Genomic DNA, 55,095 nt, shown 5'->3' on the forward strand with positions numbered 1-55,095 from the left:
GCCCGCGGGGTCACCGTCCAACGGGTGCTGTCCGACAACGGGTCTGCCTACCGGTCCTTCGCCTGGCGCGACGCCTGCGCCGGCCTCGGGATCGTGCACAAGCGCACCCGCCCCTACCGGCCACAGACCAACGGCAAGATCGAACGGTTCCACCGCACCATGGCAGAGGGCTGGGCCTACGCCCGCTTCTACGACTCCGAACAACAACGCCGCGACGCCCTGCCAGGATGGCTGCACTTCTACAACCACCACCGGCCCCACAGCGCCACCGGAGCCCTACCGCCGATCACCCGGCTGGACAACCTGCCTGGACATCACAACTAGCGGGCCGACCGGCTGACCTCTGCCCAGCGGGCCAGGAGGGCCTGCGCCCGACCGTCGTCCACCGCCGCCGCGGCGCGCTCCAGGCCGGCCGCGAGCCGGTCGTGCAGCCGGCCCCCGTGCTCGTCGAACGCCACCAGCGCGGCCGCCGCGTTGAGCAGCACGGCGTCCCGCACGGGGCCGCGCTCGCCCGCCACCAGCCGCCGGACGACGTCGGCGTTGGCCGCGGCGTCCCCGCCGCGCAGCGCACCGGGCGCCGACACCGGCAGCCCCAGCGCCGTCGGGTCCACCCGGTCGGCGACGACCTCCCCGTCGCGCACCACCCACACCGCCGACGTCGTCGACGTCGTGAGCTCGTCCAGCCCGTCGTCCCCCCGGAACACCAGCGCCCGGGAGCCGCGCCCGGCGAGCACCTCGGCCAGCACCGGCGCCATCCGGGCGTCGGCGCAGCCGATGGCCGACGCAGCGGGCCGGGCCGGGTTGCTCAGCGGACCGAGGAAGTTGAAGACCGTGCCGATGCCCATCTCGCGGCGCGGAGCCGCCACGTGCCGCATGCCCGGGTGGAAGACCGGGGCGAAGAAGAACCCGATGCCGGCCTCGGCCACGCAGCGCGCCACCCCCGCGGCCGGCAGGTCGATGACCACGCCCAGCGCCTCGAGGACGTCGGCCGACCCGGAGGACGACGACGCCGCCCGGCTGCCGTGCTTGGCCACCGGCACACCGGCCGCGGCCGTCACCACGGCGGCCATCGTCGAGATGTTCACCGTGTCGGCACCGTCGCTCCCGGTGCCCACGATGTCGACGCACTCCATCGGCAGCGTCACCGGGGTCGCCTTCTCCACCATGGTGGCCGCCATGCCGGCCACCTCCGCCGGCGCCTCGCCCTTGGCCCGCAGGGCCACCGCGAAACCGGCCACCTGCGCCGGGGTCGCGGCACCGGCCATGATCTCGCGCATGGCCCACGCGGTCTCGGCGGCGGAGAGGTCCTGCCGGGCGATCAGCCGGCGGAGCAGACCGGGCCAGGTCGGGACGGCCTGCGTCATCGTGCGGTCACCCGTGCACGGCCGGCCGGCCGGCGTGGGTGCGCAGCAGGTCGGCGACGACCTCGGGAGCCACCAACGGGTCGACCGGGTGGGCCAGCGTGGCCTCGGCCATCGACCAGTGCGCCAACCACCGGTCGGCCTGCCGGGCGATGAGCACCAGCACGGGCGGGCAGTCCGTGATCTCGTGCTTGAGCTGGCGGCCGATGCCCATGCCTCCGGTCGGCTGCGCCTCGCCGTCGAGGATGCAGAGGTCGACCCCGCCTCCGTCGACGGCGGCCACGACCTCGGCGCCGGTGGCGCACTCCAGGTACCGGACCGGGCCGACGTCGGCCGCGGGGTGCGTGCCGACGGCGGTGCGGACGGCGTCCCGGACCTCGGCCCGGTGGCTGAAGACCACCACTGATCGGGGTCCTGTTCCGGCCGGTGCGGCAGCGCTGCTCACGGGGTCGACCCTAGTGCCCGCCACCCCCCGGTGGGCGCCCGCTCCGTCGGCCACCCAGATCACGGACAGGTCACGCCGGGCCCCGGACGCGACCCGCCGCGCCACCCCGGACCGGGCCCGGGCGGCCGCTGCCCAGGGTGATCGCCACGTCGCACGGGGCATCCGGCGCCACCGGACGCACAGCCGGCTCCCGGCTTCGCCACGCCGTTGCACCCGCACTCGTCGGTCGGCTGCGCCGATGCCATGATGGCGCTGTGACAACGGCCCCCGTGGCGAGCAGCACCTTCGACACTTCGCGGGTGCACTCCCTGACCCGACCGAACATGGTCAGCGTCGGCACGATCATCTGGCTCGCCAGCGAGCTGATGTTCTTCGCCGGTCTGTTCGCCATGTACTTCACCGCGCGCGCCCGCGCGGGCGACCCGTGGCCTCCGCCGCCCACCGAGCTCGACCTGCCCTACGCGGTCTTCTTCACCACCGTGCTGGTCGCCTCGTCCATCACCTGCCAGCTCGGCGTCTTCGCCGCCGAGCAGGGCAACGTGTACGGGCTGCGCCGCTGGTTCACGATCACGTTCGTGATGGGCCTGGTGTTCGTCCTGGGCCAGGCCAACGAGTACCGCGTGCTGGTCACCGAGCACGCGACCACGATCTCGTCGTCCACCTACGGGTCGGTCTTCTTCCTCACGACCGGGTTCCACGGCCTGCACGTCATCGGTGGCCTCATCGCCTTCGTGTTCGTGCTCATGCGGTCCACGATGGGCCGCTTCACGCCAGCGCAGGCGACCTCGGCGATCGTGGTCTCCTACTACTGGCACTTCGTCGACGTCGTGTGGATCGGGCTCTTCGCCACGATCTACCTGATCCGCTAGGGAACCGGTGTCCACCACGAACCCCACCTCCGACGCCCCGAACGCCGAGGGCCGCACCACCGGGCTCCGCGCGCGGTTCGGCCGCCGTGCGACCGGTGCGCCGGCCAGCGCCGCCCGGCTCCGTCGCCGCTCCAAGCAGCGCCGTCGCCTCGCCAACGTCGCCGGCCTCATGGCCGCCCTGGTGCTCACCGGTGTCGGCTACTCGGCCCTGGCGCCGGCCAACGCGGCCGACGACGCCGTCGCCGGCCAGTCCTCGGCCGAGGCCGCGGGCCAGGCGCTCTACGAGCGCAGCTGCATCAGCTGCCACGGGTCGAACCTGCAGGGCGTCTCCGACCGCGGCCCCTCGCTGATCGGCGTCGGCGAGGCCTCGGTCTACTTCCAGGTGCACACCGGCCGCATGCCGCTGGTCCGCCAGGAGGCCGACGCCGCCCGCAAGCCCCCGGTCTTCGACGACGCCCAGATCGAGCAGCTGATGGCCTACATCCAGGCCAACGGCGGTGGCCCGACCCTCCCCTCGGGCGACCTGCGCGACGGCGACCTGGCCGAGGGCGGTGAGCTGTTCCGGCTCAACTGCGCGAGCTGCCACAACTTCGTCGGCGAGGGCGGCGCGCTGTCCTCCGGCAAGGCCGCACCGAGCCTGGCCGACGCGAACGACCTCGAGATCTACGCCGCGATGCTCTCCGGCCCCGAGAACATGCCGGTCTTCGGGGACAACCAGCTCACCCCGGAGCAGAAGCGCTCGATCATCGACTACGTGCAGACCCTCAAGGAGCAGGCCGACCCCGGCGGCGCCGGCATCGGCCGCGCCGGCCCGGTCTCCGAGGGCCTGGTCATCTGGGTCGTCGGCATCGGCGCCCTGCTGTTCGGCATCTTCTGGATGGGGACGAAGGCGTGAGCACCCACGACCGGCCCGGGTCCGACCCGAGCGACGAGCCGGGCATGCAGTACGGCGGCCCGGACGACGACTTCTCGCCCGAGCGCCTGGCGGGCATGCAGCGCGAGGACCTCAACCGCCTCGGCGCCCGCTACGACGGCGTCGAGGTCCTGCACGTCGACCCGCCGCCGCCGCCGGGCTCCGGCCTGGAGAAGCAGGCCGAGCGCCAGGTGGCCATGGCCTTCGGGCTCGCCGGCCTGTTCGCCCTGGCCTTCGCGGTCGTCTACTTCGGCTCCAACTGGTTCCTGCCCGACTGGCAGTGGGCCTCCGAGGACAACGGCTGGAGCGCGCTCTACACCCCGCTCCTGGGTCTCACCATGGGCGGCGCGCTGATCTTCATCGGCGTCGGCCTGGTGCTGTTCGTCAAGAAGCTGCTGCCCCACGAGACCGCCGTGCAGGACAAGCACGACGGCTCCCAGTTCGACCGGGCCACCACCGCGGCCACCCTCATGGGCGGGCTGGACAAGACCGGCTTCCCGCGGCGCAAGATGATCGGCCGCAGCCTCGGCTTCGCCGGCGGCGCCCTGGGCCTGATGCTCATCGCCCCGCTGGGCGGTCTGATCAAGAACCCGAACAAGGGCAACCCGCTGGGCACCACCGAGTGGGCCGAAGGCGTTCGTCTCGTCCGCGACGACGGCACCCCGATCCGCCCCGGTGACCAGGAGCCGGGCTCGCTCGAGACGGTCTTCCCGGCCGTCGAGGGCGGCAACCGCGCCGCCGACGCCGCCACGATGCTGATCCGGCTCCGCCCCGAGCAGATGGCCGCGCTCGAGCCCCGCGAGGGCCAGGCCGACTTCGGCTACGGCGACTACGTCGCCTACTCCAAGATCTGCACGCACGCCGGGTGCCCGGTGTCGCTGTACGAGCAGGAGACCAGCCGCATCCTCTGCCCCTGCCACCAGTCGCAGTTCGACGTCATCCAGGGCGCCAAGCCCGTGTTCGGCCCGGCCACGCGCTCCCTGCCGGAACTGCCGATTACGCTGGATGACGAGGGGTACTTCGTCGCGCGCAGCGACTACATTGAGGCTGTTGGCCCCACCTACTGGAACCGAGAGCGGATCTGATGGCTACTGCGGTCGCGCCGGGACAGCCGGCTACGAAGATCGGCAAGGCAGCAACCGAGATCGACGAGCGTCTCATCGTCGCCGGTCCGCTCCGCCGCACGCTCAACAAGGTGTTCCCCGACCACTGGTCGTTCCTGCTCGGTGAGATCGCGCTCTACTCGTTCATCATCCTGCTGCTGTCGGGTACCTACCTGACCTTCTTCTTCGACGCGTCGATGGCCGAGGTGCCCTACCAGGGCTCCTACGCCCCGCTGCGCGGCGTCGAGATGTCGCAGGCCTACGAGTCCACGCTGTCGCTGAGCTTCGACGTCCGCGGTGGTCTGTTCATCCGGCAGATCCACCACTGGGCCGCCCTGCTGTTCGTCGCCTCGATCGTGGTGCACCTGCTGCGCATCTTCTTCACCGGCGCGTTCCGCAAGCCCCGCGAGACCAACTGGGGCATCGGCGTCGTGCTGCTGGTGCTGGCGCTGCTCATGGGCGTCACCGGCTACTCGATGCCCGACGACCTGCTCTCGGGCACCGGCCTGCGGATCATCTCGGCGATCCTGCTGTCGATCCCGGTGATCGGGACGTGGGCGCACTGGGCGGTCTTCGACGGCGACTACGTCGGCGACGCGATCATCGGGCGCTTCTACATCGTCCACGTGCTGATCCTGCCGGCGATCATCCTGGCGCTGATCGCGGTCCACCTGCTCCTGCTGATCAAGCAGAAGCACACCCAGTTCCCCGGGCCCGGCCGCACCGAGCACAACGTGGTCGGCAACCGGCTCTTCCCGGCCTTCGCCGGCAAGGCGACCGCGCTGTTCTTCATCGTCTTCGGCCTCTGCGCCGCCCTCGGTGGTCTGGTGCAGATCAACCCCATCTGGCTGTGGGGGCCCTACAACCCGGCCCAGGTGTCGGCGGGGTCCCAGCCCGACTGGTACATCGGCTTCCTGGACGGCTCCACGCGTCTGATGCCCGCCTGGGACATCAACCTGCCCGGTGACTACACGATCCCGGCGCTCTTCTGGCCGACGGTCGTGGTGGCCGGTGCGATGTTCACCGTGCTGGCGCTCTACCCCCAGCTCGAGCGCAAGCTCACCGGCGACACCGCGTCGCACCACCTGCTGCAGCGGCCGCGCGACGTCCCGGTGCGCACCTCGGTGGGCGCCATGGCCCTGGCGTTCTACTGCGTGCTGTGGATGTCGGGCGGCAACGACCTCATCGCCGACAAGTTCGACATCAGCCTCAACGCGATGACCTGGGTCGGCCGCATCGGCATGGTCATCATCCCGCCGATCGCCTACATGATCAGCTACCGCATCTGCCTGGGCCTGCAGAAGCACGACCGCGAGGTCCTGGAGCACGGCATCGAGACCGGCGTGATCCGTCGTCTGCCGAGCGGTGAGTTCATCGAGGTGCACCAGCCGCTGGGCCCGGTCGACGAGCACGGCCACGGTCAGCTGACCTACGCCGGCGCTCCGGTGCCGAAGAAGATGAACCAGGTCGGGGGCGCCCGCCGTGCGGTCAAGGGCTTCTTCAAGCCGATCGAGCAGCCCGCCCAGGTCGAGCTCGAGGCGCAGCAGGAGCGCCGCGGTCTGGCAGCCGCCGAGTCCGACGAGCACGTCACCTCGGGCCGGCCGTCCGAGGGTGGTCGTCCCTCCGAGGGCGGACGCCCGCAGGACCCGCGCGACTGATCCACCGCACCACCGCACAGCGGGCCCCCTCCCCCACCGGGAGGGGGCCCGCTGTCGTCCGGGGCCACGGCGTCCTCCTGAGGGCCTTGCCGTGCGGTCCGGATGACCGGGTCGTCCGGACCGAGGCCCACACCGCCGGGACGCACGGTGGCCGCGACGGGCGTACGGCCACCGCGCGCCCACGGCGGCGGACCCTGTGCTCGGTCCGGGTCGCCCTCCCCCGCGCGCCGGGTGTCCACCGGTCCGCGCGGGCATCGGCGACCGGCAGCGCGCGCCCTCAGCGGTTTCCCGGGTGCCCCCGGTGGCCGTGCACCGGGTACCGCACGTGGGTGCCGGTACCGGCGAGATCCCCAGGATGCGGGGCGCGACGGGGACGGCGACGTCCTCCTGCACGGGAGTCCGTCCCCCTCCACCAGATCTGACCCAGGGGGATGGAGTTCCGCGCACCCCCCTGATCCACGCTGCCCCCATGAGTGCTCATGGGAGTGCCCAGGACGACGGAGGGCCCCCCACGCGGTACGTGGGGGGCCCTCCGAGTCGTGCAGGTCAGCTGTGCGCGTTCTGCCCGGTGTAGTACTCGAACAGCAGGCCACCGATGGTGATCAGCAGCGCGGCGCCGGCCATGAGGATCAACCACACGTGGAAGAAGGCCAGCGCCAGACCCATCATCGCGGCCGACAGCGCCAGGCCGAAGGGCCAGTAGCTCCCCGGCGAGAAGAAGCCCAGCTCGCCCGCGCCGTCGGCGATCTCGGCGTCCTTGAGGTCCTCGGGGCGCGAGTCGATGCGCCGGGCCACGAACCAGAAGAAGCCACCGATCAGGCCCAGCAGCCCGGCCGAGAGCGCCAGCGCCGTGGTGCCGATCGGCTCGCGCGACCAGAAGCCGTAGACGACCGCCGCGACGACCGCGAACAGCGCGATCAGGTTGAAGATGAGCGCTTCGACCTTCACGGTCGGTCCTCCCGCTGCTGGATGGGGGTGGGGGTCACGTCAGTTCCCGGCGGCGTCGAGCCGCTGGGACTCGGTGAGCTGGTCGAAGGGCTGCGTGGTGGTCGCGGTGCCGTCCTGGCCGATGCTCTCGAGCGCGTCGTGCGTGGACTGGCCGGCCTCACGGGCGGCGAGGTACTCGTCGTACTGCTCGCCGGTGACCGCACGGACCTCGAAGTTCATGTTGGCGTGGTAGGTGCCGCACAGCTCGGCGCAGCGGCCCACGAAGGCGCCCTGCTCGCGGACGGTCACCTCGAAGACGTTGTCGCGGCCGTTCTCGTTGCCCGGGATGACGTCGAGCTTGAAGAGGAACTCGGGCACCCAGAACGAGTGGATGACGTCGGCCGAGGCGACCTCGAAGCGGATGGTCTGGTCGACCGGGACAACCAGGATCGGGATCTCGGTGCTGGACCCGGTCGTGCTCACCGGGGTACCGCCGTTGGACTCGGTGGTCTCCGGGTAGACGAACTGCCAGTTCCACTTGAAGGCGTTGACGGCGATGGTCACGTCGGGGTTGTCGCTGCGCTCCTGGACCTTGTTCTGCACGACGACCGTGTAGAAGAACAGGACGGCGATCATCACGAACGGGACGATCGTGTAGACGATCTCCAGCGGCAGGTTGTAGGCCGTCTGCTTGGGCAGCTCGTCGCCGCGCTTGCGGTGCCGCACCATCGACCAGAAGATCAGCGCCCACACCGCGATGCCGACGATCAGGGCGGCGATGACCGAACCGGTCCACAGGTGGCGCATCTGCTCGGCCTGGTCGGTGACGCCCTCGGGCCACCCGAACCGCCAGAACTCGTTGTTCAGATCGCACCCGCCGAGGGTGAGAACGGCCAGGACGCCGAGCGCGGCGACCCGCGCGAGCTTGCTCCGTCGAGCCACTGCCCGCTGCCTCCTTGTTCCTCCGCGCGGCGGGTGCTGCGCGGTACGGCTCCGTGTTGGTGGAGCGGTGGCCCTCTCGGTCTCCCGACAGGTCCTGCCCACCCCGACCACAGTCACGGCGAGCGTAGCCGACCGCACCCGGGCGGCGACCCCTGGCCGGGAGGCCCGCCGCCGGGGTGTCGTGGACCCCGGGCCGGCCCGTGCGACCGGGCTGTGACCTACCTCGTGGGCGCCGGGACCGGCAGGTGCGACGGCTACAGTCGAGGGCGTGCTCCCCCGGTTGTTGACCCCGCGCTGGGTGCTGCTGCACCTGCTGGTGGCCGCCCTGTTCGTGGCGACGTTCTTCCTGGGCTACTGGCAGCTGACCAAGGCCGAGAACGGCGGCGGCGCGGTCAACTGGAGCTATGCCCTGCAGTGGCCGCTCTACGGGTTCATGGGGCTCTTCTTCTACGCGAAGATGGTCAAGGTCGAGCTCAACCGCGACCCGGACGAGGACGAGCCCGGCCAGGACGTCGTCCTGTACCAGCGCCCCCGCATCGACACCACCGGCGACCCCGAGCTGGCCGCCTACAACCGCTACCTGGCCGAGCTCAACGAGAAGGCACTGCGAGGACGAGATGGCAGCTGAGCCCACCACCGCCCCCCGCCCGGGCGGGAAGACCTGGGAGCAGCGCAAGATCCCGGCCGCCCTGCTGCGCTACCGGGTCATGGCCTACGTCGTCGGCGTCCTGCTCGCCGTGCTGGTGCTCGTCGCGATGCCGCTGAAGTACTTCGGCGACCAGCCCCGGCCGGTCGAGATCATCGGCACGCTGCACGGCTTCCTCTACGCGATCTTCCTGCTCACCGCGTTCGACCTCGCGCTGCGCGCCCGGTGGACGGCCAAGGGCATCCTCGGCGTCCTGCTCGCCGGCACCATCCCGTTCCTGTCCTTCGTGGCCGAGCGGATCGTGACACGCAGGACCCGCGCCGGCGAACGCGTCTGATCCCGGGCCCCGCGCCCACCCCCGACCCCCGGAGACCTGACCCCGATGTGCGGCCTGCTCGCGTACCTGTCCACCGATGCCGAGCGGGTCGACGAGGCCCGCGTCGACGGCGTCCGGCACGCCCTGCACTGCCTGCACCACCGCGGGCCCGACGACACCGCCGTGTGGTCCGACGCGCACACGGTGCTCGGCTTCAACCGGCTGTCGATCATCGACGTCGACGGCAGCCCGCAGCCGCTGCCCTGGGCCGGCGGCCGCTACCGGATCCTGTTCAACGGCGAGATCTACAACTACCTGGAGCTGCGCGAGGAGCTGCGCGGGCTGGGCGCGGAGTTCGCCACCGAGGGCGACACCGAGGCCATCGTCGCCGGCTTCCACCACTGGGGTCCCGACGTCGTCCACCGGCTGCGCGGCATGTTCGCCTTCGTCATCTGGGACACCGAGACCGGGACGGCGTTCGGCGCCCGCGACGCGTTCGGCATCAAGCCGCTGTTCACCGCTCGGCTCTCCGACGGCGGACTGGTGCTCTCCAGCGAGAAGAAGGCGCTGCTGGAGCTGCTCGGCGGGTCGGCGGGCGCCGGCGGCGTCGACCCCACGGCGCTGCAGCAGTACCTCACCCTGCAGTACGTCCCCGAGCCGGCGACCCTGCACCGGGGCATCTCCAGGATCGAGAGCGGCACGCGGTTCACCGTCGTCGGCGGCGAGCTGTCCACCGAGCGCTGGTTCCACCCGGAGTTCCGGGCGACGCCGGTGGCGGCCGGTCGCGAGCAGGAGCTGTACGACCGGATCGCCGCGGCCCTGGACGAGTCGGTCGCCAAGCACATGCGGGCCGACGTCACCGTCGGGTCGTTCCTGTCCAGCGGCATCGACTCCACGGCCATCGCCGCCCTCGCCCACCGGTACAACCCCGACCTGATGACCTTCACGGTCGGCTTCGAGCGCGAGTCCACCTCCGAGGTCGACATCGCCGCCCGGTCCGCCGCCGAGCTGGGCGTCGCGCACGTGCCGGTGGTCATCACCGCCGAGCAGTTCGCCGCCGCCATCCCCGAGGTGGTCTGGTACCTGGACGACCCGGTCGCAGACCCCGCCCTCGTGCCGCTGTACTTCGTGGCCCGCGAGGCCCGCAAGCACGTGAAGGTCGTGCTGTCCGGCGAGGGCGCCGACGAGCTGTTCGGCGGCTACACGATCTACCGCGAACCGCTCAGCCTGGCGTGGGCGCAGCGGGTGCCGTCGGTGGGCAAGAAGGTGATGGCGGCCCTGTCGGGCCGGCTGCCCGACGGTCTGCGGGGCAAGGACCTCCTGCGCCGGGCCTCCATCCCGCTGGAGGAGCGGTACTACGGGAACGCCCGCAACTTCTCCGGCGCGGAGCTGGGCGCGCTGCTGCGCGGCCACGACGCCGACGTCTCCCACGTGCAGGTCACCGAGGACCTCTACCGGCAGACCCGCGCGGCCGGGTACGACGACGTCACCGCCATGCAGTACGTCGACCTGTTCACCTGGCTGCGCGGCGACATCCTGGTCAAGGCCGACAAGATGACCATGGCCAACTCCCTCGAGCTGCGCGTGCCCTTCCTCGACGCCGAGGTCTTCGACCTGGCCCGCACCATCCCGCTGGACCAGCGCGTCCCCCGTGGATCCGACGCGACGAAGTACGCCCTGCGCCGGGCCATGGAGCAGATCGTGCCGCCGGCGATCCTGCACCGCCGCAAGCTGGGCTTCCCGGTGCCCACCGCCGAGTTCCTCGCCGGTCCGCTGCACGAGTGGGCGCACCAGGTCATCGCCGGGAGCCAGACCGACGAGTGGCTGGACCGGGCGAAGGTCGCCCAGCTGCTCACGTCCCTGCGCTCCGCCGACGTGCCGAGCAAGCGGGTCGCCCGACAGCTGTGGGAGGTGCTGGTGTTCATGGTCTGGCACGGCATCTTCGTCGAGGAGCGCATCGTGGTCGACGTCCCCGAGACCGTCTACCCCGTCAAGCTGTAGGGACGACGAGAGCCCGGCACCCCGTGGGGGTGCCGGGCTCTCGTGGTGCGTCAGGTCAGGAGAACGAGTCCCCGCAGGCGCAGGAGCTGCCGGCGTTGGGGTTGTCGATCGTGAAGCCCTGCTTCTCGATGGTGTCCACGAAGTCGATCGTCGCGCCGCCGAGGTACGGCGAGCTCATGCGGTCGACGATGACCTCGACGCCGCCGAACTCGTGGGTCTGGTCGCCGTCGAGAAAGCGCTCGTCGAAGAAGAGCTGGTAGCGCAGACCGGAGCAACCACCGGGCTGCACGGCGATGCGCAGCCGCAGGTCGTCGCGGCCCTCCTGGTCCAGCAGAGCCTTGACCTTGGCCGCAGCCGGGTCGCTCAGGAGGACGCCGGTCGCGGCGTCGGGGGTGGTCGCAGTGTCCTGCACGGTCATGTTCTGTCCTCCCACATCGAGGGTCGGGGTGCATCGTCTCGCCGTCCCGACCAACACCGCCGTGGCGGGGCTGCTTCCCACTGTACGGCGCGAACCCGCGTGCCCGGGTGTTGCGCAGGTCTCGCCGGCCCCGGGAGCACCCCTGCGGGCCACGTAGACTCCTCGCCGTGAAGCTCCGCCTGCCCGGCCGCCGCCCTGCCGAGACCAAGCCGGACCCGGCTGCCGACCTCACGGCCCAGCTGACCGCGGCCGGCAAGGGGCGGCCGACGCCCAAGCGCAGCGAGGCGCAGGGCCGCCGCCCGGGCCCCCCGCCTCCCCCGCCCACCACGCGGAAGGAGGCCTACAAGCGCATGCGCGAGCAGCAGGCCGCCGGCCGCGGCAGCGCCCGCGAGGCCGCGGCCCGCGGTGACGACAGCGCGCTGCCCGCCCGCGACCGCGGTCCCGAGAAGCGGCTGGTCCGCGATGTCGTCGACGCCCGCCGCAACGCCGGAAGCCTCTTCCTCGTCGTCGCCGCCCTGGTGCTGGTCGGCTACTTCATCCCCAACACCGCGGTGCAGAGCTACACCGTGTTCCTGTGGTTCGCCTTCTTCCTGGTCATCATCGGCGACTCGATCGTGCTGGGGCGCAAGATCAAGAAGGTGGTGGCCGAGCGGTACCCGAACGCCCGCACGCGCGGTCTGGTCTGGTACGGCATCAGCCGGGCCACGATGATCCGCCGCTGGCGGTTCCCCAAGCCCCAGGTGGAGCTCGGCGCCACCGTCTAGCGTCGGTGCACGTGCAGACACGTCGACTGGGCCGTTCCGGCCTCAACATCACCGAGCTCGCCTACGGCAACTGGCTGACCCACGGCAGCCAGGTCGAGGAGGACGCCGCGCACGCCTGCGTGCACGCCGCCCTCGACGCCGGCATCACCACCTTCGACACCGCGGACGTGTACGCCGCCACCAAGGCCGAGTCCGTGCTCGGCCGTGCCCTGGCCGGGCAGCGGCGGGAGTCCCTGGAGATCGCCACCAAGGTCTACTGGCCGACCGGCCCCGGCGCCAACGACCGCGGCCTGGGCCGCAAGCACGTCGTCGAGAGCTGCCACGCCTCGTTGCAGCGGCTGCAGACCGACTACGTCGACCTCTACCAGGCGCACCGGTACGACCCGAGCGTGCCGCTCGAGGAGACCATGACGGCCTTCGCCGACCTGGTCCGGGCGGGCAAGGTGCTCTACGTCGGCGTCAGCGAGTGGCGGGCCGAGGAGATCGCCGCGGGTGCCGCGCTGGCCCGCGACCTGGGCATCCAGCTGATCAGCAACCAGCCCCAGTACTCGATGCTGTGGCGGGTCATCGAGGCCGAGGTCGTCCCGACCTCCGAGGCCGAGGGCGTCTCGCAGATCGTCTGGTCGCCGCTGGCCCAGGGCGTCCTCACCGGCAAGTACCTCCCCGGCCAGGCCCCGCCCGCCGACAGCCGCGGGGGTGACCCGCAGGCCGGGGGCTCGATGAAGGGCTACCTGACCGACGAGATCCTCACCCGCGTGCAGCAGCTGCGGCCGATCGCCGACGACCTGGGGCTGTCCATGGCCCAGCTCGCCCTCGCCTGGGTGCTGCAGAACGGCAACGTCGCGGCCGCGATCATCGGCGCGACCCGCCCCGAGCAGGTGCACGACAACGTGGCCGCGGCCGGCGTCGAGCTGTCGGCCGAGGTGCTGGCCCGCATCGACGAGGCACTCGGCGACGTCGTCGAGCGCGACCCCGGCAAGACCAGCCGGGGCTGACCCTCAGGACGCCGCGAGCCCCATCGGGCCGTACACCACGGTGTCCCCGCGCAGCAGGGTGGCACTGGCCACGCCGCGCTCGAGCAGGTCGCGCCAGTGCTCCCCCAACCACGACTCGGCCTCGGCCTGGGCGTCCTCGACCGGGACGGCCACGCCGAGGTCGGTGGGGGCCACCTCGGCCCCCGTCGGGTCGTGCAGCCGCCAGGTCCAGCCGTTCGCGGGCGTGGTCATGCCCTCACGGTAGTGCGCCACGCCGAGCGGGCCACGGCGGTTCGACGTGCCTGCGGACGGGCACAGGAGCAGGGATCCGCTCCCACCCCCGAACCGTCACGAGCACTGGAGGTCCGATGAGCCACCCCACCGGGTCCCGCCCCGATCCGTCCTCCGCCTCCACCGGCCAGCTCATCGGCGAGCTGCCCGAGCTGGTCACCCGCCTGGTCCGCGACGAGGTGCGCCTGGCCCAGGCCGAGGTCAAGGGCAAGGCCAAGAAGCTCGGCATCGGTGCCGGTCTGTTCGGCGGCGCCGGCCTCGTCGCGCTGCTCGGCCTCAACGCCCTCATCACCGCCGGCATCCTCGGGCTGGCCAACGTGCTGCCCGGGTACCTCGCGGGGATCGTCGTCGGCGTGGCCCTCTTCCTGGTGGCCGGCGTGCTCGCCCTGCTGGGCAAGAAGGACATCGCCGACGCCAAGCCGCCGCTGCCCACCGACACCCTCGAGAGCATCAAGGCCGACGTGGCGACCGTGAAGGAGAGTGCGGCGCGATGAGCGAGTCCACCACCCGCCCCGAGGGGGCGCACGGCCCGGGCGCCCCCGACGTGTCCGGCCCCACCGAGCCCGACGCGATCAGGGCCGACATCGAGGCCACCCGCGACCAGCTGGCCGCCACCGTCGACGAGCTCAGCCACCGCCTGGACGTCGGCTCCCGCGCCAAGGAGTCGGCCGCCCAGGCCAAGGACACCGCGGTCGAGACCTACCGCGAGAACCCGCCCGTGGTGATCGCCGCCGGTGTAGCCCTGGTCGCCGGCATCGTGGCCCTCGTCGTCTGGCGGACCCGCCGATGAGCGGAGGCGCCACGCTGGCCTACCGCCCGGTCGGGCTCGTCGCCGGGGTCGCGGCCGGCGCGATCTCCGGACGGCTGTTCACGGTCGTCTGGAAGCGGATCGCCGGCGAGGACGACGCCCCCGGTGCCCTGCAGAGCGAGTACAAGACCTCGCACGTGCTGCTGGCCGCAGCCATCCAGGGCGCGATCTTCGCCGTCGTGAAGGCCGGGGTCGACCGGTTCGGCGCCCAGGCCTTCACCAAGCTGACCGGTTCCTGGCCCGGCGACTGACGAAGGACCCCAACGCCCCCCACCACTCGCAAGCTCGCGGCGGGCCCCTGCGACGGGGCCGTTCCACACCCTCACCTAGGAGAGACCGATGGCCGAGATCAAGCGGCCTGACAGCGCCGTCGACCGGATCCGCGAGCGCGTGCAGGAGAAGGCGGCTCGACGGGCCGCGGCCCGGGAAGCGGCCGAGCGCGCGGAGGACGGCGGTCCACGCCGCAGCGCGACCTCTCCACCTCAGGTGAAGGGTGAGGGTGACCGGTTGCCGGGCGTGGACGCGGACAGCCCCACGGAGATCCCGGCCCGCGGGTGGGTGCAGATCCTCAAGCGCGCGTGGGCCGAGAACAAGGCCGACAACATGCCGATCATCGGCGGCGGTGTGGCCTTCTTCGGCTTCCTGGCGATCTTCCCCACGCTGATCGCGGCGATCTCCCTCTACGGGCTCGTGGCCTCCCCCGCCACGGTGCAGGACCAGGTGGACGGTCTGCGGGGGACGGTGCCCCGCGAGGTCCTCGACATCATCCAGACGCAGCTCACCTCGGTGGCCGGGGCCGGCACCGGGGCGCTGTCGGTGAGCCTGGTGATCTCGATCCTGGCCGCGCTGTTCTCGGCGTCGGGCGGGGTCAACAACCTGATCACCGCGGTCAACCTGGCCTACGACGAGGTCGAGACGCGCGGCGCGATCAAGCTGCGCCTCCTGGCCCTGGGGCTGACCTTCGGCGCCATCGTCTTCGTGCTGCTGACGCTGACCCTGGTCGCGGTCACCCCGGTCGTGCTCGACGCGCTGCCGCTGGGCATCGTCGGCACGATCTTGGCCCAGGTGGTTCGGTGGGTGCTGCTGCTCGGGCTGATGGCCGGCGCCCTGTCCGTCCTCTACCGCCTCGCCCCTGATCGCGACGCGCCCAAGTTCCGCTGGGTGTCCCTCGGTTCGGGGGTCGTCACCGTCGCGTGGGTCGTCGTGTCGGTCGCGTTCAGCTTCTACGTCAGCAACTTCGGTTCCTACGGGGCCACCTACGGAGCCATCGCCGGTGTGGTCGTGCTGATGCTGTGGCTGCAGCTGACCTGCTTCCTGGTGCTGCTCGGAGCCGAGATCAACGCCGAGGCCGAGCACCAGACCGCGCACGACACGACCGAGGGCGCCGCTGTGCCGATGGGCGACCGGCGGGCCACGGTGGCCGACGAGCTGCCCGACCCCGCCGTCCCCGGCAAGGCGGAGAAGACCAGCGCCTGATCAGCGCACATGGGAGGGCACGAAGGGGGGCTTGACCACCTCGACCGTCGAGGTCCGACCCCGGACGTCGACGGCCAGCTCCAGCCCCGGTGCGGGCCGGGCCGCGGTGTCCAGCAGCGCCAGGGCGATCCCGGCGCGCAGGGTCGGGGAGAACGTGCCGCTGGTGACCTCGCCGACCCGCTCGCCGGCGGCGTCCAGCACGGCCATCCCCGGCCGTGGGATGCCCCGGCCCGGTGCCCGCAGGCCCCACAGCTGCCGCACCGGGCCCGCGGCCCGCTCGGCCAGCAGGGCGTCCCGGCCCCAGAACTCGGGCTTGGACCAGCCGACCGCCCACCCGGCACGGGCCTGGACCGGGGTGATGTCCACGGACAGCTCGTGGCCGTGCAGCGGGTAGCCCATCTCGGTGCGCAGGGTGTCCCGGGCGCCCAGGCCGCACGGCCGGATCTGCTCGGTCTCCCCGGCCGCGAGGAGGGAGTCCCAGAGCTCGCCGGCCCGGTCGGCCGCGACGAGCAGCTCGTAGCCGTGCTCGCCGGTGTAGCCGGTGCGGCACACGGTGACGTCGCCGCCGCCCTGGGTGGCCGCGAACGCCATGTAGTCCAGCGCCCCGGGCAGGCCCACGGCAGCCAGCACCTCGGCGGCACGCGGCCCCTGCAGGGCGAGCACGGCGACCTCGGTGTGGCGGTCGGTCACCGTGACCCCTGCGGGTGCCGCCGCGGCCAGCCGGGCCAGCACCTCGGCGGCGTTCGCGGCGTTGGGCACCAGCAGGACGTCGTCCTCGGCGTGCAGGTAGACGATCAGGTCGTCGACCACACCGCCCGCGAACTCGTCGCCGTCGGGGCGGCAGCACAGGGTGTACTGCGCCTGACCCGGGCCGATCCGTCCCAGGTCGTTGGTGAGGCACCGGTCGACGAGGGCCGCGGCACCGGGGCCGCGGACGGTGCCGGTGCCCAGGTGCGAGACGTCGAACAGGCCGACCCCCTGGCGCACCGCCGTGTGCTCGGCGATGACCCCGCCACCGGCGTACTCGAGCGGCATCGACCACCCGCCGAAGTCGGCCATCTTGGCGCCGGCCGCGAGGTGGCGCTCGTGCAGGGGCGAGGTGAGGGCGGTCACCCGGCGACCGTAGCGGGCCCCTCGTAGGGTGGGTCGGTGCCGCCGACGATCTCCGCCACCGACCGCCCGCTCGAGAAGCTCACCGCCGACGCCGTCGTCGTGGGGGTGGGGAAGGGGCCCGACGGGCCGCTGACCACACCCGGGGCCGAAGCCGTGGACCGGCTGCTGGGCGGCCGCCTGATGGCGGCGCTGGCCGACCTCGGCGCCCGGGGCGGTGAGGACGAGGTGACCCGGTTGGCCACCTTCGGCCAGGGTCCGTTCCCGGTCGTGGCCGTCGCCGGCCTGGGTGCCCCGCGTCCCGACGGCAGCTACCCCGGCGAGGCGGTGCGCCGGGCCGCCGGCGCGGCCAGCCGCGCGCTGGTCGGCCGGGCCTCGGTCGTCTCACTGCTGGCCGCCGTGGGTGGCGCTCCCGACGACGACCGGCTGCACGCCGTCGGCGAGGGCGCGCTGCTGGGTGCCTACGAGTTCACCGCCTACAAGTCCGACCTCCCCGCCGCCCGGCCCGCGCCGCCGCGATCGGTCGAGCTCGTCGTGCCCGACGCCGGCGCCGCGAAGGCCGCCCTGGCCAGGGTGCGGGCGGTCGCCGACGCCGTCGCCCTCACCCGCGACCTGGTCAACACCCCGCCCAACGACCTGTACCCGGCCGAGCTGGCCGCCCGCGGCGCGGCCGCCGGCAAGAAGGCCGGGCTGTCGGTCGAGGTGCTCGACGAGGAGCAGCTGGCCGCCGGCGGGTACGGCGGCATCCTGGCCGTCGGTGGTGGCTCGACCCGCGGCCCCCGCCTGCTGCGGCTGACCTACCGCGGTCGCCGGGCCCGCCGCTCGGTGGCCCTGGTGGGCAAGGGCATCACCTTCGACAGCGGTGGCCTGTCCATCAAGCCCGCCCTGCACATGGAGGACATGAAGAGCGACATGGCCGGGGCCGCCGCCGTGATCGCGACCATCTGCCTCGTGGCCGACCTCGGTCTGGCCGTCGACGTCACCGCCACCGTCCCGATCGCCGAGAACCTGCCCTCGGGCAGCGCGTACCGGCCGGCCGACGTCGTCACCTTCCGCAACGGCAAGAAGGCGGAGATCACCAACACCGACGCCGAGGGCCGCATCGTGCTCGCCGACGCGATCGCCCGGGCGGCCGAGGACTCCCCCGACTACCTGCTCGAGACCTCGACCCTCACCGGCGCGCAGACCGTCGCCCTGGGCGGCCGCACCGCCGGCGTCATGGGCAGCGACGACCTCCGCGACGCCGTCGTCGCCGCCAGCACCCGGTCCGGCGAGCCGATGTGGGCCATGCCGCTGCCGTCCGAGCTGCGCCGCGGGCTGGAGTCGGCCACCGCCGACTTCGTCAACGCCAACCCCGACCGGCTGGGCGGCATGCTCGTCGCCGGGCACTTCCTCGCCGAGTTCGTGCCCGAGGGCCTGCCCTGGGCGCACATCGACGTCGCCGGCCCGGCCTACAACACCGGCGCGCCGTGGGGCTACACGACCAAGGGCGGCACCGGGGTCCCGGTCCGCACCCTGCTGGCCACCATCGAGGCGCTGGTCGAGAGCTGACCCGACCTCAGCCCAGCTTGTCCTTCTGCCGGGCGGACCACTCGCGCATGCGCTGCGGGTAGCCGGTGACCTGGGCGTCGTACACCGGGATGCCCAGGTCACGGGACAGCTTGCGGGCGACGTCGGGCCCGTCGATGCGCCGGCGGGTCCACTCGCCGTCGGCGGCCACCAGCAGGATCGTGGTCTCGGTGACGGCGGTGCGCGGTTCCACGTAGCCCTCCACGCCGCGACGGCTGGCGACGAACTGCTCGATGTGCCCCAGGTCGGCCTTGCCCGAGGCACGGTCCAGCGTGGCCCGCTGCCCCCCGCGGGCGCCCTGCCCGCTGCTCGGGCGAGCACCCCGCAGCTTGTCGAACAGCCCCATCACCGACTCCTCCCCGCCCACCGCGCGGGGGACGGCGTCCGGGCGCGGGGGTGCCGACGACGGCACCCAGCGGGCCAACGGAGCAGGTCGGGTGCGCGTTCCCGACAGGTGGCAGGATGGGCGCCAGCACAGCACAGCACTCCCCCGCACCGGGTCGCGGTGAGCACGACCTGCTCCCGCCGACCGAGCCGTCCCGCACCGAGGAGAACCCGTGAGCGCACCCGCCCAGACCGCCGACCTCGTCATCCTGGGAGGTGGCTCGGGCGGCTACGCCGCGGCGCTCCGCGGGGCCGAGCTCGGGCTGTCGGTGGTGCTGATCGAGAAGGACAAGGTCGGCGGCACCTGCCTGCACCGCGGCTGCATCCCCACCAAGGCGCTGCTGCACGCCGCCGAGGTCGCCGACTCCGCCCGCGAGGGCGAGCAGTTCGGCGTCAAGACCTCGCTGGCCGGCATCGACATGGCCGGGGTCAACGACTACAAGGGCGGGGTCACCGCCAAGCTCTACAAGGGCCTGCAGGGCCTGATCAAGAGCCGCAAGATCACCTACGTCGAGGGCGAGGGCAAGCTCGTCTCCCCGACCGCCGTCGCGGTGGGCGACACCACCTACGAGGGCAAGCACGTGCTGCTGGCCACCGGCTCCTACGCCCGCAGCCTGCCGGGCATCGAGCTCAACGGCTCCACGATCATCACCAGCGACCAGGCCCTCGAGCTCGAGCGCGTCCCCAGCTCGGTGATCATCCTGGGCGGCGGTGTCATCGGCTGCGAGTTCGCCAGCGTCTGGAAGTCCTTCGGTGCCGACGTCACCATCATCGAGGGCCTGCCGCACCTGGTGCCGCTGGAGGACGAGTCCTCCTCCAAGCTCCTGGAGCGCGCCTACCGCCGCCGCAAGATCGAGTTCTCGCTCGGCAGCCGGGTCTCGAAGGTCTCCACCACCGAGAACGGCGTCTCCGTCGAGCTGGAGAACGGCAAGTCCTTCGAGGCCGAGATCGTGCTGGTCGCGGTCGGCCGTGGCCCCGTCAGCCAGGGCCTGGGCTACGAGGAGGCCGGGCTGACCATGGAGCGCGGCTTCGTGATGGTCGACGAGTACATGCAGACCAACGTGCCCACGATCTCCGCCGTCGGCGACCTGGTGCCCACCCTGCAGCTGGCCCACGTCGGGTTCGGCGAGGGCATCCTGGTGGCCGAGCGGCTGGCCGGCCTGCCGGTCGTGCCGATCGACTACGCCGGTGTCCCGCGGGTCACCTACTCCGAGCCCGAGGTCGCCTCGGTCGGGCTCACCGAGGCCCAGGCCAAGGAGCGCTTCGGCGAGGTCGAGGTCGTCAACTACGACCTCGGCGGCAACGGCAAGAGCCAGATCCTGAAGACGTCGGGCGCGGTCAAGCTCGTGCGCGCCAAGGACGGCCCCGTCGTCGGCGTCCACATGGTCGGCAGCCGGGTCGGCGAGCTCGTCGCCGAGGCCCAGCTCATCTACAACTGGGAGGCCCTGCCCGACGAGGTCGCCTCCCTCGTGCACCCGCACCCCACGCAGAGCGAGTCCCTGGGCGAGGCGCACATGGCCCTCGCCGGCAAGCCGCTGCACTCGCACAGCTGATCCCGCACCACCCCCCCACCCCTGACCTGAGGAGAACTGCACTCGATGCCGACGTCCGTCACCATGCCCGCCCTGGGCGAGAGCGTCACCGAGGGCACCGTCACCCGCTGGCTCAAGCAGGAGGGTGACACCGTCGAGGTCGACGAGCCCCTCCTGGAGGTCTCCACCGACAAGGTCGACACCGAGATCCCCTCGCCCGCCGCCGGTGTGCTGACCAAGATCGTCGTCGCCGAGGACGAGACCGTCGACGTCGGCGCCGAGCTGGCGATCATCGGCGGCGAGGGTGAGGGCGGGGGCTCGTCCGCCCCGGCCGAGGAGCCGGCCGCCGCCGAGGAGCCCGCGCCCGAGCCCGAGCAGCCGGAGGCTGCCGCCCCCGAGCCCGAGCAGCCGGAGGCTGCCGCCCCCGAGCCCGAGCCCGAGGCCGCCCCGGCGCCCTCCGCCGGTTCGGATGCCGGGTCCGGCGAGGGCACCCCGGTGACCATGCCGGCCCTGGGCGAGAGCGTCACCGAGGGCACCGTCACCCGCTGGCTCAAGGCCGAGGGCGACACCGTCGAGGTCGACGAGCCCCTCCTGGAGGTCTCCACCGACAAGGTCGACACCGAGATCCCCTCGCCCGCCGCCGGCACCCTGACCACGATCCTGGTCGCCGAGGACGAGACCGTCGACGTCGGCGCCCAGCTGGCGATCATCGGCGGCGGCTCGGGTGGCTCGGCCCCCGCGCAGCAGGCACCGGCGCAGCAGGCACCGGCCGAGCCGGCACCGGCGAAGCAGGAGCAGCCGGCCCAGGAGCAGCCCGCCCAGGAGCAGACCGGGCCCACCCCGACCGAGGCCGAGACCGACAACTCGACCCCGGGCGGCGACTACGGCTCCAGCGGCGCGCTGCCGGCCGGGTCCCCGACCTCGCAGCCGGCCCCGCAGGTCGCACCCCAGGCATCCGCACCCAAGGCCGCCCCGGCGGCGCCGACCGGCGACGGCGGCGGGGCCTACGTCACGCCGCTGGTCCGTCGGCTCGCCGCCGAGCACGAGGTCGACCTGTCCGCCCTGTCGGGCACCGGCGTCGGTGGCCGGATCCGCAAGCAGGACGTCCTCGCCGCCGCCGAGAAGCCGGCCGAGGCCCCTGCTGCTGCACCGGCCCCCGCGGCCACCCCGAACGCTGCACCGGCGGCCAAGGCGGCTCCCGCCGTCCCCGCGCCGGACACCAAGCTCCGCGGCCGCACCGAGAAGCTGTCCCGCCTGCGCTCGGTCATCGCCAAGCGCATGGTCGAGTCCCTGCAGGTCAGCGCGCAGCTGACCACCGTGGTCGAGGTCGACGTCACCCGCATCGCGCAGCTGCGCACCCAGGTGAAGAACGACTTCGCGGCCCGCGAGGGCGTCAAGCTCTCGTTCCTGCCGTTCTTCGCGAAGGCCGCCGTCGAGGCCCTCAAGGCCCACCCGACGGTGAACTCCTCGCTGGACATGGAGGCCGGCACGGTCACCTACCACGACGCCGAGAACCTGGGCGTCGCGGTGGACACCGAGCGCGGGCTGCTGGTCCCGGTGATCCAGGGCGCCGGTGACCTCAGCATCGCCGGCATCGCCCGCAAGATCGCCGACCTGGCCGAGCGGACCCGCACCAACAAGGTCACCCCGGACGAGCTGGGCGGCGGCACGTTCACGCTGACCAACACCGGCAGCCGCGGGGCCCTGTTCGACACCCCGATCATCAACCAGCCCCAGGTCGCCATCCTGGGCACCGGTTCGGTGGTCAAGCGGGCCGTCGTGGTGCAGGACGCCGAGCTCGGCGAGGTCGTCGCCGTGCGGTCGATGGTCTACCTGGCCCTGTCCTACGACCACCGCATCGTCGACGGCGCCGACGCCGCCCGCTTCCTCACCACGGTGAAGGAGCGGCTGGAGGCCGGCCAGTTCCACGGCGAGCTCGGCCTGAGCTGACCGCACGCAGCACCCACCACCTCGGGCCCCGGCGGACTCCGCCGGGGCCCGAGGTGTCGGCGGGCCCCGACCGGGGCAGCCACCTCGCACATCCCCGCACCCGGAGGTCGACCACCCATGCACATCGCCGTGACCGGTTCCTCCGGCCTGGTCGGCACCGCGCTCGTCGCGGCGCTGCAGGCCGACGGGCACGACGTCCGCCGGCTGGTCCGACGGACGCCCCGCACCGCCGACGAGCACCGCTGGGACCCCCAGCACCACGAACTCGACCCGGGGGTGCTGGCCGACGTCGACGCCGTGGTCAACCTGGCCGGCGTGGGCATCGGCGACAAGCGCTGGACCGACCAGTACAAGCAGGAGGTCGTGGCCAGCCGGGTCGACAGCACCACCACCATCAGCTCGGCCCTCGCCCAGGCTGCCGCCGCCGACCCCGACCGCCCTCGGGTGCTGCTGTCCGCCTCGGCCGTCGGCTACTACGGCGACGGCGGCGACCGCGTGCTGGACGAGACGAGCCCGGCCGGCGAGGACTTCCTGGCCGACGTGTGCGTGCAGTGGGAGGCGGCGACCGGCCCCGCCGAGGCCGCGGGTGTCCGGGTGGCGCACCTGCGCACCGGACTGGTGCTCGGTCGCGGCGGGATGATGGCCAAGCTGCGGCCGCTGTTCACCCTGGGGGTGGGCGGCAAGCTCGGCTCCGGGCAGCAGTACTGGCCCTGGATCAGCCTGCGTGACGAGGTCGACGCGATCCGGTTCCTGCTGTCCGCCGACGTCTCGGGACCGGTCGACCTGACCGGCCCCGAACCGGTCACCAACGCCGTCTTCACCGAGGCCCTGGGGCGGGTCCTGCACCGCCCGACGCTGCTGCCCGTGCCGGGCTTCGCGCTCTCGCTGGTGCTGGGGGAGTTCGCGCAGCTCGGTGTGCTCGCCGGGCAGCGCGCCCTCCCCCGGGTGCTGATGGACGCCGGATTCACCTTCACCCACGGCGACGTCGAGTCCGCCCTGCGGTGGGCGGTCGACGCCGGCTGACCCGGCCCGCTCAGGCGACCAGCGCTGCGGACGCGATCCGCCACCCGTCCGCGGTGCTGACCACGGTCATCTCGACCGGGCGGTCGGGCTGCCCGGGCACCTCGGTGCGTCCCCCGGCCTCGTCGAGCACCCCGTAGGCCGGGACCCGCTCGGTGAGCTCGACCAGGTAGCCGCCGTCCACGGCGGCCGTCGACGTGACCGCGACGACCTCCGGGGAGAACCCGGCCAGCTGCTGGCCGGCCGACCGCAGCTCGGCCAGCCGCGCCGCGTCGGTGGTCAGCAGGGGGCTGTCGGCGGTGAAGACCCGGTCGAGGACCGCGGGGTCGCCCTCGGTGAAGGCGTCGGCCCGCTGCGCGTACAGGCCGGCCAGCAGGTCGCGCCACGCCGCCGCGGTGGCAGGGACCCCGGCCGGGTCCGCCGACGTCGGCTCCCCCGTGCTCGGCTCCCCCGCGCTCGACCCGCCGGCGGTCTCCGTCCCCGTGACGTCGCCGGAGGTCGTCTTGGCCGCGCTCGGCGCGCTCGACGCGGCACCGGTACGGGCAGCGGGCACCGTCGGGTCCGCCGTGCTCCCCCACCGGACACCCACCCACACCGAGCCGAGCAGCGCCGCCGCCACGGCGAGGACGACGGCGGCCCGGCGGACCACCCCGGGCGCCGCCACCGGGCGGTGTGCGAGCACCCGGGCCCAGCGGCCGGGGGTCTCCGGCGCGGCGTGCGCCCGGGGCGGCCGGCGGACCTGGTGGGTGAGCTCGGTCCGGGGGACCTGCCCGGTGCGGCCGAGGGCGGCGGGGTCGGTGCCGGGGGCCGGCAGGACGACGCGTTCGGGCCGGCAGGCGTGCCGCAGGTCGAGGGCGAAGGCCGCCGCGCTCCCGCGCAGGTGCGGGTACGGGGAGAGCCCCCGCTCGACGACGGCCACCAGGTCGGCCGGCGCCTCGGGGGCCAGCAGGGCCAGGTCGGGCACCTCCCCCGACGCGGCGACCACCAGGGTGTTGCCCGCGCCGGCGGCGTTCCAGGGCGGGATGCCGGTCAGCGCGTGGAAGGCCGCCGCGGCGACCCCGAAGACGTCGGACGCCGGACCGGCCGCGCCGCCGCGCGCCACCACCGGGTCGACGTAGGGCGGCGTGACCTCGCCGCCGCCCCGTTCGCCGATCACCCGGGCCACACCGAGGTCGGTCAGCACCGGGCGCCCCTCCTCGGTGAAGACCACGTTGCCCGGCGACAGGTCCCCGTGCACGATGCCGCGGTCGTGCACGTGGGCCAGCGCGGCGGCCACCGGCGCGATCGCCGTGACCACCTCCCCCGGCCGCAGACGCCCCCGCGCGGCCAGCAGCGCGGCCAGGCTGCCCCCGCCGAGCAGGTCGAGGACCAGGGCGACCTGGTCGCCGGAGGGGGTGCGGCGGCGCACGACCTGGTGCAGCCGGACGAGGTGCGGGTGGTCCAGCTCGGCGAGGAGACCGGCCTCGCGCACCTGCCGCTCGGGTTCCCCGCGCACCAGCACCTTGACCGCCACCGGCGGCCCACCCACCCGGGGGCGGGCCCGCCAGACCTCGCCGGTGCCGCCCCGGCCGAGGAGCTCCTCCAGCACGTAGCCGGGGACGACGGGGACGGCCCGGCGGGCGGGTTCGGCGTCGGCTGTGGGCACGGACCCGACGCTAGGGCCTCCACCGACTCCGACCCCGAGTTGTCCACAGGGCCCGGGTCGGTCCACAGCTCACCGGGTCGCCGTCGGCACCGGGCCGTAGGTTCGGGTCATGCCGCTCCCCGCCCGCGCCGAGGTCGTCGTCGTCGGGGCCGGTCTGGCCGGGTTGTCCGCGGCCACCCGGCTGGCCGCCGCCGGGCGCGACGTCCACCTCGTCGAGGCCGCCGACCACCCCGGAGGCCGGCTGAGCACGCAGCGCATCGACGGCTTCACCGTCGACCGCGGGTTCCAGGTGCTCAACACCGGCTACCCGCGCGCCGCCGACCTCGACCTGGCCGCGCTCGACCTGGGCTGGTTCTGGACCGGGGCCGTGGTGCGCGTCGACGGGCGTCCGCACCGCGTCGTCGACCCCCGGCAGCACCCCTCGACCCTGCCCGGCACGGTGCGCGCACCCGTCGGGAACCTGCTGCAGGAGGCGGCCCTCGGGTTGTTCTCCGCGCGGGCCGGCTACCTGCCCGTCGACCGCCTGCTGGCCGCACCCGAGCGGTCGGCCGAGGAGGCGCTGCGCCGGGCCCGGGTCGGCGAGGTCGCGATCGAGCGGTTCCTCCGGCCGTTCCTGTCCGGGGTCCTGCTGGAGGCCGAGCTGACCACCTCGAGCCGGTACCTCGACCTGCTCTGGCGCAGCTTCGTCCGCGGGCGCATCGGCCTGCCCGCCCGCGGCATGCAGTCGGTGGGCGAGCAGCTGGCCGACCGGCTCCCGGCCCACGCACGCCACCTGGGCACCGAGGTCATCGCCGTCACCGGCACGACGGTCCGCACCGCGGCCGGTGAGACCCGGGCCGACGCCGTGGTGGTGGCCACCGACCCGGGCACGGCGTCCCGGCTGCTGCCCTCGGTCAGCGCCTCGGCACCCCGGCAGGTCACCACCCACCTGCACGTGCTGCCCGCCTCGCCGTGGGAGGCGCCGCTCATCGTGCTGGGCACGCCCGGCGGCCGGTTGGTCAACTCGGTGGTGGTCAGCGACGCGCAGCCCGCCTACAGCCCCGACGGCCGAGCCCTCGTGGCGTCGTCCACCCTGGCGCCGACCACCGAGGCGCAGGTGCGCGAGGAGGTGGCCCGGGCGCAGGGGGTCGCCACCGGCGACCTGGCGCACCTGACCAGCGTCACGGTGACCGGGGCCCAGCCCGCCGTGCAGCCGCCGCTGCAGCTGCGCCGTCCGGTCGACCTGGGTGAGGGCCTGTTCGTCTGCGGTGACCACCGCGACACCCCCTCCATCCAGGGGGCCATGGCCAGCGGTGCCCGCGCCGCCCGGGCCGTGCTCCACCGGCTGACCGGGTCGGTCCCCTCCGGCGGGCAGCGGGCCTAGGCTGGACGCCGTGACCGAGCTGCAGGTGATCCGGGCGGGCCTCGTCGACTACCAGGAGGCGTGGGACCGCCAGCGCGAGCTGCACGCGGCGCGGGTGGCCGGCACGGGCCCCGACACCATGCTGCTGCTCGAGCACCCGCCGGTCTACACCGCGGGCAAGCGCACCGAGCCGCACGAGCGGCCCCAGGACGGCACCCCGGTGGTCGACGTCGACCGCGGCGGCAAGATCACCTGGCACGGGCCCGGGCAGCTGGTCGGCTACCCGATCGTGAAGCTGGCCGGGCAGCTCGACGTCGTCGCGCACGTCCGCCGGCTGGAGGTGGCCCTGATCGCGGTCTGCGACCGGTTCGGCGTGGCCACCGAGCAGGTCGAGGGCCGCAGCGGCGCGTGGGTGCGGGCGGACTCCCGCGGCCCCGACCGCAAGATCGCCGCCATCGGCGTCCGGGTGGCCCGCGGGGTGACGATGCACGGCTTCGCGCTCAACTGCGACCCCGACCTCACCGCCGGCTTCGGCGGCATCATCCCGTGCGGCATCGTCGACGCCGGGGTCACCTCGCTGACCGCCGAGCTGGGCCGCGACGTCCCGGTGTCCGAGGTGGTGGACGCCGTCGAGCAGGAGATGCGCGCCGTCCTCACCCCGGTCCTGGCGTCGTGACCGCACTCCCGACCACCCGCTACGTCAGCCTGACCACCTTCCGGAAGTCCGGCGCCGCCGTCCCCACGCCGGTCTGGGCGGCCCCCGACGGCGCCGACCTCGTGGTCTGGACCCGCGCCGACTCCGGCAAGGTGAAGCGGCTGCGGCACACGTCGCGGGTGACGGTGGCGCCCTGCGACGTGCGGGGGAACCTGCAGGGTGAGCCGGTCGACGCGCTGGCCCGGTTGCTGCCGCCGCAGGAGTGGCGGACAGCGATCGCCCCGCTGGCCCGGAAGTACGGCTGGCAGTGGCGGATCACCTACGGCGCCGGCCGGCTGGTCGGCCTGCTCCGCCGCCAGGAGCGTCGCGCCATGATCCGCATCTCGCCCGCGAGCTGACCTCCTCCCCCGGAGTCCGTCCCCCTCCACGAGAGCTGGTGGAGGAGGACGGACGATGATCAGGGGCCCTGATCATCGCTGCGGCGCGGCGCTAGTTCGCGACGACGTTGACCAGACGGCCGGGGACGGCGATCACCTTGCGCACCGTCTTGCCGTCCAGCAGCTCCACGATGCGCGGGTCGGCCAGCGCAGCCGCCTCCAGGCCCGCGGCGTCGACGTCGGCGGGCACGTCCAGCTGGGCCCGCACCTTGCCGTTGACCTGCACCGCGATCTGCACCGTGTCGTCGACCAGGTAGGCCGGGTCGGCCACCGGGAACTCGGCCCAGGCGGACGACGACGAGTGGCCCAGCCGCGACCACAGCTCCTCGGCCAGGTGCGGGGCCAGCGGCGCGACCAGCAGGGTCAACCACTCGCACACCTGCCGCGGCACGGGCCCGGACTGCCCGTAGGCCTGGGTCAGGTGGTTGGTCAGCTCGGTGATCCGGGCGATGGCGATGTTGAACCGCAGCGTGGTCATGCCGTCGCGCACGCCGTCGACCGCCCGGTGCAGGGCCTTCAGCGTGTCGGTGGTCGCCTCGACGTCGGCGGCCCGCACCTCACCGGTCACCTCGTCGACCACGACCCGCCAGATGCGCTGCAGCAGGCGCTGCGAGCCGACGACGGCCTTGGTCTCCCACGGCCGCGACTGCTCCAGCGGGCCGGTGGACATCTCGTAGACCCGGAAGGTGTCCGCGCCGTAGGCCGCCGTCATCTCGTCGGGGGTGACGACGTTCTTCAGGCTCTTGCCCATCTTCCCGTACTCGCGGTCGACGGGGGCGCCCTCGAAGAAGTACCCGCCGTCGCGCTCGACGACCTCGGCGGCGGGCACGTGGAAGCCCCGCGCGTCGGTGTAGGCGTAGGCCGAGATGTAGCCCTGGTTCACCAGCCGGCGGAAGGGCTCCTCGGAGGAGACGTGGCCCAGGTCGAACAGCACCTTGTGCCAGAACCGGGCGTACAGCAGGTGCAGCACCGCGTGCTCGACGCCGCCGACGTACAGGTCGACCCCGCCGACGTCGCCCTCGCCGCGCGGGCCCATCCAGTAGGCCTCCAGCTCGGGGTCGACGAAGCGCTCGTCGTTGCCCGGGTCCAGGTAGCGCAGGTAGTACCAGCAGGAGCCGGCCCAGTTGGGCATCGTGTTGGTCTCGCGGCGGTAGGTGCGCGGTCCGTCGCCCAGGTCCAGCTCGACCGTCGTCCACTCGGTGGCCCGGGACAACGGCGGCTCGGGTGCCGAGGTGGCGTCGTCGTCGGCGAAGGTCGTGGGCGAGTAGTCGTCGACGTCGGGCAGCAGCACCGGCAGCTGCGCGGCGGGGACGGCGACCGGCAGGTCGGCGTCCGGGCCGTCGACGGCGTACACGACCGGGAACGGCTCACCCCAGTAGCGCTGCCGGCTGAACAGCCAGTCGCGCAGCTTGTAGGTGGTGGTGGCCTCGCCGTGGCCGCCGGCGACCAGCCAGTCGGTGGCCGCGGCGATGGCGGCGGGCTTGTCCAGCCCGTCCAGGGACAGCTGCTCGTTCGAGCTGTTGATCATGGCGCCGGAGCCGGTGAAGGCCCCGCCGTCCCAGCCCGCCGGCGGCTGCACGGTGCGGACGACGTCCAGCCCGAACGCGGCGGCGAAGTCCCAGTCGCGGGTGTCCTCGCCGGGCACGCCCATGATCGCGCCGGTGCCGTAGCCGGTCAGCACGTAGTCGGCGACGAACACCGGCAGCTCACGGCCGGTCAGCGGGTTGGTGGCGTACGCGCCGGTCCAGACACCGGTCTTGTCCCGGCCCTCGGCCTGCCGGTCCAGCTCGGACCGACGCGACGCCTGCAGCTGGTAGGCCGCGACCGCCTCGGCAGGGGTGTCCGCGCCGCCGGTCCACCGATCGTCGGTGCCCGGGGCCCACGCGTCGGCGGTCAGCGACTCGACCAGCGGGTGCTCGGGGGCCAGCACCAGGTACGTGGCGCCGAACAGGGTGTCCGGCCGGGTGGTGAAGACCTCGATGTCGCCGAAGCGGATCCGGGCGCCGGTCGAGCGGCCGATCCAGTTGCGCTGCATCTGCTTCAGCGAGTCCGACCAGTCCAGCCGGTCCAGGTCGGTCAGCAGCCGCTCGGAGTAGGCGGTGATCCGCATCATCCACTGGGTCAGCGGGCGACGGAAGACGGGGAAGTTGCCGCGCTCGGAGCGGCCGTCGGCGGTGACCTCCTCGTTGCTCAGCACGGTGCCCAGCCCGGGGCACCAGTTCACCGGCGCCTGGTTCAGGTAGGCCAGCCGGTGGGCGTCGACGACCCGGCGACGCTCGACGTCGTCCAGGTCGGCCCAGGTGCGCCCCGCGGGCAGCGTCCCCGGGGCGGGCTCACGCCCGGCGTCCAGCTCGGTGACCAGCTCCTCGATGGGCCGCGCCCTGCCGGCGACGTCGTCGAACCAGGCACCGAAGATCTGGGTGAAGATCCACTGGGTCCACCGGTAGTAGCCCGGGTCGATGGTGGCGAAGGTGCGGCGGGTGTCGTGGTCGACGCCCAGCCGGCGCAGCTGCGCCGAGATCGCCTCGATGTTGGCCTCGGTGGTGACGCGGGGGTGCTGCCCGGTCTGCACCGCGTACTGCTCGGCCGGCAGCCCGAAGGCGTCGAAGCCCATCGGGTGCAGCACGTTGTGCCCGTCCATGCGCAGGAACCGGCTGGTCACGTCGGTGCCCAGGTAGCCCAGCGGGTGCCCGACGTGCAGCCCGGCACCCGAGGGGTACGGGAACATGTCCATCAGGAACGCCTTCGGCCGGTCGGCGACGCGGTCGAACCCCTCGCTGAGCGTGCCGGTGGGGTTCGGCGTGCGGAAGGTGCCCTCGGCCTCCCAGCGGTCCTGCCAGGCCAGCTCGATCTGCTGCGCCAGCTCCGGGGTGTACCGGTGGGCGGGGACGGTGTCGCTCATGGTCGGTGCTCCTGGGGTGCCGGTGCCGGTGGGTGGGCATGAAAAAACCCCTCACGCAGGAGGGGTCGCCGTGCTGACGCTGGGGGTGCGGTCAGCACGGCCTCGGAAGGAGCAGTCCACCGGACACGCTGCGAGGTTACCCCGGACCGGGGCCCGACCCGTACCGGGAATGCAGGTCGTCGGCCAGCCGGCGCAGCTGCGCGCGGGCGGCGGGGTCGGCGAACTCCAGCGCGGTGCCGAAACCGGCCAGCTCCAGCGCGACGAGCTCGGCCACGGGGCCCAGGACGACGACCGGCACCCGCCCGTCCGGCGCCGACCCGTCCTCCTCGACCAACCGGTGGGCCAGGACCCTCCGCAGCCGGGGCAGCACCCGCGGGTCGACGAGCACCCGCGTGCGCTCGACGTGCCGCTGCTGCTCGAACTCACCGCGCCGCACCGCCCAGGCCCGGCGGAGGTCGAACCCCTCGGGTCGGGCGGCCGGGGCGCCCGTGGGCCGCACGCCGGTCACGCGGTCCAGCCGGAAGGTCCGCTCCCCCGCGGGGGTGCCGGCCAGCAGGTACCAGGTGCCGTCCTTGCTCACCAGGCCGAGCGGGTCGACGACCCGCGTCGTGGCCCCCGTGCGGCCCCGGTGGTCCAGCTCGACCTGCTCGCCGTCGACCACGGCCCGCAGCAGCGGCGCCAACGACGGCGGGTCCGCGCGCGGCCGGGCGCCCCAGGACGCGGTGTCGACCAGCACCGCGTCGGCCGCCCGCTCGGCGTCGGCCCGCCACCGGGCCGGCAGCGCGGCCAGCAGCTTGCGGATACCGGCGCGGGCGGCCGGACCCCCGTCCCCGGTGCCGAGGCCGACGAACAGGGCCTGCGCCTCCCCCGCGGTCAGCCCGGTGAGGTCGGTCCGGGCGCCGCCGACCAGCGACCAGCCCCCGCCCCGGCCGGCGCTGCTGTACACCGGCACCCCGGCCAGCGCCAGGGCCTCGAGGTCGCGGCGGGCCGTGCGGGGCGAGATCTCCAGCTCGGCGGCCACCTGGCCGGCGGTGACCGTGCCGCGCCGCTGCAGGAGCAGGAGGACGGCGATCAACCGGTCGGCGCGCACCGCAGCAGTGTGCGCCCAGAAGTGGCCAGAGGATGGCCACTTCACCGGCGACGGTGACCCCATGACCTCCACCAGCGACCCCCGACCCGCCTTCACCGCCGCCACCCGGGCCACGCTCGACGTGGTCCTCGACCTCCCGGTCGACGCCCTCCACCGGCCGACGCCCTGCGCCGAGCTCGACGTCTCGGACCTCCGCGGTCACCTGCTCACCGTGTTCCGCCGGGTCGCCCACGTCGGCCGCGGCGGCGCGCCGTTCGACGTCCCCCAGGTCCCGGCCCCCGTCGACGACCTGGACGACGCCCTGCGGGTGGCCGCGGACGACGCCCTCGCGGTGTGGGCCGACCCGGCCCTGCTGACCCGCGAGCTGCAGCACCCGGCCGGCACCCTGCCCGGCGCGGCGCTGCTGGCCACCTACGTGGGCGAGCTGGTCACCCACGCCTGGGACGTCGGCGTGGCCGTCGGCCGCCCGGTGGTCGTGGCCGACGACGTCGTGGCCGTGGGCTCGGCCGCGAGCCACCAGCTCCTGCCCCCCGGAGAGCGGCCCCCCGGGTTCCCGTTCGGCCCCGAGGTCGACGCCCCCGCCGACGCGACGCCGCTGGAGGCCCTGGTGGCCTGGCAGGGCCGCGATCCGCGGTGGACGGCCTGACCCCGCAACGATCACCCCGTGGGGGCAGGCGCGGGCCGGGCAGTTCCGGTGCGGCCATTCCGGTACCGATAGGGCCTGCATGCGCACAGCTGTGCTGGGACCACGCCCGCGGATCCGGACGGCCCTCGTGATCGGCCTGGGGTACGCCACCGCGGTGGTCGCGGTGCCCGACGCGTCCTGGCGGCCGGCGGCCGGAGCGGCCGTCACCCTCGTGCTGCACGTCCTCGCCGTCGTCTCGTGCCTGGTCGCCGCACGGCGCGAGCCGGACGAGCGCGTGGTGTGGTGGGCGGTGGCCACGACCTTCGCGATGAACCTGGTCGGTTCGGCGGTCGCCGTCGTGGAGTCCGAACTCGGCGACCCGCCGTTCCCGTCCGCGGCCGACGTCTGGTGGCTGGCGGCCTACCCGTCGCTCGCGGTGGGCATCCTGGGGCTCTACCGCTCCCGCGTCGCCGCACGCGGCCTCAGCACCTGGCTGGACGCGGCCACGGCCGGCCTGGGTGCGGCGGCGGTGGCCGCGGCCGCCTACGCCGTCGTCCCCCAGCACGGCAACCGGCTCGGTGACCTGGGTACGGCGGTCGCGCTGAGCTACCCCAGCGCCGACCTGGTCCTGCTGAGCCTCGCGATCGGCCTGGTCTCCGTCGCCGGCCGACGAGCCGACCACGTCGTCCTCCTCATGTCCGTCGTGCTGTTCACCAAGACCGTCGGCGACCTCGCCCTCGCCACGACCCAGACCACGGGCGGGACCGGGTCCGGGGTGCTGGCCGAGATCTGCTTCGTCGTCGCCACCGCGCTGGGCACGGTCACCGCGGACCGCGCCGGCCGGCGCGACCGTCGGGTCCCGGCCGCCCCCGTGCTGCGTGCCGCGCTGACCCCGGTGCTGGGCACGGTGGCCGGGCTCTGCGTGCTGTCGGCCACCTGGGGGGACGGCCGGGCCACGGTGGCCGAGGCCCTCGCCCTCGGCTGCCTGGCCGCCGCGGTGGCGCGCTCGGCCCTGGGTGTGCGCGACGCGGAACGGTTCCGCGAGATCCACCGGCTGGCGTCCACCGACGAGCTCACCGGTCTGCCCAACCGGCGCGCCTTCCTGGCCGTCGCGGAGACGCTGCTCGACGACGGCCGGCCCGTCGGGATCCTGCTGCTCGACCTCGACGGCTTCAAGGCCATCAACGACGGCCTCGGCCACGCCGCCGGGGACGACGTCCTCCTGCACGTCGCAGGAGCCCTCTCCGACACCGTCAGGACGGGGTGCACCCCGGCCCGGCTCGGCGGCGACGAGTTCGCGGTCCTGGTGCCCGACGCCGACCTGGCGGCGACCCGGGCGGTGGCCGCGGCCCTGGAGGCATCCGTCACCCGCCCCGTGCCCACCTCCGGGACCTCGGTCCGGGTCGGGGTCAGCATCGGGGCGGCCGCGGCGCACGGGGCCGGTACCGGCGCCGTGGACCTGCTGCGCGCGGCCGACCTGGCCATGTACGACGTCAAGCGCTCGCACCACGGGACCGGCGCCGAGGCCCCGGTCCTGCCGTCGGGCGCCGGCTGAGGGATCAGCCCAGCTGCGGTGCCACCTGCCCGGCGACGAGGTCGAGGTGGTCGAGGTCGGCGAGGTCGAGCACCTGCAGGTAGACGCGGGTGGCCCCGGCCTCGGCGAACCGGCCCAGGGTGTCCACCGCCTGCGCCGGTGAGCCGGCGACCCCGTTCGCGACCAGCTCGTCGACGTCCCGGCCGATCGCGGCCGCCCGCCGGGCGAGCTCGGCGTCCGAGGACCCGACGCAGAGCACCAGGGCGGAGCTGAGCACCAGGGACGCCGGGTCGCGGTCGACGGCGGTGCAGGCCGCGCGGACCCGGTCGAACAGGACGGCGGCGTCGGCCGCCGAGGCGAACGGGGTGTTGAACTCGGTGGCGTAGCGGGCGGCCAGGGCCGGCGTCCGCTCCTTGCCCCGGCCACCGACCAGCACCGGGATGCCGCCGGCCTGGACCGGCTTGGGCAACGCCGGGGAGTCGACCACCGTGTAGTGCTCGCCGTCGAAGGAGAAGGTCTCGCCCGGCGGCGTCGACCACAGCCCGGTGACGACGGCGAGCTGCTCGGCGTAGCGGTCGAAGCGCTCGCGCAGCGACGGGAAGGGGATGCCGTAGGCGGTGTGCTCGGCCTCGAACCACCCCGAGCCCAGACCCAGCTCCACCCGACCACCGCTCATCTGGTCCACCTGCGCAACCGAGATGGCCAGCGGTCCGGGGAGCCGGAACGTGCCCGCGGTCATCAGGGTGCCCAGCCGGATGGTGCTGGTCTCCCGGGCGAGCCCCGCGAGGGTCAGCCAGGCGTCGGTGGGCCCGGGCAGGCCGTCGCCACCCATCGCGAGGTAGTGGTCGGAGCGGAAGAAGGCGTCGAAACCCGTCTCCTCGGCCCGGCGGGCCACCGCGAGCAGGTCGTCGTAGGTCGCGCCCTGCTGGGGCTCGGTGAACACGCGCAGCTGCATGGCCCCAGGCTGGCACGGACGGCGCCGCCGGTCACACCTGCGTGCTCGGGGTGTGGGGCGGACCCGGAGCGGGCAGGATGGCCCGAGACGATCAACTCGGAGGTGCGTTCGTGTTCCGCAAGAAGAGCCATGCCCAGGTCATCGGCGCCGAACTGCAGGAGGGCCTCGCGCACATCGGGTCCGCGGTGAGCGAGGCGGGTCGCGCCACGGCCGAGCAGCTCGGCCCGCGGTACGAGGCCGCCGCGAAGTCGGCCCAGAAGACGCTCGAGAAGGACGTCGCCCCCCGTCTGGAGGCCGCCGTCGCCGCCGTGGGCCCCCGGTTGGAGGCGGCCCGCGACGCGCTCGAGCCGCGCCTCGAGGCTGCCCAGAAGTCGCTCGCCCCGCAGCTGAAGAACGCCCAGAAGGTCTACGAGAAGGACGTCGTCCCGCGCCTGGAGGCCGCCCGCGACGCCGCCGCCTCGGGTGTGGCCACCGCCGTCGCCACCGCCGGCCCCAAGCTGGCCGAGGCCCGCGACGCCGCCGGCCCCCGGATCGAGGCCGCGGCGAAGAACGCGCAGAAGACCTTCGAGAAGGACCTCGCCCCCCGGGTGCAGGCCGCCGTGCAGCCACGCCTGGAGGCCGCCCGCGACGCCGCCGCACCGGCGCTGCACAACGCCAAGGGCAGCCTGGTCGCCACGCTCGAGACCGCCCGCGGTGAGCTCGAGGCCCGCCGCTCCGAGCTCACCTCGGCCGCGGCCGCCGCCGGCGGCACCGTGGCCGCCGCCGCGGAGCAGAGCGGCAAGACCACCCGCAGGGCCCGGAAGAAGGCGGCCAAGAAGGCCGAGCAGCTGCAGAAGGACGCCGCCGAGCGCGCCAAGGCCGTCAAGAAGCAGGCCTCGTCGGCCCGCTCCGACGCCGCTGCGGCCGCCGAGGCCGCCCGCGACCAGGCCGCTGCCCGGGTCGCCGAGCTGCGCTCAGCCGCCGAGACCAACCGCAAGGCGGTCTCCAAGAAGGCCGACAAGCTGTCCCGCAAGGCCGAGAAGCGCCGCAAGGAGCTGGCCAAGGCGGCTCACAAGGCGACCAAGGACACCCGCAAGCAGGTCGCCGCCACCTCCACCTCGGTGAAGCGCACCGTCGGCATCGAGAAGAAGCCGCGTCGCTGGCCGTGGCTGCTCGTCGCCCTCGGCGTCGGCGGCGCGGTGTTCGCCGTCGTCCGCCGGTCCACCGCCGCGGACGACCCGTGGACCCCCGCACCCACCGGCGACGGCCCGGTGCCCACCTACCGGGAGGACCCCGTGCCCACCACCGAGAACCCGTCCGACCCCTCGACCACCAAGACCGACGGCGGCCAGGCCGTCTCGACCGCCGAGGACGCCGCCGGCGACGCCACCCCCGAGAGCACCGACCTGGGCTGGCGGGACGGCAACCACCACGACGCCCAGTCCACCTCCCCCGACGGCGCGCCGCAGGTGAACACGGTTCCCAGCGAGGAGACCCTCGACAAGCCCCCGCTGGGCCGCGAGAACTGACGCAGCAGCATCGTGACGAGGGGCACCCCGGGACTCCCCGGGGTGCCCCTCGTGGCATCTCCTGACCGGGCGCACAGGCGTACCGTGGAGATCATGAGCGCCCCGATCGAGCCGGCCGGCCGCAAGATGCTGCGCCTGGAGGTCCGCAACTCCCAGACCCCGATCGAGCGCAAGCCCGAGTGGATCAAGACCCGCCTCAAGACGGGGCCCGAGTACACCGAGCTGAAGTCGCTGGTCAAGCGCGAGGGCCTGCACACGGTGTGCGAGTCCGCGGGGTGCCCCAACATCTACGAGTGCTGGGAGGACCGCGAGGCCACCTTCCTCATCGGCGGCGACCAGTGCACCCGGCGGTGCGACTTCTGCCAGATCGACACCGGCAAGCCCGCGGACTTCGACCGCGACGAGCCCCGCCGGGTCGGCGAGAGCGTGGCGAGCATGGCGCTGAAGTACGCCACGATCACCGGGGTCGCCCGCGACGACCTCGAGGACGGCGGCGCCTGGCTGTACGCCGAGACCGTCCGCCAGATCAAGGCGCAGGTCCCCGGCTGCGGCGTCGAGCTGCTGATCCCCGACTTCAACGCCGACCCCGACCAGCTGGCCGAGGTCTTCTCCTCGCGCCCCGAGGTGCTCGCGCACAACGTCGAGACCGTGCCGCGCATCTTCAAGCGCATCCGGCCCGGTTTCCGCTTCGAGCGCTCGCTGGCGGTCATCACCGCCGCTCGCGAGGCCGGCCTGGTCACCAAGTCCAACCTGATCCTGGGCATGGGCGAGGAGCCGCACGAGGTCACCGAGACCATGCAGGCCCTGCACGACGCCGGGTGCGACCTGCTCACCATCACCCAGTACCTGCGCCCCAGCCCCCGGCACCACCCCGTCGTCCGCTGGGTGAAGCCGCAGGAGTTCGTCGACTTCGCCGCGCAGGCCGAGCAGATCGGCTTCCCCGGCGTGCTGGCCGGTCCGCTGGTCCGCAGCTCCTACCGCGCCGGTCGGCTCTACCAGCAGGCCGTCACGGCGCGCGGGCTCACCCCCGCCGTCTGAGGCGCGGCGTCGGCGTCCGGGGGCCGTATCCTCGGGCGCATGGCACGCAGCAAGCCCACAGACACCCCTGCTCCCGCGACGACCAAGGCGGGCAAGGGGGCGACGGCGTCCGGCAAGGGCGCGAAGAGCGAGAAGCTGGGCAAGGACGGCAAGCCCAAGGTCGGCCGCTGGAAGAAGTTCACGACGTCGCTGGGCCAGATCAAGCAGGCCTACACGCTGACGTACAAGAACGACCCGAAGCTGCCCTGGGTCATGCTGATCGCCTTCGTGGTGGTCGCCGCCGTCGTCGAGTTCGTCGCGATCCTGCTCGACTCGCCGCTGCTGTTCCTGCCGATCGCGATCCTGCTGGGCCTGCTGGCCGCCCTGGTCGTCTTCAGCCGCCGCGCGCAGGGCTCCGCGTACCGCCAGGTCGAGGGCCAGCCCGGCGCCGCGGCGTGGGTGCTCGAGGGCATGCGCGGTGACTGGCGGGTCTCCTCCGGCGTCGCCGGCACCTCGCAGCTGGACGCCGTGCACCGCGTGCTGGGCCGGCCGGGCATCATCCTGGTCGCCGAGGGCCAGCCGCAGCGGGTGCGACCGCTCATCGCCCAGGAGAAGCGCCGCATCGCCAAGGTCGTCGGCGACACCCCGATCTACGACATCACCGTCGGCGACGGCGAGGGCCAGGTGCCGCTGAAGAAGTTGTCCTCGCACGTGATGAAGCTGCCGCGCAACCTGGACGGCGCCGAGGTCAACAGCCTGGGCAAGCGGATGAACGCCCTGGGCGGGGCCCGCATGCCGATCCCCGGCGGCCCGATGCCCGGCGGCAAGCAGATGACGGTCAGCCAGCGCCAGATGCGCCGGAGGTAGGGGGTCGGACCGACCGGATGACGGCGGTGTTCGTCACGCGGTCGTGCAGGCCGCGGCCGTCGCCGTCGACGACCAGGGCGGGCACCAGCAGCATGAGCAGGGCGGTGCGGACGACGGCCCGCCACAGGGCGACCCGCTCACCCTGCCGCGGGTGGGCCAGCTGCAGCTTGAGCAGCGCCTGGCCCGGCGTGCGACCGACCAGCACCAGCGACACCACGGTGATCAGCCCGAAGGACACCAGGCTCCAGTTCTGCGGGAAGCCCTGCACCACGGCCGTCGCCACCACGGCCGCGACCAGGGCGTCGACGACGAAGGCCACCGCGCGGACGCCGAAGCCGGCGACCGACCCCGGCCCGGTCGCGGGCAGACCCAGCGAGGCGCCGCGGACCCGGCCCTGAGAGGGTGGTGTCTCGTCCCTGACCATGCCGCCAGCGTATGACGCTCGACCGCGGTGCCCCGGCCACGGCGTCCGCGGGCCCGACCCGCGACACGCCGGAGCCGGTGTTACCGCGAGGAAACATGCGAGACACCGGAGGGCAACCCCCCGCTCGTAGCTTCCGAGTCGGCCGTCCGCCCACTCCCGGAGGATCGATGTTCAACTCTCCCGACGAGGTCACCAAGTACATCCAGGACAACGACGTCAAGTTCGTCGACGTCCGGTTCTGCGACCTCCCCGGCGTCATGCAGCACTTCACCATCCCCGCGGAGACCTTCGGGGAGGACACCTTCTCCGACGGGCTCGGCTTCGACGGTTCCTCGATCCGCGGCTTCCAGGCGATCAACGAGTCGGACATGCTGCTGCTGCCCGACGCCAACAGCGCCTTCCTGGACCCGTTCCGCACCTACAAGACGCTGAACGTCAACTTCTTCATCCACGACCCGATCACGCGGGAGTCCTACTCGCGCGACCCGCGGAACGTGGCGAAGAAGGCCGAGGCCTACCTGGCCAGCTCCGGCATCGCCGACACCGCGTACTTCGGCCCCGAGGCCGAGTTCTACGTCTTCGACTCGGTGCGCCACAACACCTCGATCAACGAGGGCTACTACCACATCGACGCCGTCGAGGGCTCCTGGAACTCGGGCTCGCTGACCGGTGAGAACGGCCTGGGCCCCAACCTGGGCTACAAGACACGGCAGAAGGGCGGGTACTTCCCCGTCGAGCCGACCGACCACCAGAGCGACCTGCGCGCGGCCATGATGACCAACCTGGCCAACGCCGGCCTCGAGCTCGAGCGCGGCCACCACGAGGTGGGCACCGGCGGTCAGGCCGAGATCAACTACAAGTTCGACACGCTGCTGCGCTCGGCCGACAGCCTGATGCTGTTCAAGTACATCATCAAGAACACCGCCTGGGCCCACGGCAAGAGCGCCACGTTCATGCCCAAGCCGCTCTTCGGCGACAACGGCTCGGGCATGCACTGCCACCAGTCCCTGTGGAAGGACGGCGTCCCGCTGTTCGCCGCCGAGACCGGCTACGCGGGCCTGTCGGACATGGCCCGCCACTACATCGGCGGTCTGCTCAAGCACGCCCCGTCGCTGCTGGCCTTCACCAACCCGACGGTCAACAGCTACCACCGCCTGGTGCCCGGCTTCGAGGCCCCGATCAACCTGGTCTACTCCGCGCGCAACCGCTCGGCCTGCACCCGGATCCCGATCTCGGGCGACAACCCGAAGGCCAAGCGCATCGAGTTCCGCGTGCCCGACCCGTCGGCCAACCCCTACCTCGCCTTCTCGGCGATGCTGATGGCCGGCCTCGACGGCGTGAAGAACAAGATCGAGCCCCCGGCGCCGGTGGACAAGGACCTCTACGAGCTGCCGCCCGAGGAGGCCCTGGGCATCGAGAAGGTGCCCGCTTCGCTGGACGCCGTCCTCGACCGGCTCGAGGTCGACCACGACTACCTGCTCGACGGTGGCGTGTTCACCCCCGACCTGATCGAGACCTGGATCGAGTACAAGCGGGAGAACGAGATCACCCCGATCCGCCTCCGCCCGCACCCGCACGAGTTCGCGATGTACTACGACATCTGAGTCGTACCCGGCCCTGACCTGCAGGTTCTCCGCAGGTCAGGGCTAAAAGTCCGCAGAGAGTCCGCGCGAGTCGCCAGCACAGCACCAACGGCGGCTCGCGCGGACTCGTCTCGGTCGGGCATCAGGTGCCCGTAGGTGTCCAGCGTCGTGCTGGCCGAGCCGTGCCGGAGCCGGTGCTGCACCACCTTCACGTCGAGCCCGGACGCGATCAGCAGGCTCGCCAAGTAGTGCCGCAGGTCGTGGAACCGGAACCCCGCCGGCAGACCGGCCACCTTCGGCCGGGCCGCCCGCACCGCGCGCTCGATCGCCCACGTCGACGACGGGCCCCCGATGCCGTCCGTCACAAGCCGGTCGCTCCCCCACCGCTTCACCGCAGCCGCCAACTCGAGCGCGAGCTCGTCGGGGATCGGCAGCGGCGTGCGGGACGTCTCGGTCTTCAGCGGCTGCCCGTCGCCCTGCTGGACCGGCCGCACGACGCCACGCATGAAGTCGACGTCCTCGACCCGCAGGCCCACGACCTCAGCTGTCCGAAGCCCCACAAACGCGCCCAGTAGCACGGCCGGCTGCAGATGCTCGGGGACTGCGTCGTGCAGCGCCCATACCTGCTCCGTCGTCGCGACGTAGGGCCGCTGCTTGCCTGCGCCCGGGCTGGTCCGCCTCGAGCACGGGTTCCGCGGGATCAGCCCGTCGTGCACGGCATCGCTCATCAGCTGGGACAGCCGCTGGTGCAGGGCGTAGACGTAGCTGTCCGCCAGACCCTGGGCGCGCAGACCTGTCGTCCAGGACCGGACGTCGGACGGCTTCACCGACGACAGCCGGCGCGGCCCGAACGCCGCGGTGATGTGCGCGATGTGCACCTCCGCCTGGCGCACAGTGCTGGCCCGCCGGGTCCCATAGCCGGCCAGCCAGGTCTCGGCCCACTCCCCCACCGTCGTCCTCGCCGTTTTTGGGTCGACGTACGCGCCGGTGACGACGCTGGTGGTGACCTCGTCAAGCCAGCGCTGACCGTCCATCTTCCGATCGAAGTGGCGGGCGTGCTCCTTGCCAGCGAGGTCCCGATATCGAGCCCGCCAGCGACCGTCAGGGCGCTTCGCGAGGCTGCTCATCGACGCCGTAATCAGATGGCTGCTTGGCCTCGCTGAGGGCTGTCCGGTACTCCGTCAATGCTCGGTCGTGGTCGGCTCGAGATAGCTCAGCAGCACGTTTCACTGCAGCGATCCGCGCTTCTGCCAAGGTCACCTGGGCCTCCGCCTCCTCCAGCCGGATGGCGGTCTCGGTCACTCGGTCGACGGCGTCGAGTAGGGGTGAGCCAGCGTCGTACTGCACAAAGGTCTGGGGCGCTACATGGAAGACGCGGGCCAGCGCGTTGAGCTCGTTGACGCGCAAGGGCCGAGATCCAGCCTCAAGCTTCGCGACGGTCGATTGCTGCATCGGGCGCCCATGTTGGCCGAGCCGCGTCCCTAGGTCCGCCTGACTCCACCCTCGCTGCTCGCGGATGCGCCTCACTCTGCGGCCGACCATCGCCTCCAGGTCCAAGTCGTCAGTCGTCACGGGCGTGAGCGTGTCATTCCGGAAGAGCTTGCGCTAGCCCCGACTCGCGCGTATCACTCTAAGTCGTGACGGGAATGTCCCGAACATCGCTGAGAGGAATCAGGGTGACCGACAAGCTGCTCACCATCCACGAGGCCGCGGAGCGCCTCCGTGTGCCGATCTCGACGCTCCGCTACTGGCGTCAGGCACGAAAGCCCTCGCCGCCTTCCGTGAAGATTGGACGTCGGACGCTGTTCCCGGCAGCCCAGCTCGACGCCTGGATCGATCAGCAGCGCGAAGCGGCATGAGCACCGGCGTCGCCCAGGCCGAGGCCAACCGTGACGACTGGTGGTGGTCTCCGGCGATGGCCGCTGTCCGTCATCTGGCCGCGTCAGGGCTGCCGTTCACCGCCTGGGACCTCACCGACAAGCTCGGAGTCCCCGACCCGGACCACCCCGCACGGTGGGGCGGGCTGTTCTACGCCGCCCGAACCGCCGGGATCATCGAGCGAGCCGGCATCACAGAGTCGAGCCGGCCGAGTCGGTCCGGTGGGTTGTGCCGGGTCTGGCGAGGGGTGCGGCCGGGGTGACCTGGACCAAGCTCGGCGACGAGTTCGCCGACGAGGCCGCAGACCTATCCGACGCGGCCTTCCGCACCCACGTCGAGGCGCTCCTCTGGAGCAACAAGCGGCTGCTGGACCTCGTCGTCCCCAAGCGAGACCTACGCCGGTTCGCCTTCAGCGAGTCGGTCGACGTCGGCACCCCGGACGGGGACGAGGCCGTGCGAGAACTCGTCGCTGCCGGGTGGTGGACCGATCAGCTCGACGTGTGGGACATCGGCGTGCGGTGGCCGGACTGGCAGCTCGACAAGGCGCAGGTAGAGCGAGCCCGTGCGAGGGATACAGCGAAGAAGCAGCGCCAGCGTGCCCACGCTCGAGGCGAGCACCACCTCTGTACGGGTTCCTGCAGCTCCGGGACTTCACCTAGTTCTTCTCTAGATCCCGTCCCGTCCCGGGTCCCGGGGGCCCGTCCCCCGGGGGCGTCCCCCGGGGGTGTCCCCCCGGGGACAAGTGGCCCTTGCTACGACCACCCCGGTCAGCAGCTTCACAACTGCAGCGGGTGCCGAGCTGACCGCATCGCTGCCCGAGAGGCCAGCTGATGACCGCCCGACACGACCGGTACGGCGACCCTGTCGAGGACGAGGGTGGGGACCAGCTCCGACCCCTGCTGCATGACGCCAACTGCCGCGCCGGATGGCTCGGCGAGGACGACTCCGGACGACCCCGGCCCTGCCTTATCTGCCGGCCGCACCTCCGACCCCGTGACGCGTCACGCCACCCGTCACGTAACGCGTCATGACCCGCGAGAGCACGTTCGCGAAAGGCCGGCGGCTTCTCACCGAGGGGCGTTTGAACGTCCGCTCGGTGACCGCGGCCGAGATCGTCGCCGTCTGCCGAGGCGACTCGGCCGAGGTCTACGCCGCCGGCTGGGCCCCCGGCCCCGGCTGGACCTGCACCTGCCCCGCCCGCACCACAGAGTGCGCCCACCTGGTCGCCCTCCGACTCGTCACCGTCGTCACCCGGGAGCACTCATGACCACGACGCCCGACCCGCTCGACGTCCTGAAGTACGCCTACGTCGTGACCTGGGCGGAGATCAACGGCCACGAGGACTTCGAGCAGCTGCAGGACACCCTCGAAGCACTCGTTGCCCCTCTGGTGACCTCCGGGGTCATGAACCTGGACGACCTGCGCTACAGCGACGGCCGCCTCGTCACCGTCACCACGGAGATCGATGTCCCGTCCCGCGGACCCATGGACGTGATCCAGTTGCCGCCGGGCTACCCCACCGGCCAGACCGCAGCGTGACCGTCCCCGGGGACATCCCCGGGGACGACGTCCCGGGGACACCGCACCTGCTCCCGCACCAGCGTCCAGCCGCTGTCCGAGCGGCCGCACACCTCGCCGCCCAGCTCGAGACCTACGCCCCCGTCGCCTGCCAGGTCCGGCCCGACACCTGGTGGTTCCCCGAGCGCGGCGGCTCCTCCGAACCGCAGACCGCCGCAATCCACCTCTGCGCCGCCTGCCCCGTCACCACGGCGTGCCTGGACTACGCCCTCGCCGCCGACGAGCGGTTCGGCATCTGGGGCGGCACCACACCCACCCAGCGCACCACCCTCCGGAAGGACACCCCGTGACCAACGCCGAGCTCACCACCGCCCAGCTCCTCGCCGACATCTCGATGCTCCTCGACGACGTAAGCGAGAAGATCCACGTCGCCGCCGCAGCCAACGACCTGCTGAATACCGCGGAGATCCACGCCTGCCAGATCTCCATCGCCGAGAAGCAGCTCGAGCTGAACCGGCGCTTCCGCACGGCGGCGGCCGGCTCGTGACGGGGGTGGGGCGGTCGCAATCTCTGCACCCCGCGCCACAGCAGGACCCGCCACTTGGGCTTTTGTGTGAGGTGAAGAAGACCCCCGCCGAGGGGCCCGGGGGTCGTGGCATCTCTGCACCGCATGGCCCAGCAGGACCCGCCACCCGCCCTCCCTCTCCCTGCCCTCAAGGATGTCCGCGGACATCTGCTCGGACATCGGGTGTCCGGTGAGCGGGCAGGGGATGGGGGAGGCCGAGGAGCTGCTGGCGCACATCGCCGCCGCGCTGGCACTGCACGCCCGGCGGCTGCGGTCGGAGGGTCTGCCGGTGCCCCCTGCGCTGCTGGTGGCCGCTACCTGGGCGACCGACTGCGTCAGGACACGTCAGGTCGCGACATCGCTGGACCGTCTGGTCGAACTGCTCGACGGTGAGCGTGTGGAGAAAATGCTGCTGACCAAGGACCAGGCCGCGACGGCGCTGGGGGTCTCGGTGCGCACGCTGGATCGAGTCGTTGCCAGTGGTGCGCTGACCCTCGTCAAGGTCGAGGGCTCCGCCCGGATCCGCCGAGCCGACCTGGACGGCTACGTCGCCGGCCTGTCCGCTGGTTCGGCTGTGCCTGCCGTCGAGCTGGCGGCCACGGCATGACCCGCCGCCATGCGATCTGCACGGTCAAGGCCGCTGGCGACGGGGCCGGTAGCGGCGAGTTCGAGGCGGTGCTGTCCGCGGCCACCCTCGACCGGGACGGCGAGGTCATCGACGCCGGCGCCTTTAACCCGCTGCCCGACCGGATCCCGATCGACATCGACCACGGCATGAGCGTGGACACCACCGTCGGGTCGGGGGTGCCCTACTACGACGGCGACGTGCTGAAGATCCGCGGCACGTTCTCCTCGATCCCCCGAGCGCAGGAGCTGCGCACGCTGGTCGTCGAGGGGCACATCGCGAAGATGTCGGTGACGTTCATGTCGGCGCTGCGGGAGACCGTGGAAGGCGCCCCGCACGTGCGGCGGGCCGAGCTGCTGAACGCCGCGTTCGTGCCGATCCCGTCCAACCGTGAGGCCTCGGTGCTCGTCGCCAAGGCCTTCGCACCCGGGGCGCGGACAGCACGGCCGGCCATCTCCGAGGCCCGTAAGGCCATCGCTGGCGCCCTGGTCGCCCTCGCCCAGGCTGAGCTCGCCGAGCTGCGCAACGCCGATCTCACCCCTGCTGCCGGTCCTGCTCGTCAGCAGGTCGAGGCAATCCTGCGAGGACTCCGCTGATGCCCCAACCGAGGAGCACCCCGCCCGCTCCCGACACCTTCGCCGGCCGCCGGGCAGCGCGCCTGCAGCACGAGCAGGAGCACGGCATCCCCACCCGCCGGATCTTCAGCCTGCGGGCCGGCGAGAACGCCCAGAACACCTTCACCTTCGTCGACGACACCGACGCCACCCCCGGGAGGACCGCATGACCAACACCCTCACCGCCCGTCCGCAGCGGTGCCTGGAGCCCAGCACCTTCGCCAGCCGCCGAGCGGACCTCGAGCAGCGACCGAGCGGGCAGCCCCGGCTGATCTCCTACGGCACCGTTCGCCGGCTGATCGAACCGACGGGTCGGTTCCAGCGAGCCAAGACCGTGATCTTCGAGTACCTGGCTGACGTGGCGGACCCCTCGCGCACCTACGTCCGTGCTCTGCCCGGGGGTCAGCTGCAGGCCCTGTTCGACCAGCGGCCGCCCGAGGAGCCCGAGTACCTGGTGATCCCCGAGGCGGAGAAGATCACCGAGCGGTCGAACGGCTACGGCGACGACCCGGCACCCGAACCACTCGGCGTCGTCGCCCGCGACTGGACCGGCGCATCGTCGTTCGGCTCGTCCCGCAGCGACCCGCCCGCGACCCCCATCGTCTGACCCGAGCTGGCCGTCGTCTCTCGTGCTCACCGCCTCCTGGGGCCACGCGTACGGCGGCCCGGTCAGCAGCCGTAGGGGTCCCGGCCGGCTGACCAATCCGGGGGTGGTCCCAATCTCTGGGGCCACCCCCGGCGCAGGACCCGCCACTGAACCTTTTCTCCCCCCGGCCCCCTGAGGGGGGTCGCCCGCGCACGCGCACGCGAGAGGAACCCACATGAGCTCTCCCCTGACCGAGCGTCTGCGCCTTGAGGTCGACGCCGACACCTCCCGCGGGCAGGGCGCGTTCGACCGTCTGGCCCGGTCCGCTGACGAGACTGCCCGCCGCGCCCGGTCGTCCGGCGAGGACGTCGCTGCTGCTGCCGACAAGGTGGCGCAGGCGCGGCTGAAGGAGCAGGACGCCGCCGGCAAGCTCTCGGTCGCCGAGACCCGTCTGGAGGAGGTCCGCGGCCGGCACGCCGCCGGCTCGTCGCAGGTCGTCGCTGCCGAGGAGAACGTCGCGGCGGCGCAGCGCCGGGTGCAGGCCGCGTCCGGTGCGACCGCCCGGGCGGTGGAGGAGCAGACCGTAGTGCAGCGCCGGGCGGGGGAGGCCGTCGAGGAGCACGCCCGCCGGCAGGACATCCTGGGGCAGTCCACCGGGCGGACCACCGAGGCCCTGCACAGCGCCGTCACCGCCGCTGCTGCCCTGGCTGCGGCTGGGCTGGCCGCCGGCATCAATGAGACGGTGACCGCCTACGCCGACGGTGCCCGGTCGGCCGGGCTGTTCGCCAACGCCACGAACTCCTCGACCGAGGAGGCCGGCCGGCTGCTGGGCCTGGTCGGCGCGCTGGGCCTAGACATCAACGACCTGATCGAGATCCAGGCCGAGTTCGCGCAGAAGTCCGGCGACCTCGACCAGGTCGGGGTCACGCTGCAGAAGAACGCCGACGGCACGGTGAACTGGACGACCACCATCGAGGCCACGCTGGTGGCCCTGCAGAAGATCCCCGACGCCACAGCGCGCAACGCCGCCGGGTTCAAGTTCTTCGGCGAGGAGGGCTACAAGCAGCTGCAGCGGCTGGTCAACGGCGGGGTGTCCGTCGCCGACGCCCTCGAGCAGATCGGTACCCCGTTCGACGACAGCGACGTCGCCGCGGCCGCCGAGTTCGACGCGACGATGATGCAGGTCAAGCTGTCTGGCGGGGAGCTGGCGCGCACCGTCGGGAGCGAGCTGCTGCCGGTGGTCACCGCCCTGTTCGGGGCCTTCCAGGTCGCGGCCGGGGTCATCGGGTCCATCCCGGCACCGATCGGCCTGGCGGTCGTGGCTGCGGTCGGTCTGGGCGTCGCGCAGCGGGTCGCGGCCACCGAGGGCACGTTCCTGGCTACCGCGCTGCTGGGCGCCCAGGGAGCGGCCGCCCGGTTCAGCGCGACCGCCGCCGCCTCCGGGGCCAGCACCGCCGTGCTGAGCGCCGGGCTGGCCGGTGCGCGGGCCGCAGGTGCCGGGCTGCTGGGCATCGTCGGAGGGCCGCTTGGTGCCGCCCTGCTCGCTGCCGGGGCTGGCTTCGCGCTGCTGAACAGCAACACCGGGGAGAACAGCGAACAGGCCGAGGCGAGCGCCCGCGCCAACGACGACCTCGCCTCGGCGCTGAAGGAGACCAACGGCGTCATCACCGAGTCGGTGCGCCGGCAGGCCGCGCTGTCCGCCCAGCAGTCCGGGCTGCTCGACACCGCCACCGCCGCCGGTGTCGCGCAGGGCGACGTCACCGAGGCGCTGCTGGGCAACGAGGCCGCCTACGACCGGGTGCGCACCGCCCTGGAGGCATACCAGGCCGCCGGCACCACCCGCCGCGAGTCCAACCTCGGCGTCACCTCCGAGCAGCTCAACGACCAGGCCGAGGCCGCCCAGTCCGCCCAGGGCGAGCTGGAGCGCCTGGCCGGCACTACCGCCGACCAGGTGTCCCAGGAGCAGCAGCTGTCCAGCGAGCTCGACGTCACCGTCGACGCGCAGGCCCGCTCGACCGCGGCTACCGAGGCACTGAACGCAGCCATTGAGGCCGGGCAGACCACCGGCGCTACCTACGCCCAGCTCGTCCGGGACGCCGCCCTCGCACAGGGGGAGGCGACCGCTGCCACCGACCGGTCCAAGGCCGCCATCGACGCCTACATCGCCTCCACCCAGCTGGCCGTGCAGACGACCCTGGACTCCATCAACGCCCAGCTCGGGCAGCAGGACGCCCAGTACGCGTTCCTGAACGCGATCGACGCGGCCAACTCGGCAGTCGACGACCAGGCCACGCTCGTGGACGAGGTCGCGCAGGCCAACACTCGGCTGCAGTCGTCCGCGATCCAGGTCGCCGGGGCTGCCGCCGACGCGGCGGTCGCTGCAGCCGCGGCCGCAGGGCAGCCGTTGGACGACCTCGCCGAGGCGCAGGTGCGGGCCGATGCGACCATCGCCAGCCTCCAGGAGAGCCTGAACAACCCCAACCTGAGCCAGGGGGTGCGGGACCAGATCCAGGGCATCGTGGATCAACTTGTGGTGGCGAAGGACAACGGCACCATCCAGGCCACCCTCGAGGCCGTGGGGGTCGCCGAGACCACCACCGAGCTGGACACCGCCACCGAGGACCGTGACGTCACGGTGCAGATCGACTCCACCGGCGGCCCGGCAGTGATCAACTACCTGCGCAACGACATCGCCGGGGGCACCTACCTGGCCACCGTCCGGTTGGAGTCCCGCAACGGGCCCGAGGTCATCCGCTACATCAACTCGATCATCGAGGCGCAGCGGCAGGCCCTGATCTTCGTGGAGTCCCGCGGCGGGCCGGCGGCCGACAACTACATCGACTCGATCGCCGAGCAGAACCGGCTCGCCCTCATCTACGTCGAGTCCCGCGGCGGCCCCGCGGTGGACGACTACCTGGACCGCCTGGCCCGCACCCGCACGGCGACCATCCAGGTCCGTCAGCAGGCCGTGGGGCCGCCCGTGGCCTCCTCTGGCCTCATGGGGGCACCCATGCCCGGGCTGCGTGGCGCACCGGAGATCACGGGCCTCGGCGGGAGCGGTGCCCGTGTCGGCGAGGTGACCCTCGATCTCGACATCAAGGCCACCGGGACGCTCGACCGCGGCGTCGCCGCCCTGATGAGCAGCGGGGGTGCCAGCCGCGGGCAGCAGATGATCCGCGACATCCGGGCCGCCGAGCGTCAGGGCGGTACTGGCTGGAGGAAGCGGCTCTAGGGCGAAGTGTCGGTGACCTCTGCGATGGTGCGGGGGTGGCCGCGATCGACCAACGTCCCGAGACCCTGCGCGTGAAGGTCAAGCTGGTGCTCGAGCGTTGGAGCGCGGCCAGCGAGGAGCAGTCCGACATCACCAGCCGACCCAAGATCCACCCCGCGCACTTGCTGACGGTCTGGGGTCTAACAGCCCACGTGTTCAACCAGGGTCGCTTCCTCTTCCCCCACCTGGGCGTCACCGGTCTTGAGATTGCGCCCATCGTCAGGAGCCAGTTCGAAACCGCGCTGACCGTTCAGTGGATCGTCCTGCGCGGGCCGAAGGCTCTGCCAGGGTTCCTCAACGAGGGCGTGCGCCAGCGAGTCAACCTGGGCCGATCCATGCAACAGGCTGGCTGGGGCGGAACAAGCCCTGAACTCATCGAGCGCCTCGCTGCCGAGCGGGTGCCCAGCGAGGGGCTCGACGACCAGGCCAAGAACCTCCTCCGGATGGTGGAGTGCTTCAAGGGCCACGAATCGCTGTACGCCCTGTACCGGTTCATGTCCGGGCTGTCCCACCCGAGCGCCTCGGTAGTCGACGAGTACGCCAACCAGACGGAGGGCCCCGGGCTGGGCGTCGAGCTGATGCGGGAGGCGCAGTCCCTGGGGCAGATGCCGTGGGAGTGGTCGGTGCTCTGCTCGCTAGTTTGGGCCGGGCGCGCCCTGGACTACATCTCCCACGAGAGCCCTGACCGGCACTTCTACAACAGTGTTGCCCGGGAGGCCGGGATGGGCAGTGCCATGCTGCAGCTGACGCCGCCGGCAGCGGCCGCGGCATTCGTGGACCAGTACAACGCTGGACGACGACGTCGGGAGTAACCAGAGGTTCGCAGATCATCGAACGGGTGTTCGATATCTGTGCCATCCTGGGCGGGTGACGAGCGGTATTGGCGGGACTCCGGCCCGCCACTGCTGGGTGACCGGGATGCCTGGCCAACCGGCAGGCGCCTACCCGGCCCTCCTGCACGCCTGGCAGCAGGACGAGGACGGCCAGTGGTGGGGGCGGGTCACCTACTCCACGCCGCGGGAGCTCGGCCCAGCCGTCGTCGACACCTGGGTGCAGGCCGGCTACCTCGCAGGCCTTGACACCGGACTTCCCCCGTCGGCGCCGGGGCAGGTGGATCGGTAGGTGAGGGCGGTGCTGAAGATGTGCAGCGTTGCGGCCGAGGACTGGGTGTTTCCTTCAGAGCCTGGGGTCGACTGGGGAGCGGACATACGGCACAGTGGCGACTCACTCGCCCATCTCGGCCCGGATGACCCGAGCCGCCTCGGATTGGATCCTCTGCTGGCATCGCACTCGCTTGTCGCGTTCCGAGTCGTCGTGAAGGACAGGTACCAGCGGAAGGGTGGCCGGGTCTCCTACCCGTTGAGTGCGCTCCCGGGGAGTCCCACCCGTGACTCCCTCATGGCCGTCAGCGTGTTCTTCGAGTCGCTCGCCGGCGTCTTGGATGCACACAAGGACTCCTACTTCGGAGAGGTCACCTCCGTCCACCGCCGTGGTCGCACCATCGCTGCAACCATGAACGCAGGCAGGGGTGGACTCGAATCGATGCTGAGCGACCCGTCTCGGAACGACGAGGCGCCGTTCATGCGCGAGAGGCGCCATGTCGAGCGGGTGCCGATCCGTCAGCTCGTAGTCATCCCGGAGAACAGCGTCACGGGCTACTGGATCATCGAGGCCGTTGGACTACGCACATTGAGCCACGCCTACCGCCAAGCCTTCCGCAGGGAGTTCGGGGGCCGCTGGAAGCGGCTGACCTGGAAGTTCGAGCCGATCGTCCACGAAGAAGCTTGGGAACAGTACGAGGCCAGCGACGACGCGATGCTGGAAGAGGTCCGAGTTGTTCGGCGTCGAGCCACACGCGACCGAGCAACCGCCTTGGGAGTCGGCGACGTCGAGGGCGAATACATCGAGATCATGCAGCAGGCGAGTCCGAAGCGGGGCGGCAAGCTGCTCCGCAAGATCCGACGCAAGCACTACCGCCGGAACGATGAGGGGAACCTCGTTCCGCGGGACGCAGACGTCACGGAGGTGTCGGTCAGAGTCCGCATCGGTGACCACGAGACAAGCGTGATCATCGATCGGGAGCGCGCCGTAGGGATGCGCGTGCCGCTCACCACGGAGCGCGACGAGCGCCCCACAGACTCCTACTTCTATTCGAGGGCACGTGAGTGGGTAGTCGAACTTGCCGGACGCGACGACGTTCTCCTGCCCGCCGACTGGGCGCAGACTGAGTGGCAGCACGACCCGACGTTCGGACAGCTGGGGGCTGAGCATGGGGCTGATACGGAATCTGACGAGCAAGATCGGCATGACGGAACTGGTGAAGGCTCAGACGGAGACCCTGTCGACTGAGCGCCAGGGGAACGACGGCCCCGAGTCCGAGCTGAGCCCGTGGGACCTGGTCACCTTCGTTGGGCTGCCCGTCCTAGTCGCGGGCGCGGCCGTCTTGCTCGACCTGCGCGCCCCGAAGATCGACCCCCTGCTGTCGGCGGTGTCCATCCTGTTCGGCCTGCTGCTAGGTCTTCTGGTGCTCGTGTTCGACCAGCTGAAACGGGAGGCGCAGCGTCCATCGCCAGCCGCCGGTAATGACCCCTTGGTCGATTCCTGGCAGCTGTTCGTCAACGTCAGCTGGGCGATCCTGGTCTCGACCGTTCTCCTTGGTGTGCTGATCACAACGACCGTGATCACTGATCAGGCTCTGCCGGCATGGCTTACAGGACTTGTCGGTGCGCTTCTGCTTCACCTCCTCCTCACATTCTTGATGATCCTGAAGAGGTTGTTCTTCATGGCGCGGCGGATCACCGGCAACCTGATGACGGGCCGCAGATAGTCGTCATGCCCTACCCACCGCGCCCACACCTGCGCCCGCTGGCGGAGTTCGCGGGCACTGCCTGGCCGGCGTGCGGTCCCGGGATGCAGGCGCGGGTGGAGCGCTTCGTCCTCGAGCAGTACGCCGCCGGCCGGTCGCTGCGTGAGCTGGCCGAGCTCACCGACCGGTCGTTCTCGGCGGTGCGGAAGATCCTGGATCGGCACGGGGTACGCCGGCGCCCGGTCGGTGCGGCGGCCGTGGAGGACGCGTGACCGACGTGCTGGCCGAGCTGCGGGCCGCCGCCGCGGTGAAGCGTGCAGCTCGCCACCGCCTGGCCGACGCTACCGCAGAGCACGGGCCGCGATCACCCGAGCTGGCGCAGCACCACCAAGCCCACGACACCGCCGTCGAGCGATGGGTTCGGCTGCTACTGGACGCGCACGAGACCGGTCACTCCACCGTCGTCGTCGCTAGGGCCGCAGGGGTGGCTCCGTCGTCGGTGCACTACCGCCTGCAGCAGGCGGCGGCATCGAACTGACGGTCGCCGACCATCGCCACCAGGTGCGTCCGTGGTTGTCCGTGTCGTCGTCCAGCTCGGTGACGACCATCGTTGTCCAGTCGGGCGCCTGCGGCCCGGCCTCGGTGTAGGCAGCCTGTAGGCGCAGCTCCCCGCGCAGCGCAGCCTTAGCTCGCTCAATGTCGGGGAACGGCAACGTGACCGCCGCCTTGAACTGGTGCACGCTGACCTCGCTCATGGAGTTGCTCCAGCCACGACGCAGCTGGAGACGGCCAGCATCCATGTTGAAGACGGGCGAAGGTGGACTGCGGGCCGCAGCAGTCGCCCGCAGGGGTGACTGTGGCGCAGGCAACGTGCAGCATGGGGGCCATGACCTCGAGCCGGCATGACCTGGTGACGGCAACCCAAGAGCAGCAGGTCACCAGGGCTGGCACCACCGGCTTCGCCAACGTGACCCACGCGGTCGACGGTGGAGATGCCGTTGCCGGGGGGCGAGGCTCGGCGTTATGCGGGCGGGTGTTGCAGATCGACAGCCCCCTCCAGCAGTTCCCCGAACTCCCGTCACTCGACTACGACGAGTGCTCCACGTGCGCCCGTCTCGCCCGTGGGCGGCGCAGCTAGCTCATTGGCGGCACCGGCTGACCCACCCGGAGGTCGTGCAGGGTCGGCCGGCACGCGTTAGCCGACGGTCGAGGCTGCTAGTGCAGCTCGACGCCGCGCTCCGCCAGGCACTGCGGTGTAGATCTGCGTGGTCGACACGTTCGCGTGACCCATCAGGTCCTTGACGGCCATGATGTCCCGGTCGACCTCGTACGCCTTCGACGCGAACCGGTGCCGCAGGTTGTGGGCGGTCCAGTGCTCGGACAGCCGCCGGGCGACCAGCTTGCCCACGTGGGCCGGAGACAGGTGCCCGCCGTCGTTGCCGGGGAAGACGTAGCCGGGGGGCAGAGCCGCCAGGCGGTCACCTAGCTCCTCGGTCACGGGCAGGTCCCGCACCTGGTCGCCCTTGCCCTCGACGCGCAGCCACCAGCCGTCCGAGCGTCGGTCCAACCACGAGGTGTGCACCCGTGCGATCTCAGATCGGCGCAGCCCGAGGGTGGCACCGAGCTCGACCATGTCCCGAACGCGGTCGTCACCGACCAGAGCGGCGGCGACCGCCTCCTCCGGCGCCGGGCGAGGCACCGCACGCTTCGGCCGAATGTTCGGCAACTCCGCGGCGGGGTTCATCGAGACACGTCCGGTGGTCAGACCCCACCGGTAGAACGCCCGGAGCGACTGCAGCAGCGATCGACGGCTCGAGGTGGAGATCTCAAGACCGCCCATCCAGTCCGCGAGGTCGTCCAGGGTGATGTCCCACGGCCCCCACTGCGGCAACGCACAAGCCAGCCGGCGCAGGTGGTAGGTGCGCTGCGCGATCGTCAGCGGGGAGTTGTCCGAGGCCCGCAGCCACGTCGCCCAGGTCGCGAGCTCGACGTTCCACACGTCGACCGCCGGCATCTTCACCAGCGCTTCGTGCCGTGTTCTAGTCGGCACTGTCGTCGTCCAGCCGCGGCCGACCGCGAACTCGTAGAACAGCCGCAGGGTGCGGATCCAGGTGTCCCGGGTGTAGTCAGACCACGACTGCTGGTCGGCGTAGCGCTCGACGCGGTCGGCGCTCACCTCCCACGGACACCCCGCGAACGCTTGCGCCGCTCGCCGGACGGCGCGGATCCGGTCGCGGACCGTGCCGTCCGCGAATCCATCGGCCCGCAGCTTGGCCTCCCACTGCGCGACTGGCTGCACCCACCGCTCCGGCAACGGCCGGGCCACCATCACCATCGGGGCACCTGCCGCTGGGCCGGGATCGCAGCGGGGATGCCAGCACTACCGTCGTTCAAGGGTCCTCGTCCTCTAGTCAGGGTGGGGATCAAGGCCCTGCCAGCGGTTGCATCCGCTGGCAGGGCCGCCTAGATCACTGCTCAGCTATCTCCCGGGCCCCGACCCAGGCCACCAGCGCCTCGTGGGTCACCCCACGCCGGCGGCGGCCCTCGCCGTACCCAATGGACCGCAGCTCGCCGTTGACGATCATCTGACGCAACGTGCGCTCGCTGATCGAGATCTGCGCCGCCGCCTGTTCGTAGTTGTAGACGAGCTGCTGGTGGGGACCGGGGCAGGTGTTCACGTGTCGGACGTGCCCTCCCATCGGTCGCAGCACTCGACGATGGCCGCCGCATACGCACGGGCCTGCTCGGGGCTGTCGAAGGTGGTGTCCAGGTCGTTGAGGAACACGGCCGGCCGGCCACGCTCGTAGACCACACCTTCGGTGTCCTTCACCTTCAGATCGTCGATCTGGCTCAGGCAGACGCTCATCCTGTACTGGTCGTCGCCGCTGCCGGTCGACCCGAGGGCCAGCACCTCTGCAGTCCAGGTGTGCCGGATGCTGGCGCCGTTCAAGTCGTCGAAGACCTCGGTGACGGCAGCCCACACGGGGCGCCCCAGCTGCAGCCGGTCATCACCCTCTGCCGGGTGACGCGATTCCGTGCCGTCGTGGTCGATGATGCTCATGGGTCCTCGTCCTCTACTCAGGGTTGGGGATCAAGGCCCTGCCGTCGGGTGCAACCGGCGTCAGGGCCGCTCTGTTCAGTCCGCAGCTAGTCCGCAATCAGTCCGCAGAA

At 72.5% G+C, this 55,095-nt stretch carries 61 protein-coding genes; 43 read left to right on the forward strand and 18 right to left on the reverse strand.

Translation table 11 applies throughout. The features are described from left to right. Positions 1-324: integrase core domain-containing protein (locus tag BLS67_RS19475; protein WP_131801795.1), on the forward strand; the 324-nt coding region annotated here is incomplete at its 5' end. Here the strand turns inward: BLS67_RS19475 and trpD are convergent. Together trpD and BLS67_RS19485 are read right to left on the reverse strand one after the other, a co-directional pair. Next, a complete protein-coding gene (trpD, locus tag BLS67_RS19480) occupies positions 321-1,364 on the reverse strand; it encodes an anthranilate phosphoribosyltransferase (protein WP_091248641.1) in 1,044 nt (347 codons plus the stop codon). The genes BLS67_RS19475 and trpD overlap by 4 nt on opposite strands. 7 nt (positions 1,365-1,371) lie before the next feature. Continuing rightward, the gene (locus tag BLS67_RS19485; protein WP_091248645.1) at positions 1,372-1,806 is read right to left on the reverse strand and encodes a hypothetical protein; all 435 of its coding nucleotides are present in this window, start codon (positions 1,804-1,806) and stop codon (positions 1,372-1,374) included. 269 nt (positions 1,807-2,075) lie between these two features. Between BLS67_RS19485 and ctaE the strand changes: the two genes are divergently transcribed. Genes ctaE through qcrB form a run of 4 tightly spaced genes read left to right on the forward strand, consistent with a single transcriptional unit; the run spans position 2,076 to position 6,349 of the window. Continuing rightward, entirely contained in the window at positions 2,076-2,675 is a 600-nt protein-coding gene (ctaE, locus tag BLS67_RS19490) for an aa3-type cytochrome oxidase subunit III (RefSeq protein WP_341350150.1), read from the forward strand. Between the two features lie 7 nt (positions 2,676-2,682). Further along, positions 2,683-3,570: a cytochrome bc1 complex diheme cytochrome c subunit gene (gene qcrC, locus BLS67_RS19495; RefSeq protein WP_207500750.1), complete on the forward strand. Its 888-nt coding sequence runs from the start codon at positions 2,683-2,685 to the stop codon at positions 3,568-3,570. Next, positions 3,567-4,673 carry a cytochrome bc1 complex Rieske iron-sulfur subunit gene (qcrA, locus tag BLS67_RS19500; RefSeq protein WP_207500751.1) on the forward strand — a complete coding sequence of 369 codons (1,107 nt, stop codon included), beginning with the start codon at positions 3,567-3,569 and terminating at the stop codon, positions 4,671-4,673. Before qcrC ends, qcrA begins: the two co-directional genes overlap by 4 nt. Further along, positions 4,673-6,349, forward strand: a complete 1,677-nt coding sequence (qcrB, locus tag BLS67_RS19505) for a cytochrome bc1 complex cytochrome b subunit (protein ID WP_091248651.1) — start codon at positions 4,673-4,675, stop codon at positions 6,347-6,349. The genes qcrA and qcrB overlap by 1 nt, the downstream gene beginning before the upstream one ends. Before the next feature lie 546 nt (positions 6,350-6,895). On the opposite strand, the gene BLS67_RS19510 is transcribed toward qcrB, so the two are convergent. Together BLS67_RS19510 and ctaC are read right to left on the reverse strand one after the other, a co-directional pair. Beyond that, the gene (locus BLS67_RS19510) at positions 6,896-7,297 is read right to left on the reverse strand and encodes a cytochrome c oxidase subunit 4 (protein WP_091248654.1); all 402 of its coding nucleotides are present in this window, start codon (positions 7,295-7,297) and stop codon (positions 6,896-6,898) included. Between the two features lie 39 nt (positions 7,298-7,336). Further along, positions 7,337-8,218: an aa3-type cytochrome oxidase subunit II gene (ctaC, locus tag BLS67_RS19515; protein ID WP_091248656.1), complete on the reverse strand. Its 882-nt coding sequence runs from the start codon at positions 8,216-8,218 to the stop codon at positions 7,337-7,339. Between the two features lie 268 nt (positions 8,219-8,486). Here ctaC and BLS67_RS19520 point away from each other — a divergent pair, with 268 nt between their 5' ends. Genes BLS67_RS19520 through asnB form a run of 3 tightly spaced genes read left to right on the forward strand, consistent with a single transcriptional unit; the run spans position 8,487 to position 11,181 of the window. After that, on the forward strand, positions 8,487-8,846 hold the full coding sequence (locus tag BLS67_RS19520; protein WP_091248659.1) for a metalloprotease: 360 nt from the start codon (positions 8,487-8,489) through the stop codon (positions 8,844-8,846). After that, positions 8,836-9,201 (forward strand): DUF3817 domain-containing protein, encoded by a 366-nt coding sequence (locus BLS67_RS19525; protein WP_091248662.1) that lies wholly within the window; start codon positions 8,836-8,838, stop codon positions 9,199-9,201. The genes BLS67_RS19520 and BLS67_RS19525 overlap by 11 nt, the downstream gene beginning before the upstream one ends. Before the next feature lie 45 nt (positions 9,202-9,246). Next, entirely contained in the window at positions 9,247-11,181 is a 1,935-nt protein-coding gene (gene asnB / locus BLS67_RS19530; protein WP_091248666.1) for an asparagine synthase (glutamine-hydrolyzing), read from the forward strand. Positions 11,182-11,236: 55 nt separating this feature from the next. Here asnB and BLS67_RS19535 read toward each other — a convergent pair whose 3' ends face one another. Next, a complete protein-coding gene (locus tag BLS67_RS19535) occupies positions 11,237-11,599 on the reverse strand; it encodes a HesB/IscA family protein (protein WP_091248670.1) in 363 nt (120 codons plus the stop codon). A 167-nt stretch (positions 11,600-11,766) separates the two neighbouring features. Here BLS67_RS19535 and BLS67_RS19540 point away from each other — a divergent pair, with 167 nt between their 5' ends. Together BLS67_RS19540 and BLS67_RS19545 are read left to right on the forward strand one after the other, a co-directional pair. Next, positions 11,767-12,363, forward strand: a complete 597-nt coding sequence (locus BLS67_RS19540; RefSeq protein ID WP_091248673.1) for a DUF3043 domain-containing protein — start codon at positions 11,767-11,769, stop codon at positions 12,361-12,363. 11 nt (positions 12,364-12,374) lie between these two features. Then, positions 12,375-13,358, forward strand: coding sequence for an aldo/keto reductase family protein (locus tag BLS67_RS19545; protein WP_091249036.1), 984 nt, complete (start codon positions 12,375-12,377; stop codon positions 13,356-13,358). Between the two features lie 3 nt (positions 13,359-13,361). On the opposite strand, the gene BLS67_RS19550 is transcribed toward BLS67_RS19545, so the two are convergent. Further along, positions 13,362-13,589 carry a hypothetical protein gene (locus BLS67_RS19550; RefSeq protein WP_091249040.1) on the reverse strand — a complete coding sequence of 76 codons (228 nt, stop codon included), beginning with the start codon at positions 13,587-13,589 and terminating at the stop codon, positions 13,362-13,364. Between the two features lie 116 nt (positions 13,590-13,705). On the opposite strand from BLS67_RS19550, the gene BLS67_RS19555 reads away from it, so the two are divergent. From BLS67_RS19555 to BLS67_RS19570, 4 genes are all read left to right on the forward strand, one after another. After that, positions 13,706-14,122, forward strand: a complete 417-nt coding sequence (locus BLS67_RS19555) for a phage holin family protein (RefSeq protein ID WP_091248678.1) — start codon at positions 13,706-13,708, stop codon at positions 14,120-14,122. Further along, positions 14,119-14,418: a DUF3618 domain-containing protein gene (locus BLS67_RS19560; protein WP_091248681.1), complete on the forward strand. Its 300-nt coding sequence runs from the start codon at positions 14,119-14,121 to the stop codon at positions 14,416-14,418. Before BLS67_RS19555 ends, BLS67_RS19560 begins: the two co-directional genes overlap by 4 nt. Beyond that, positions 14,415-14,687, forward strand: a complete 273-nt coding sequence (locus tag BLS67_RS19565; protein WP_091248685.1) for a DUF4235 domain-containing protein — start codon at positions 14,415-14,417, stop codon at positions 14,685-14,687. Before BLS67_RS19560 ends, BLS67_RS19565 begins: the two co-directional genes overlap by 4 nt. 88 nt (positions 14,688-14,775) lie before the next feature. Further along, entirely contained in the window at positions 14,776-15,912 is a 1,137-nt protein-coding gene (locus BLS67_RS19570) for a YihY/virulence factor BrkB family protein (RefSeq protein WP_091248688.1), read from the forward strand. On the opposite strand, the gene gcvT is transcribed toward BLS67_RS19570, so the two are convergent. Continuing rightward, positions 15,913-17,025, reverse strand: coding sequence for a glycine cleavage system aminomethyltransferase GcvT (gene gcvT / locus BLS67_RS19575; protein WP_091248692.1), 1,113 nt, complete (start codon positions 17,023-17,025; stop codon positions 15,913-15,915). It lies immediately after the preceding gene. A gap of 36 nt (positions 17,026-17,061) precedes the next feature. On the opposite strand from gcvT, the gene BLS67_RS19580 reads away from it, so the two are divergent. Then, the gene (locus tag BLS67_RS19580) at positions 17,062-18,573 is read left to right on the forward strand and encodes a leucyl aminopeptidase (protein WP_091248695.1); all 1,512 of its coding nucleotides are present in this window, start codon (positions 17,062-17,064) and stop codon (positions 18,571-18,573) included. A 7-nt stretch (positions 18,574-18,580) separates the two neighbouring features. Here the strand turns inward: BLS67_RS19580 and BLS67_RS19585 are convergent, their stop codons facing one another. Continuing rightward, on the reverse strand, positions 18,581-18,937 hold the full coding sequence (locus BLS67_RS19585) for an oxidoreductase (protein ID WP_091248698.1): 357 nt from the start codon (positions 18,935-18,937) through the stop codon (positions 18,581-18,583). Between the two features lie 211 nt (positions 18,938-19,148). On the opposite strand from BLS67_RS19585, the gene lpdA reads away from it, so the two are divergent. From lpdA to BLS67_RS19600, 3 genes are all read left to right on the forward strand, one after another. Continuing rightward, on the forward strand, positions 19,149-20,528 hold the full coding sequence (gene lpdA, locus BLS67_RS19590; RefSeq protein WP_091248702.1) for a dihydrolipoyl dehydrogenase: 1,380 nt from the start codon (positions 19,149-19,151) through the stop codon (positions 20,526-20,528). 45 nt (positions 20,529-20,573) lie between these two features. Further along, positions 20,574-22,457 carry a 2-oxoglutarate dehydrogenase, E2 component, dihydrolipoamide succinyltransferase gene (sucB, locus tag BLS67_RS19595; protein WP_091248706.1) on the forward strand — a complete coding sequence of 628 codons (1,884 nt, stop codon included), beginning with the start codon at positions 20,574-20,576 and terminating at the stop codon, positions 22,455-22,457. A 117-nt stretch (positions 22,458-22,574) separates the two neighbouring features. Continuing rightward, positions 22,575-23,480 (forward strand): TIGR01777 family oxidoreductase, encoded by a 906-nt coding sequence (locus BLS67_RS19600; RefSeq protein WP_091248709.1) that lies wholly within the window; start codon positions 22,575-22,577, stop codon positions 23,478-23,480. Between the two features lie 10 nt (positions 23,481-23,490). On the opposite strand, the gene BLS67_RS19605 is transcribed toward BLS67_RS19600, so the two are convergent. After that, the gene (locus BLS67_RS19605) at positions 23,491-25,122 is read right to left on the reverse strand and encodes a serine/threonine-protein kinase (RefSeq protein ID WP_091248711.1); all 1,632 of its coding nucleotides are present in this window, start codon (positions 25,120-25,122) and stop codon (positions 23,491-23,493) included. Between the two features lie 109 nt (positions 25,123-25,231). Between BLS67_RS19605 and BLS67_RS19610 the strand changes: the two genes are divergently transcribed. The 3 genes from BLS67_RS19610 to BLS67_RS19620 are packed head-to-tail and all read left to right on the forward strand — an operon-like array spanning position 25,232 to position 27,517. Beyond that, entirely contained in the window at positions 25,232-26,485 is a 1,254-nt protein-coding gene (locus BLS67_RS19610; protein WP_091248714.1) for an NAD(P)/FAD-dependent oxidoreductase, read from the forward strand. A gap of 10 nt (positions 26,486-26,495) precedes the next feature. Continuing rightward, complete coding sequence (gene lipB / locus BLS67_RS19615) at positions 26,496-27,140, forward strand: lipoyl(octanoyl) transferase LipB (protein ID WP_091248717.1); 645 nt, start codon at positions 26,496-26,498, stop codon at positions 27,138-27,140. Further along, positions 27,137-27,517, forward strand: coding sequence for a PPOX class F420-dependent oxidoreductase (locus BLS67_RS19620; RefSeq protein WP_091248720.1), 381 nt, complete (start codon positions 27,137-27,139; stop codon positions 27,515-27,517). Before lipB ends, BLS67_RS19620 begins: the two co-directional genes overlap by 4 nt. Positions 27,518-27,608: 91 nt before the next feature. On the opposite strand, the gene leuS is transcribed toward BLS67_RS19620, so the two are convergent. Then, positions 27,609-30,458 carry a leucine--tRNA ligase gene (leuS, locus tag BLS67_RS19625; RefSeq protein WP_091248722.1) on the reverse strand — a complete coding sequence of 950 codons (2,850 nt, stop codon included), beginning with the start codon at positions 30,456-30,458 and terminating at the stop codon, positions 27,609-27,611. Positions 30,459-30,594: 136 nt separating this feature from the next. Then, on the reverse strand, positions 30,595-31,548 hold the full coding sequence (locus BLS67_RS19630; protein WP_091248725.1) for a helix-turn-helix transcriptional regulator: 954 nt from the start codon (positions 31,546-31,548) through the stop codon (positions 30,595-30,597). 61 nt (positions 31,549-31,609) lie between these two features. Here BLS67_RS19630 and BLS67_RS19635 point away from each other — a divergent pair, with 61 nt between their 5' ends. Both BLS67_RS19635 and BLS67_RS19640 read left to right on the forward strand, forming a co-directional pair. Then, a complete protein-coding gene (locus BLS67_RS19635; RefSeq protein WP_091248728.1) occupies positions 31,610-32,194 on the forward strand; it encodes a TIGR03086 family metal-binding protein in 585 nt (194 codons plus the stop codon). Between the two features lie 79 nt (positions 32,195-32,273). Then, entirely contained in the window at positions 32,274-33,728 is a 1,455-nt protein-coding gene (locus tag BLS67_RS19640; RefSeq protein ID WP_091248730.1) for a GGDEF domain-containing protein, read from the forward strand. A 4-nt stretch (positions 33,729-33,732) separates the two neighbouring features. On the opposite strand, the gene BLS67_RS19645 is transcribed toward BLS67_RS19640, so the two are convergent. Beyond that, positions 33,733-34,662 carry an LLM class F420-dependent oxidoreductase gene (locus tag BLS67_RS19645; protein ID WP_091248732.1) on the reverse strand — a complete coding sequence of 310 codons (930 nt, stop codon included), beginning with the start codon at positions 34,660-34,662 and terminating at the stop codon, positions 33,733-33,735. A gap of 110 nt (positions 34,663-34,772) precedes the next feature. Here BLS67_RS19645 and BLS67_RS19650 point away from each other — a divergent pair, with 110 nt between their 5' ends. From BLS67_RS19650 to BLS67_RS19660, 3 genes are all read left to right on the forward strand, one after another. After that, a complete protein-coding gene (locus BLS67_RS19650; protein ID WP_091248735.1) occupies positions 34,773-36,170 on the forward strand; it encodes a hypothetical protein in 1,398 nt (465 codons plus the stop codon). 93 nt (positions 36,171-36,263) lie between these two features. Then, on the forward strand, positions 36,264-37,208 hold the full coding sequence (gene lipA / locus BLS67_RS19655; RefSeq protein WP_091248737.1) for a lipoyl synthase: 945 nt from the start codon (positions 36,264-36,266) through the stop codon (positions 37,206-37,208). A 39-nt stretch (positions 37,209-37,247) separates the two neighbouring features. Further along, positions 37,248-38,054: a DUF4191 domain-containing protein gene (locus BLS67_RS19660; RefSeq protein ID WP_091248739.1), complete on the forward strand. Its 807-nt coding sequence runs from the start codon at positions 37,248-37,250 to the stop codon at positions 38,052-38,054. Here the strand turns inward: BLS67_RS19660 and BLS67_RS19665 are convergent. After that, a complete protein-coding gene (locus tag BLS67_RS19665; protein ID WP_091248741.1) occupies positions 38,026-38,478 on the reverse strand; it encodes an RDD family protein in 453 nt (150 codons plus the stop codon). The genes BLS67_RS19660 and BLS67_RS19665 overlap by 29 nt on opposite strands. Before the next feature lie 167 nt (positions 38,479-38,645). Here BLS67_RS19665 and glnA point away from each other — a divergent pair, with 167 nt between their 5' ends. After that, positions 38,646-40,082 carry a type I glutamate--ammonia ligase gene (gene glnA / locus BLS67_RS19670; RefSeq protein WP_091248744.1) on the forward strand — a complete coding sequence of 479 codons (1,437 nt, stop codon included), beginning with the start codon at positions 38,646-38,648 and terminating at the stop codon, positions 40,080-40,082. Here glnA and BLS67_RS19675 read toward each other — a convergent pair. Further along, a complete protein-coding gene (locus BLS67_RS19675) occupies positions 40,070-41,188 on the reverse strand; it encodes a tyrosine-type recombinase/integrase (RefSeq protein ID WP_091248746.1) in 1,119 nt (372 codons plus the stop codon). The two genes, glnA and BLS67_RS19675, sit on opposite strands and share 13 nt — an antisense overlap. After that, the gene (locus tag BLS67_RS19680) at positions 41,163-41,633 is read right to left on the reverse strand and encodes a helix-turn-helix domain-containing protein (RefSeq protein WP_091248749.1); all 471 of its coding nucleotides are present in this window, start codon (positions 41,631-41,633) and stop codon (positions 41,163-41,165) included. The genes BLS67_RS19675 and BLS67_RS19680 overlap by 26 nt, the downstream gene beginning before the upstream one ends. Positions 41,634-41,737: 104 nt before the next feature. On the opposite strand from BLS67_RS19680, the gene BLS67_RS19685 reads away from it, so the two are divergent. From BLS67_RS19685 to BLS67_RS19760, 16 genes are all read left to right on the forward strand, one after another. Next, entirely contained in the window at positions 41,738-41,920 is a 183-nt protein-coding gene (locus BLS67_RS19685; RefSeq protein WP_242654215.1) for a helix-turn-helix transcriptional regulator, read from the forward strand. A gap of 1,046 nt (positions 41,921-42,966) precedes the next feature. Then, positions 42,967-43,206: a hypothetical protein gene (locus BLS67_RS23530; protein WP_131801796.1), complete on the forward strand. Its 240-nt coding sequence runs from the start codon at positions 42,967-42,969 to the stop codon at positions 43,204-43,206. Next, a complete protein-coding gene (locus tag BLS67_RS23920) occupies positions 43,203-43,478 on the forward strand; it encodes a hypothetical protein (RefSeq protein WP_165617671.1) in 276 nt (91 codons plus the stop codon). The genes BLS67_RS23530 and BLS67_RS23920 overlap by 4 nt, the downstream gene beginning before the upstream one ends. Then, entirely contained in the window at positions 43,475-43,807 is a 333-nt protein-coding gene (locus BLS67_RS23925) for a WhiB family transcriptional regulator (RefSeq protein WP_165617672.1), read from the forward strand. The genes BLS67_RS23920 and BLS67_RS23925 overlap by 4 nt, the downstream gene beginning before the upstream one ends. After that, a complete protein-coding gene (locus tag BLS67_RS19705) occupies positions 43,804-44,004 on the forward strand; it encodes a hypothetical protein (RefSeq protein WP_091248762.1) in 201 nt (66 codons plus the stop codon). Before BLS67_RS23925 ends, BLS67_RS19705 begins: the two co-directional genes overlap by 4 nt. A 172-nt stretch (positions 44,005-44,176) precedes the next feature. Beyond that, complete coding sequence (locus tag BLS67_RS19710; protein WP_091248764.1) at positions 44,177-44,629, forward strand: helix-turn-helix domain-containing protein; 453 nt, start codon at positions 44,177-44,179, stop codon at positions 44,627-44,629. Beyond that, entirely contained in the window at positions 44,626-45,243 is a 618-nt protein-coding gene (locus tag BLS67_RS19715; protein ID WP_091248766.1) for an HK97 family phage prohead protease, read from the forward strand. Before BLS67_RS19710 ends, BLS67_RS19715 begins: the two co-directional genes overlap by 4 nt. After that, positions 45,243-45,431, forward strand: a complete 189-nt coding sequence (locus BLS67_RS19720; RefSeq protein ID WP_091248769.1) for a hypothetical protein — start codon at positions 45,243-45,245, stop codon at positions 45,429-45,431. Before BLS67_RS19715 ends, BLS67_RS19720 begins: the two co-directional genes overlap by 1 nt. Then, positions 45,428-45,868: a hypothetical protein gene (locus tag BLS67_RS19725; RefSeq protein WP_091248772.1), complete on the forward strand. Its 441-nt coding sequence runs from the start codon at positions 45,428-45,430 to the stop codon at positions 45,866-45,868. The genes BLS67_RS19720 and BLS67_RS19725 overlap by 4 nt, the downstream gene beginning before the upstream one ends. Positions 45,869-46,082: 214 nt before the next feature. Then, on the forward strand, positions 46,083-49,079 hold the full coding sequence (locus BLS67_RS19730; protein ID WP_091248774.1) for a coiled-coil domain-containing protein: 2,997 nt from the start codon (positions 46,083-46,085) through the stop codon (positions 49,077-49,079). 35 nt (positions 49,080-49,114) lie between these two features. Then, complete coding sequence (locus BLS67_RS19735) at positions 49,115-49,930, forward strand: hypothetical protein (protein WP_091248777.1); 816 nt, start codon at positions 49,115-49,117, stop codon at positions 49,928-49,930. 106 nt (positions 49,931-50,036) lie between these two features. Beyond that, positions 50,037-50,240 (forward strand): hypothetical protein, encoded by a 204-nt coding sequence (locus tag BLS67_RS19740; RefSeq protein ID WP_131801797.1) that lies wholly within the window; start codon positions 50,037-50,039, stop codon positions 50,238-50,240. Next, positions 50,241-51,467 carry a hypothetical protein gene (locus BLS67_RS19745; protein ID WP_091248782.1) on the forward strand — a complete coding sequence of 409 codons (1,227 nt, stop codon included), beginning with the start codon at positions 50,241-50,243 and terminating at the stop codon, positions 51,465-51,467. Next, positions 51,424-51,945, forward strand: coding sequence for a hypothetical protein (locus BLS67_RS19750; RefSeq protein WP_131801798.1), 522 nt, complete (start codon positions 51,424-51,426; stop codon positions 51,943-51,945). Before BLS67_RS19745 ends, BLS67_RS19750 begins: the two co-directional genes overlap by 44 nt. Positions 51,946-52,028: 83 nt before the next feature. Next, entirely contained in the window at positions 52,029-52,196 is a 168-nt protein-coding gene (locus BLS67_RS19755) for a helix-turn-helix domain-containing protein (protein ID WP_242654216.1), read from the forward strand. Then, positions 52,193-52,462: a hypothetical protein gene (locus BLS67_RS19760; protein ID WP_091248787.1), complete on the forward strand. Its 270-nt coding sequence runs from the start codon at positions 52,193-52,195 to the stop codon at positions 52,460-52,462. Before BLS67_RS19755 ends, BLS67_RS19760 begins: the two co-directional genes overlap by 4 nt. Positions 52,463-53,119: 657 nt before the next feature. Here the strand turns inward: BLS67_RS19760 and BLS67_RS24210 are convergent. From BLS67_RS24210 to BLS67_RS19780, 3 genes are all read right to left on the reverse strand, one after another. After that, a complete protein-coding gene (locus BLS67_RS24210) occupies positions 53,120-54,259 on the reverse strand; it encodes a tyrosine-type recombinase/integrase (protein ID WP_207500753.1) in 1,140 nt (379 codons plus the stop codon). A gap of 133 nt (positions 54,260-54,392) precedes the next feature. Then, positions 54,393-54,602, reverse strand: coding sequence for a hypothetical protein (locus BLS67_RS19775; RefSeq protein WP_091248790.1), 210 nt, complete (start codon positions 54,600-54,602; stop codon positions 54,393-54,395). Next, complete coding sequence (locus BLS67_RS19780) at positions 54,599-54,985, reverse strand: hypothetical protein (RefSeq protein WP_091248792.1); 387 nt, start codon at positions 54,983-54,985, stop codon at positions 54,599-54,601. The genes BLS67_RS19775 and BLS67_RS19780 overlap by 4 nt, the downstream gene beginning before the upstream one ends. Positions 54,986-55,095: the final 110 nt, after the last annotated feature.

Source organism: Klenkia soli, from assembly GCF_900103975.1.
Lineage (GTDB): Bacteria > Actinomycetota > Actinomycetes > Mycobacteriales > Geodermatophilaceae > Klenkia > Klenkia soli.

Coding starts and splice junctions, on each gene's coding strand:
- qcrB (WP_091248651.1), top strand. CDS start 4,673: ATGGCTACTGCGGTCGCGCCGGGACAGCCGGCTACGAAGATCGGCAAG.
- BLS67_RS19600 (WP_091248709.1), top strand. CDS start 22,575: ATGCACATCGCCGTGACCGGTTCCTCCGGCCTGGTCGGCACCGCGCTC.
- BLS67_RS19640 (WP_091248730.1), top strand. CDS start 32,274: ATGCGCACAGCTGTGCTGGGACCACGCCCGCGGATCCGGACGGCCCTC.
- trpD (WP_091248641.1), bottom strand. CDS start 1,364: ATGACGCAGGCCGTCCCGACCTGGCCCGGTCTGCTCCGCCGGCTGATC.
- BLS67_RS19535 (WP_091248670.1), bottom strand. CDS start 11,599: ATGACCGTGCAGGACACTGCGACCACCCCCGACGCCGCGACCGGCGTC.
- BLS67_RS19565 (WP_091248685.1), top strand. CDS start 14,415: ATGAGCGGAGGCGCCACGCTGGCCTACCGCCCGGTCGGGCTCGTCGCC.
- BLS67_RS23530 (WP_131801796.1), top strand. CDS start 42,967: ATGACCCGCGAGAGCACGTTCGCGAAAGGCCGGCGGCTTCTCACCGAG.
- BLS67_RS19550 (WP_091249040.1), bottom strand. CDS start 13,589: ATGACCACGCCCGCGAACGGCTGGACCTGGCGGCTGCACGACCCGACG.
- BLS67_RS23920 (WP_165617671.1), top strand. CDS start 43,203: ATGACCACGACGCCCGACCCGCTCGACGTCCTGAAGTACGCCTACGTC.
- BLS67_RS19740 (WP_131801797.1), top strand. CDS start 50,037: ATGCCTGGCCAACCGGCAGGCGCCTACCCGGCCCTCCTGCACGCCTGG.
- BLS67_RS24210 (WP_207500753.1), bottom strand. CDS start 54,259: ATGGTGATGGTGGCCCGGCCGTTGCCGGAGCGGTGGGTGCAGCCAGTC.
- BLS67_RS19715 (WP_091248766.1), top strand. CDS start 44,626: ATGACCCGCCGCCATGCGATCTGCACGGTCAAGGCCGCTGGCGACGGG.
- BLS67_RS19645 (WP_091248732.1), bottom strand. CDS start 34,662: ATGCAGCTGCGCGTGTTCACCGAGCCCCAGCAGGGCGCGACCTACGAC.
- BLS67_RS19660 (WP_091248739.1), top strand. CDS start 37,248: ATGGCACGCAGCAAGCCCACAGACACCCCTGCTCCCGCGACGACCAAG.
- BLS67_RS19780 (WP_091248792.1), bottom strand. CDS start 54,985: ATGAGCATCATCGACCACGACGGCACGGAATCGCGTCACCCGGCAGAG.
- BLS67_RS19710 (WP_091248764.1), top strand. CDS start 44,177: ATGTCCGCGGACATCTGCTCGGACATCGGGTGTCCGGTGAGCGGGCAG.
- BLS67_RS19525 (WP_091248662.1), top strand. CDS start 8,836: ATGGCAGCTGAGCCCACCACCGCCCCCCGCCCGGGCGGGAAGACCTGG.
- glnA (WP_091248744.1), top strand. CDS start 38,646: ATGTTCAACTCTCCCGACGAGGTCACCAAGTACATCCAGGACAACGAC.
- BLS67_RS19750 (WP_131801798.1), top strand. CDS start 51,424: ATGACGGAACTGGTGAAGGCTCAGACGGAGACCCTGTCGACTGAGCGC.
- BLS67_RS19725 (WP_091248772.1), top strand. CDS start 45,428: ATGACCAACACCCTCACCGCCCGTCCGCAGCGGTGCCTGGAGCCCAGC.
- BLS67_RS19610 (WP_091248714.1), top strand. CDS start 25,232: ATGCCGCTCCCCGCCCGCGCCGAGGTCGTCGTCGTCGGGGCCGGTCTG.
- sucB (WP_091248706.1), top strand. CDS start 20,574: ATGCCGACGTCCGTCACCATGCCCGCCCTGGGCGAGAGCGTCACCGAG.
- lipA (WP_091248737.1), top strand. CDS start 36,264: ATGAGCGCCCCGATCGAGCCGGCCGGCCGCAAGATGCTGCGCCTGGAG.
- BLS67_RS19720 (WP_091248769.1), top strand. CDS start 45,243: ATGCCCCAACCGAGGAGCACCCCGCCCGCTCCCGACACCTTCGCCGGC.
- BLS67_RS19585 (WP_091248698.1), bottom strand. CDS start 18,937: ATGGGGCTGTTCGACAAGCTGCGGGGTGCTCGCCCGAGCAGCGGGCAG.
- asnB (WP_091248666.1), top strand. CDS start 9,247: ATGTGCGGCCTGCTCGCGTACCTGTCCACCGATGCCGAGCGGGTCGAC.
- BLS67_RS19755 (WP_242654216.1), top strand. CDS start 52,029: ATGCAGGCGCGGGTGGAGCGCTTCGTCCTCGAGCAGTACGCCGCCGGC.
- BLS67_RS19675 (WP_091248746.1), bottom strand. CDS start 41,188: ATGAGCAGCCTCGCGAAGCGCCCTGACGGTCGCTGGCGGGCTCGATAT.
- leuS (WP_091248722.1), bottom strand. CDS start 30,458: ATGAGCGACACCGTCCCCGCCCACCGGTACACCCCGGAGCTGGCGCAG.
- BLS67_RS19555 (WP_091248678.1), top strand. CDS start 13,706: ATGAGCCACCCCACCGGGTCCCGCCCCGATCCGTCCTCCGCCTCCACC.
- BLS67_RS19570 (WP_091248688.1), top strand. CDS start 14,776: ATGGCCGAGATCAAGCGGCCTGACAGCGCCGTCGACCGGATCCGCGAG.
- BLS67_RS19635 (WP_091248728.1), top strand. CDS start 31,610: ATGACCTCCACCAGCGACCCCCGACCCGCCTTCACCGCCGCCACCCGG.
- BLS67_RS19560 (WP_091248681.1), top strand. CDS start 14,119: ATGAGCGAGTCCACCACCCGCCCCGAGGGGGCGCACGGCCCGGGCGCC.
- BLS67_RS19730 (WP_091248774.1), top strand. CDS start 46,083: ATGAGCTCTCCCCTGACCGAGCGTCTGCGCCTTGAGGTCGACGCCGAC.
- BLS67_RS19665 (WP_091248741.1), bottom strand. CDS start 38,478: ATGGTCAGGGACGAGACACCACCCTCTCAGGGCCGGGTCCGCGGCGCC.